Source organism: Paraburkholderia sp. Ac-20340 (genome assembly GCF_017104965.1).
Lineage (GTDB): Bacteria > Pseudomonadota > Gammaproteobacteria > Burkholderiales > Burkholderiaceae > Paraburkholderia.
The window spans coordinates 1-56,863 of sequence record NZ_JAAGPR010000015.1 but is presented as its reverse complement, the minus strand read 5'-3'; the positions used below and the strand labels follow the sequence as shown (position 1 = coordinate 56,863).

52 protein-coding genes, 4 tRNA genes and 1 pseudogene (1 of these 57 cut by a window edge) are annotated in these 56,863 nt (G+C 63.8%); 42 read left to right on the top strand and 15 right to left on the bottom strand.

The genetic code is table 11. The annotated features are described in order from the left end of the window. The 19 genes from G3N59_RS19145 to nagZ all read left to right on the top strand — a co-directional run. A protein-coding gene (locus G3N59_RS19145) for a beta-ketoacyl-ACP synthase III (RefSeq protein WP_205984198.1) crosses the window boundary here: on the top strand, positions 1–791 show its 3' portion. Its footprint begins 199 nt before the window's first position; the window shows 791 of its 990 coding nt (coding positions 200–990); its start codon lies beyond the left edge, outside the window; its stop codon occupies positions 789–791. Positions 792–925: 134 nt separating this feature from the next. Continuing rightward, entirely contained in the window at positions 926–1,864 is a 939-nt protein-coding gene (gene fabD / locus G3N59_RS19140) for an ACP S-malonyltransferase (protein WP_205984197.1), read from the top strand. Positions 1,865–1,883: 19 nt separating this feature from the next. Beyond that, the gene (gene fabG / locus G3N59_RS19135) at positions 1,884–2,633 is read left to right on the top strand and encodes a 3-oxoacyl-ACP reductase FabG (protein WP_205984196.1); all 750 of its coding nucleotides are present in this window, start codon (positions 1,884–1,886) and stop codon (positions 2,631–2,633) included. Positions 2,634–2,802: 169 nt separating this feature from the next. Next, positions 2,803–3,042, top strand: a complete 240-nt coding sequence (acpP, locus tag G3N59_RS19130) for an acyl carrier protein (RefSeq protein WP_014897657.1) — start codon at positions 2,803–2,805, stop codon at positions 3,040–3,042. 192 nt (positions 3,043–3,234) lie between these two features. Further along, the gene (gene fabF, locus G3N59_RS19125; protein WP_205984195.1) at positions 3,235–4,476 is read left to right on the top strand and encodes a beta-ketoacyl-ACP synthase II; all 1,242 of its coding nucleotides are present in this window, start codon (positions 3,235–3,237) and stop codon (positions 4,474–4,476) included. Positions 4,477–4,610: 134 nt separating this feature from the next. Continuing rightward, positions 4,611–5,009: a protein YgfX gene (locus tag G3N59_RS19120; protein ID WP_346777903.1), complete on the top strand. Its 399-nt coding sequence runs from the start codon at positions 4,611–4,613 to the stop codon at positions 5,007–5,009. A gap of 191 nt (positions 5,010–5,200) precedes the next feature. Further along, entirely contained in the window at positions 5,201–5,800 is a 600-nt protein-coding gene (gene rpoE, locus G3N59_RS19115; protein ID WP_205984193.1) for an RNA polymerase sigma factor RpoE, read from the top strand. A gap of 84 nt (positions 5,801–5,884) precedes the next feature. After that, positions 5,885–6,547, top strand: coding sequence for a sigma-E factor negative regulatory protein (locus G3N59_RS19110; RefSeq protein WP_205984192.1), 663 nt, complete (start codon positions 5,885–5,887; stop codon positions 6,545–6,547). A gap of 5 nt (positions 6,548–6,552) precedes the next feature. Continuing rightward, a complete protein-coding gene (locus G3N59_RS19105; RefSeq protein ID WP_205984191.1) occupies positions 6,553–7,632 on the top strand; it encodes a MucB/RseB C-terminal domain-containing protein in 1,080 nt (359 codons plus the stop codon). 20 nt (positions 7,633–7,652) lie between these two features. Then, positions 7,653–9,188: a DegQ family serine endoprotease gene (locus G3N59_RS19100; protein WP_205984190.1), complete on the top strand. Its 1,536-nt coding sequence runs from the start codon at positions 7,653–7,655 to the stop codon at positions 9,186–9,188. A gap of 61 nt (positions 9,189–9,249) precedes the next feature. Beyond that, positions 9,250–9,576 carry a glutaredoxin family protein gene (locus G3N59_RS19095; RefSeq protein ID WP_205984307.1) on the top strand — a complete coding sequence of 109 codons (327 nt, stop codon included), beginning with the start codon at positions 9,250–9,252 and terminating at the stop codon, positions 9,574–9,576. A gap of 175 nt (positions 9,577–9,751) precedes the next feature. Continuing rightward, complete coding sequence (gene lepA, locus G3N59_RS19090) at positions 9,752–11,545, top strand: translation elongation factor 4 (RefSeq protein WP_205984189.1); 1,794 nt, start codon at positions 9,752–9,754, stop codon at positions 11,543–11,545. 21 nt (positions 11,546–11,566) lie between these two features. Beyond that, a complete protein-coding gene (lepB, locus tag G3N59_RS19085) occupies positions 11,567–12,463 on the top strand; it encodes a signal peptidase I (protein ID WP_205984188.1) in 897 nt (298 codons plus the stop codon). Between the two features lie 153 nt (positions 12,464–12,616). Continuing rightward, positions 12,617–13,783, top strand: a complete 1,167-nt coding sequence (gene rnc / locus G3N59_RS37070) for a ribonuclease III (RefSeq protein WP_241023594.1) — start codon at positions 12,617–12,619, stop codon at positions 13,781–13,783. A 54-nt stretch (positions 13,784–13,837) separates the two neighbouring features. After that, positions 13,838–14,743: a GTPase Era gene (gene era / locus G3N59_RS37065; RefSeq protein WP_241023592.1), complete on the top strand. Its 906-nt coding sequence runs from the start codon at positions 13,838–13,840 to the stop codon at positions 14,741–14,743. Positions 14,744–14,808: 65 nt separating this feature from the next. Beyond that, positions 14,809–15,837: a DNA repair protein RecO gene (gene recO, locus G3N59_RS19075; protein WP_241023590.1), complete on the top strand. Its 1,029-nt coding sequence runs from the start codon at positions 14,809–14,811 to the stop codon at positions 15,835–15,837. Beyond that, entirely contained in the window at positions 15,834–16,601 is a 768-nt protein-coding gene (gene pdxJ / locus G3N59_RS19070) for a pyridoxine 5'-phosphate synthase (protein ID WP_205984187.1), read from the top strand. Before recO ends, pdxJ begins: the two co-directional genes overlap by 4 nt. Before the next feature lie 68 nt (positions 16,602–16,669). Further along, on the top strand, positions 16,670–17,077 hold the full coding sequence (gene acpS / locus G3N59_RS19065) for a holo-ACP synthase (protein ID WP_205984186.1): 408 nt from the start codon (positions 16,670–16,672) through the stop codon (positions 17,075–17,077). Between the two features lie 97 nt (positions 17,078–17,174). Further along, positions 17,175–18,215 carry a beta-N-acetylhexosaminidase gene (gene nagZ, locus G3N59_RS19060; RefSeq protein ID WP_205984185.1) on the top strand — a complete coding sequence of 347 codons (1,041 nt, stop codon included), beginning with the start codon at positions 17,175–17,177 and terminating at the stop codon, positions 18,213–18,215. 89 nt (positions 18,216–18,304) lie between these two features. On the opposite strand, the gene G3N59_RS19055 is transcribed toward nagZ, so the two are convergent. From G3N59_RS19055 to earP, 4 genes are all read right to left on the bottom strand, one after another. Beyond that, positions 18,305–19,690 (bottom strand): sigma-54 dependent transcriptional regulator, encoded by a 1,386-nt coding sequence (locus G3N59_RS19055; RefSeq protein WP_205984184.1) that lies wholly within the window; start codon positions 19,688–19,690, stop codon positions 18,305–18,307. A gap of 445 nt (positions 19,691–20,135) precedes the next feature. After that, positions 20,136–20,348: a CsbD family protein gene (locus tag G3N59_RS19050; protein WP_205984183.1), complete on the bottom strand. Its 213-nt coding sequence runs from the start codon at positions 20,346–20,348 to the stop codon at positions 20,136–20,138. Between the two features lie 283 nt (positions 20,349–20,631). Next, on the bottom strand, positions 20,632–21,189 hold the full coding sequence (gene efp / locus G3N59_RS19045; RefSeq protein WP_205984182.1) for an elongation factor P: 558 nt from the start codon (positions 21,187–21,189) through the stop codon (positions 20,632–20,634). A 184-nt stretch (positions 21,190–21,373) separates the two neighbouring features. After that, complete coding sequence (gene earP / locus G3N59_RS19040) at positions 21,374–22,627, bottom strand: elongation factor P maturation arginine rhamnosyltransferase EarP (RefSeq protein WP_205984181.1); 1,254 nt, start codon at positions 22,625–22,627, stop codon at positions 21,374–21,376. Between the two features lie 290 nt (positions 22,628–22,917). Between earP and uvrC the strand changes: the two genes are divergently transcribed. The 5 genes from uvrC to G3N59_RS19015 all read left to right on the top strand — a co-directional run bounded on the left by uvrC (position 22,918) and on the right by G3N59_RS19015 (position 26,528). After that, complete coding sequence (uvrC, locus tag G3N59_RS19035; protein ID WP_205984180.1) at positions 22,918–25,173, top strand: excinuclease ABC subunit UvrC; 2,256 nt, start codon at positions 22,918–22,920, stop codon at positions 25,171–25,173. Between the two features lie 136 nt (positions 25,174–25,309). Next, positions 25,310–25,900: a CDP-diacylglycerol--glycerol-3-phosphate 3-phosphatidyltransferase gene (pgsA, locus tag G3N59_RS19030; RefSeq protein ID WP_205984179.1), complete on the top strand. Its 591-nt coding sequence runs from the start codon at positions 25,310–25,312 to the stop codon at positions 25,898–25,900. 258 nt (positions 25,901–26,158) lie between these two features. Then, positions 26,159–26,234 (top strand) — tRNA-Gly (locus G3N59_RS19025). A gap of 70 nt (positions 26,235–26,304) precedes the next feature. Then, a tRNA-Gly gene (locus tag G3N59_RS19020) sits at positions 26,305–26,380 on the top strand. Between the two features lie 74 nt (positions 26,381–26,454). Then, a tRNA-Cys gene (locus G3N59_RS19015) sits at positions 26,455–26,528 on the top strand. 105 nt (positions 26,529–26,633) lie between these two features. On the opposite strand, the gene G3N59_RS19010 is transcribed toward G3N59_RS19015, so the two are convergent. Together G3N59_RS19010 and G3N59_RS19005 are read right to left on the bottom strand one after the other, a co-directional pair. Beyond that, a complete protein-coding gene (locus tag G3N59_RS19010) occupies positions 26,634–26,978 on the bottom strand; it encodes a type II toxin-antitoxin system PemK/MazF family toxin (protein WP_205984178.1) in 345 nt (114 codons plus the stop codon). Between the two features lie 8 nt (positions 26,979–26,986). Continuing rightward, positions 26,987–27,340: an AbrB/MazE/SpoVT family DNA-binding domain-containing protein gene (locus tag G3N59_RS19005; RefSeq protein WP_241023588.1), complete on the bottom strand. Its 354-nt coding sequence runs from the start codon at positions 27,338–27,340 to the stop codon at positions 26,987–26,989. Between the two features lie 177 nt (positions 27,341–27,517). Here G3N59_RS19005 and G3N59_RS19000 point away from each other — a divergent pair, with 177 nt between their 5' ends. Further along, the gene (locus G3N59_RS19000; protein WP_205984177.1) at positions 27,518–27,790 is read left to right on the top strand and encodes a DUF2164 domain-containing protein; all 273 of its coding nucleotides are present in this window, start codon (positions 27,518–27,520) and stop codon (positions 27,788–27,790) included. Positions 27,791–27,868: 78 nt separating this feature from the next. Then, the gene (locus G3N59_RS18995; protein ID WP_205984176.1) at positions 27,869–28,381 is read left to right on the top strand and encodes a GNAT family N-acetyltransferase; all 513 of its coding nucleotides are present in this window, start codon (positions 27,869–27,871) and stop codon (positions 28,379–28,381) included. Position 28,382: 1 nt separating this feature from the next. On the opposite strand, the gene G3N59_RS18990 is transcribed toward G3N59_RS18995, so the two are convergent. The 3 genes from G3N59_RS18990 to G3N59_RS18980 form a co-directional block, all read right to left on the bottom strand. Next, entirely contained in the window at positions 28,383–29,291 is a 909-nt protein-coding gene (locus G3N59_RS18990; protein WP_241023587.1) for a cytochrome c oxidase assembly protein, read from the bottom strand. A gap of 69 nt (positions 29,292–29,360) precedes the next feature. Then, positions 29,361–29,822, bottom strand: coding sequence for a copper chaperone PCu(A)C (locus G3N59_RS18985; RefSeq protein WP_205984175.1), 462 nt, complete (start codon positions 29,820–29,822; stop codon positions 29,361–29,363). Between the two features lie 60 nt (positions 29,823–29,882). Continuing rightward, the gene (locus G3N59_RS18980; RefSeq protein ID WP_205984304.1) at positions 29,883–30,434 is read right to left on the bottom strand and encodes an SCO family protein; all 552 of its coding nucleotides are present in this window, start codon (positions 30,432–30,434) and stop codon (positions 29,883–29,885) included. 499 nt (positions 30,435–30,933) lie between these two features. On the opposite strand from G3N59_RS18980, the gene otsB reads away from it, so the two are divergent. Further along, a complete protein-coding gene (otsB, locus tag G3N59_RS18975; protein WP_205984174.1) occupies positions 30,934–31,680 on the top strand; it encodes a trehalose-phosphatase in 747 nt (248 codons plus the stop codon). 118 nt (positions 31,681–31,798) lie between these two features. Then, complete coding sequence (gene otsA, locus G3N59_RS18970; protein ID WP_205984173.1) at positions 31,799–33,187, top strand: alpha,alpha-trehalose-phosphate synthase (UDP-forming); 1,389 nt, start codon at positions 31,799–31,801, stop codon at positions 33,185–33,187. 87 nt (positions 33,188–33,274) lie between these two features. Here otsA and G3N59_RS18965 read toward each other — a convergent pair whose 3' ends face one another. Continuing rightward, positions 33,275–35,110: an ABC transporter ATP-binding protein gene (locus tag G3N59_RS18965; RefSeq protein WP_205984172.1), complete on the bottom strand. Its 1,836-nt coding sequence runs from the start codon at positions 35,108–35,110 to the stop codon at positions 33,275–33,277. A gap of 726 nt (positions 35,111–35,836) precedes the next feature. On the opposite strand from G3N59_RS18965, the gene G3N59_RS18960 reads away from it, so the two are divergent. From G3N59_RS18960 to G3N59_RS18950, 3 genes are all read left to right on the top strand, one after another. Further along, complete coding sequence (locus G3N59_RS18960; protein ID WP_205984171.1) at positions 35,837–36,901, top strand: glycosyltransferase family 4 protein; 1,065 nt, start codon at positions 35,837–35,839, stop codon at positions 36,899–36,901. A gap of 236 nt (positions 36,902–37,137) precedes the next feature. Then, positions 37,138–38,070: a hypothetical protein gene (locus tag G3N59_RS18955; protein ID WP_205984170.1), complete on the top strand. Its 933-nt coding sequence runs from the start codon at positions 37,138–37,140 to the stop codon at positions 38,068–38,070. A 126-nt stretch (positions 38,071–38,196) separates the two neighbouring features. Beyond that, positions 38,197–38,661, top strand: a complete 465-nt coding sequence (locus G3N59_RS18950; RefSeq protein ID WP_205984169.1) for a DUF2214 family protein — start codon at positions 38,197–38,199, stop codon at positions 38,659–38,661. Positions 38,662–38,761: 100 nt separating this feature from the next. Here G3N59_RS18950 and G3N59_RS18945 read toward each other — a convergent pair. The 4 genes from G3N59_RS18945 to G3N59_RS18930 all read right to left on the bottom strand — a co-directional run bounded on the left by G3N59_RS18945 (position 38,762) and on the right by G3N59_RS18930 (position 40,967). Next, positions 38,762–38,836 (bottom strand) — tRNA-Val (locus G3N59_RS18945). 49 nt (positions 38,837–38,885) lie between these two features. Then, on the bottom strand, positions 38,886–39,632 hold the full coding sequence (dnaQ, locus tag G3N59_RS18940; protein ID WP_205984168.1) for a DNA polymerase III subunit epsilon: 747 nt from the start codon (positions 39,630–39,632) through the stop codon (positions 38,886–38,888). 61 nt (positions 39,633–39,693) lie between these two features. Continuing rightward, positions 39,694–40,143: a ribonuclease HI gene (gene rnhA / locus G3N59_RS18935; RefSeq protein ID WP_205984167.1), complete on the bottom strand. Its 450-nt coding sequence runs from the start codon at positions 40,141–40,143 to the stop codon at positions 39,694–39,696. Further along, complete coding sequence (locus G3N59_RS18930; protein ID WP_205984166.1) at positions 40,140–40,967, bottom strand: class I SAM-dependent methyltransferase; 828 nt, start codon at positions 40,965–40,967, stop codon at positions 40,140–40,142. Before G3N59_RS18930 ends, rnhA begins: the two co-directional genes overlap by 4 nt. 14 nt (positions 40,968–40,981) lie before the next feature. Between G3N59_RS18930 and gloB the strand changes: the two genes are divergently transcribed. From gloB to G3N59_RS18900, 6 genes are all read left to right on the top strand, one after another. Next, positions 40,982–41,845: a hydroxyacylglutathione hydrolase gene (gene gloB, locus G3N59_RS18925; protein WP_205984165.1), complete on the top strand. Its 864-nt coding sequence runs from the start codon at positions 40,982–40,984 to the stop codon at positions 41,843–41,845. Between the two features lie 153 nt (positions 41,846–41,998). Then, complete coding sequence (locus G3N59_RS18920) at positions 41,999–43,654, top strand: transglycosylase SLT domain-containing protein (protein WP_205984164.1); 1,656 nt, start codon at positions 41,999–42,001, stop codon at positions 43,652–43,654. Between the two features lie 681 nt (positions 43,655–44,335). Further along, entirely contained in the window at positions 44,336–45,475 is a 1,140-nt protein-coding gene (gene carA / locus G3N59_RS18915; protein ID WP_205984163.1) for a glutamine-hydrolyzing carbamoyl-phosphate synthase small subunit, read from the top strand. A gap of 140 nt (positions 45,476–45,615) precedes the next feature. Beyond that, the gene (gene carB, locus G3N59_RS18910) at positions 45,616–48,870 is read left to right on the top strand and encodes a carbamoyl-phosphate synthase large subunit (protein ID WP_205984162.1); all 3,255 of its coding nucleotides are present in this window, start codon (positions 45,616–45,618) and stop codon (positions 48,868–48,870) included. Between the two features lie 208 nt (positions 48,871–49,078). After that, on the top strand, positions 49,079–49,555 hold the full coding sequence (gene greA / locus G3N59_RS18905; RefSeq protein WP_205984161.1) for a transcription elongation factor GreA: 477 nt from the start codon (positions 49,079–49,081) through the stop codon (positions 49,553–49,555). 79 nt (positions 49,556–49,634) lie between these two features. Further along, on the top strand, positions 49,635–50,096 hold the full coding sequence (locus tag G3N59_RS18900; RefSeq protein ID WP_205984303.1) for a DUF4149 domain-containing protein: 462 nt from the start codon (positions 49,635–49,637) through the stop codon (positions 50,094–50,096). Between the two features lie 100 nt (positions 50,097–50,196). Here the strand turns inward: G3N59_RS18900 and yhbY are convergent, their stop codons facing one another. After that, entirely contained in the window at positions 50,197–50,736 is a 540-nt protein-coding gene (yhbY, locus tag G3N59_RS18895) for a ribosome assembly RNA-binding protein YhbY (protein ID WP_205984160.1), read from the bottom strand. 261 nt (positions 50,737–50,997) lie between these two features. Between yhbY and G3N59_RS18890 the strand changes: the two genes are divergently transcribed. The 5 genes and pseudogenes from G3N59_RS18890 to G3N59_RS18870 all read left to right on the top strand — a co-directional run. Next, positions 50,998–51,660, top strand: a complete 663-nt coding sequence (locus tag G3N59_RS18890; protein WP_205984159.1) for an RlmE family RNA methyltransferase — start codon at positions 50,998–51,000, stop codon at positions 51,658–51,660. Positions 51,661–51,879: 219 nt separating this feature from the next. Continuing rightward, the gene (gene ftsH / locus G3N59_RS18885; RefSeq protein WP_205984158.1) at positions 51,880–53,772 is read left to right on the top strand and encodes an ATP-dependent zinc metalloprotease FtsH; all 1,893 of its coding nucleotides are present in this window, start codon (positions 51,880–51,882) and stop codon (positions 53,770–53,772) included. A gap of 216 nt (positions 53,773–53,988) precedes the next feature. Next, entirely contained in the window at positions 53,989–54,804 is an 816-nt protein-coding gene (folP, locus tag G3N59_RS18880; RefSeq protein WP_205984302.1) for a dihydropteroate synthase, read from the top strand. Between the two features lie 91 nt (positions 54,805–54,895). Continuing rightward, positions 54,896–56,248, top strand: a complete 1,353-nt coding sequence (gene glmM / locus G3N59_RS18875; RefSeq protein WP_205984157.1) for a phosphoglucosamine mutase — start codon at positions 54,896–54,898, stop codon at positions 56,246–56,248. Positions 56,249–56,664: 416 nt separating this feature from the next. Then, a pseudogene (locus G3N59_RS18870) lies at positions 56,665–56,863 on the top strand (substrate-binding domain-containing protein); the annotation flags it as partial.

Here is a 56,863-nt window from a genome sequence, read left to right as displayed (position 1 = left end):
CCGCTTCGCAGCGCGCGATTGCCGCCGCCGACGTCGATCCGCAGTCCATCGACCTGATCATCGTCGCCACCTCGACGCCCGATTTCGTGTTTCCGAGCACGGCCTGCCTGCTGCAGAACAAGCTCGGTATCCGCAATCACGGTGCGGCGTTCGACGTGCAGGCCGTGTGCTCGGGCTTCGCGTACGCCGTTTCGGTGGCCGACAGCCTGATCCGCAGCGGTCAGCACAAGACGGCGCTGGTGGTGGGCGCGGAAACCTTCTCGCGTATTCTCGATTTCAACGACCGCACGACCTGCGTGCTGTTCGGCGACGGCGCCGGCGCGATCGTGATGCAGGCTTCGGAAGAACCGGGCGTGCTCGCGAGCGCCCTGCACGCTGACGGCAGCTACGCGCACATCCTGTGCACGCCGGGCAACGTCAACGGCGGCGTGATCGCGGGCAACGCGTTCCTGCACATGGACGGCCAGGCAGTGTTCAAGCTGGCGGTGAATGTGCTGGAGAAGGTCGCGATCGAGGCGCTGGAAAAGGCGCAACTCACGGCCGACCAGATCGACTGGCTGATTCCGCACCAGGCCAACATCCGCATCATGCAGGGCACGTGCCGCAAGCTCGGCCTGCCGGCAGAGCGCATGGTGGTCACGGTGGGCGAACACGGCAACACCTCGGCGGCGTCGATTCCGCTCGCCTTCGACGTTGCAGTGCGCGACGGCCGCATCAAGCGCGGCCAGAACGTGCTGATCGAAGGCGTGGGCGGCGGCTTCACCTGGGGCGCTTCCGTCATTCGCTACTGATTTCCGAGCGGGCTTTCGCGCTCCCGCCTCGCTGGCCGCCAGCACTCGCGTCCGAAAGACACGCGAGGTGCGCGGTCCGCGGCGGTTCACCCGAGCGCATCGCCCATCCGTTTTGACCGAATTTTGGGGAAGTCATGAAATTCGCATTCGTTTTTCCGGGCCAGGGCTCGCAGGCCGTCGGCATGCTCGACGCCTTTGCCGATAACGCCATCGTGCGCGAGACGGTTCAGGAAGCGTCCGACGCACTGGGCCAGGATCTCGGCAAGCTGATCGCCGCAGGCCCGGCAGAAGAGCTCAACCTCACCACCAACACGCAGCCGGTCATGCTCACCGCCGCCTACGCCGTTTATCGCGCGTGGCAGCAGGCAGGTGGCCCGGCGCCCGCAATCGTCGCAGGCCACAGCCTCGGCGAATACACGGCGCTGGTCGCGGCCGGCGTGCTGGCGTTCCGCGACGCTGTGCCGCTCGTGCGTTTCCGCGCCCAGGCGATGCAGAATGCGGTGCCGGTCGGCGAAGGCGGCATGGCCGCCGTGCTCGGTCTCGACGACGACACCGTGCGCGCGGTCTGCGCGGAAGCGGCCGCAGCAAGCGGCGGCGTGGTCGAAGCCGTCAACTTCAACGCGCCGGCGCAAGTCGTGATCGCGGGCCACAAGGCTGCGGTCGAAAAGGCCTGCGAAGTCGCCAAGGCGAAGGGCGCCAAGCGCGCGCTGCCGCTGCCGGTGTCGGCGCCGTTCCACTCGTCGCTGCTCAAGCCCGCTTCGGACCAGCTGCGCGAATACCTCGCAGGCGTCACGCTGAACGCACCGGTGATCCCGGTTGTCAACAACGTCGACGTGGCCTTCGAAACCGATCCCGCGAAGATCCGCGACGCCCTGGTGCGTCAGGCCGCCGGTGCGGTGCGCTGGGTCGAGTGCGTGAAGGCGATCGCCGCTCAAGGCGCGACGCACGTGGTCGAATGCGGTCCGGGCAAGGTGCTCGCGGGCCTCACGAAGCGTATCGACGGCGAGCTGGTCGGCGCCTCGGTGTTCGATCCGAAGTCGCTCGAAGAAGCGCTCGCGCTTCTGAACGCATAACTCGCAACGGATTCAAAAGATGGAAAAGACTCTCGATAATCAAGCCGCGATCGTCACCGGCGCCTCGCGCGGCATCGGCCGTGCGATCGCGCTGGAACTGGCGCGCCAGGGCGCGACGGTGATCGGCACGGCAACGAGCGAAAGCGGCGCGCAAGCCATCACGGCAGCGTTCGAAGCGGCAGGCGTGAAGGGCCGCGGCGCGGTCCTCGACGTCAACGACGCGGCTGCGGCAGAAGCGCTCATCGACGCAACGGTCAAGGAATTCGGCGCATTGGCGATCCTCGTCAACAATGCGGGCATCACGCAGGACAACCTGGCGATGCGCATGAAAGACGACGAGTGGGACGCGGTGATCGACACCAACCTGAAGTCGGTGTTCCGCCTCTCGCGCGCCGTGCTGCGCCCCATGATGAAGGCCAAGGCTGGCCGCATCATCAATATCACGTCGGTGGTCGGCTCGTCGGGCAACCCGGGTCAGGCCAATTACGCGGCGGCCAAGGCCGGCGTCGCGGGCATGACGCGCGCGCTCGCACGCGAAATCGGCAGCCGCGGCATCACGGTGAACTGCGTGGCGCCGGGCTTTATCGATACCGACATGACCAAGGATCTGCCGGCCGAGCAACAGGCTGCGCTCAAGCAGCAGATTCCGCTGGGACGCCTTGGCAGCCCGGAAGACATCGCTCATGCGGTGGCTTTCCTGGCTTCGCCGCAGGCGGGCTATATCACGGGCACGACGATGCACGTGAACGGCGGCATGTATATGTCTTAACCGGATTCAGGTACTATCCGCGCCTTGAAGTGTCTGGCGAAATGATTCGTTAGGCGCAGGCGCGGACAGCCGTTCCGGAACCGCGGGCGCACTGCTTTTCTGCCAGGTCAAACCTGATAAAATGCGCGCACTCGCATTCATGAGCTAACTTTTTTCCCTTGGAGGGGTAATGGACAACATCGAACAGCGCGTCAAGAAGATCGTCGCCGAACAACTGGGCGTCGCCGAAGCTGAAATCAAGACCGAAGCTTCGTTCGTGAACGATCTGGGCGCAGACTCGCTCGACACCGTCGAACTGGTGATGGCCCTCGAAGACGAATTCGGCATGGAAATCCCGGACGAGGAAGCCGAGAAGATCACGACGGTTCAGCAAGCGATCGACTACGCTCGCGCGAACGTCAAGGCCTAAGGCTACTTCCTTCCCGGGCCGCCAGCGCCGCGTGCGTGCGGTTGGCCCGCGAGGACGCTCGCCCGTGAAACCGCGTAAGCCTGCCGCACTCGTTGCGGGGCATCTGCCGGTCAACTAGCCACAGGGCTCACAGGAGCATTTCCTGCGGCCTCTGTGGCTTTTGTTTTTGTCATCTATGGAAAAGGGGTTACCGTGAGCCGCCGTCGAGTTGTTGTTACAGGCCTGGGGCTGATTTCGCCTGTTGGCAATAATGTTGCCGACGGCTGGGCCAATCTGGTCGCTGGCAAGTCGGGTATCGCCAACATCACCAAGTTCGATGCGACGAACTTCTCGACCCGCTTTGCCGGGGAAGTGAAGGGCTTCAACGTCGAAGACTACATGCCGGCCAAAGAAGCGCGCCATATGGATACGTTTATCCATTTCGGCATCGCTGCGGGCATGCAGGCGCTCAAGGACAGTGGCCTCGAAGTCACCGAAGCCAACGCGGAGCGCATCGGCGTGAACGTGGGCTCGGGTATCGGCGGTCTGCCGATGATCGAAGTCACGCAAACCGAATTGCTCAACCGCGGCCCGCGCCGCATTTCGCCGTTCTTCGTGCCGGCTTCGATCATCAACATGATCTCCGGCCATCTGTCGATCAAATTCGGCCTCAAGGGCCCGAACCTGTCGATGGTGACGGCGTGCACGACCGGTCTGCACTGCATCGGCGAAGCGTCGCGTCTGATCGAATACGGCGACTGCGATGTGATGATCGCGGGTGGCGCGGAATCGACCGTGTCGCCGCTCGGTATCGGCGGTTTCGCTGCGGCGCGTGCGCTTTCGCAGCGCAACGACGATCCGGCAACGGCCAGCCGTCCGTGGGACAAGGACCGTGACGGTTTCGTGCTCGGCGAAGGCGCTGGCGTGATGGTGCTCGAAGAGTACGAACACGCGAAGGCGCGCGGCGCGAAGATCTACGCGGAAATCGGCGGCTACGGCATGAGCGGTGATGCTTATCACATGACTGCTCCGCTGGAAGACGGCGACGGCGCACGCCGCTGCATGCTGGCGGCGATGAAGAACGCCGGCGTGAACGCCAACGAAGTGAACTGGCTGAGCGCCCACGGCACCTCGACGCCGCTCGGCGACCTGGCGGAAACCACCGCAATCAAGCGCGCTTTCGGCGACCACGCGAAGGACATCGTCGTGAACTCGACGAAGTCGATGACGGGTCACTTGCTGGGCGGCGCGGGCGGTCTGGAATCGGTGTTCACGGTGCTTGCCGTGCACAACCAGATCTCGCCGCCGACGATCAACATCTTCAACCAGGACCCGGCTTGCGACCTGGACTACTGCGCGAACACCGCGCGGGACATGAAGATCGACGTCGCGCTGAAGAACTCGTTCGGCTTCGGTGGCACGAACGGCACGCTGGTGTTCAAGCGTCACGCTTAAGACGCTAGCGAGTTGATGTGATCGCCTCGAGCGACACCGCGGCCGCTCCGGCCCAGTTATCTGGGTCGGGCGGCCGCGTTTCTATTTCTGGTTCCGATTCTGCTGATCGGCGCGGGCCTGCGCTGCGTATCGCCATGCGTCCGTCGTGGACGCTTCAGGCTGTGCTGCTTGTGGGTGTTTTAGTCGCTGCGCTGGCGTTGTATTCGACGCTGGCGCCGTGGCTGGGCGCCTGGCGGGCGTTGCCGCCTGCGCTCGCGCTGGCGGCCACCGGTGGACTGGCGTTTGCCGCGTGGCGCCGCGCACAACCGGCTTTCATCGAAATCGGGACCGATCGCTTTGCGGCGTTTTCGCATTCGCAGGCCTGTCTTCTGGAAGGCCGCCTGCTGGGCGCCGCGCAGTGGGGCGGGGCCATGCTCTCGCTGAGCGTGGCAGCCGGCGCGCGCCGCCGCAGTGTTCTGATTGCTGCCGATTCGCTCGACGCGGAATCTTTCCGCGTGCTCGCCGTGGCCGCCCGCAGCGCGTCAGGGCGCTGATTTTCTCCGCTTTTTCCGTTCATCTGCCGCTGCGCTCTTGCGCTTCGTCACGGCGTCCCCAATTAGTCCGGTTCCACCTCCAGCGGTCTGCTGTAAAGACTGTAACCGCTGTAACGCGCGTAACGTGGGGCCGTGGCGGTGACGCTACAATGAGGCCCCGCGTCCACTTCATGAGCTAACGGACTTTTCAGGTGAGCGAAAAAGAAATTGACCAGGTGCTGGTCGAGCGCGTGCAAAAAGGTGACAAGGCCGCGTTCGAACTGCTGGTCTCCAAGTACCACCGCAAGATCATCCGCCTGATCTCGCGCCTCGTGCGGGACCCCGCGGAGGTCGAGGACGTGGCGCAGGACGCCTTTATCAAGGCGTACCGGGCGCTGCCGCAATTCCGTGGCGAGTCCGCTTTCTATACCTGGCTTTACCGGATCGCTGTCAATACGGCGAAGAACTACCTTGCAACCCAGGGCAGACGCGCTCCTACTTCGACCGAAGCAGATGCAGAAGAAGCGGAAACTTTCTCGGACGCCGATCAACTAAGGGATATCAACACGCCCGAGTCGATGTTGATGAGCAAGCAGATCGCCCAGACGGTCAATGCTGCAATGGCGGTTTTACCGGAAGAGCTGCGTACCGCCATTACTCTTCGGGAAATTGAAGGTTTGAGCTACGAGGAAATTGCCGACATGATGGGCTGCCCGATCGGCACCGTCAGATCGAGAATTTTCCGCGCTCGCGAAGCCATTGCGGCAAAATTGCGTCCGCTGCTGGACACACCGGAAGGCAAGCGCTGGTAAAAAGCCACGCTCGCGCCGGGTACGGACGCAAGTCACTAAAGTGAGTGTGTCACTACGGGGCTCTGTAAGGATATGGGGAGCATCATGGGGTCGGTTTCGATGCAATCGGTGTCAAGCTCGCATGGCGAGCGTCTGTCCGCGTTTGTCGACGGCGAATTCGCCGCTGAAGTGGACACGCAGGCGCATCTGAATGCCATTTTTTCTGGATTCGTCGAAGAGGACCGCAAGGCCTGGTCGGCGTATCACCTGATCGGCGACGCGCTGCGCTCGGACGACCTGGCGATGAGCCCGGCCGCGAGCCAGTCGTTCATGGCGAATTTCGCCGCGCGCTTCGAGGCGGAGCCGCACGTGCTGGCGCCTGCCGCCGTCGCGGCGGACGCTCCGGCGGCCACGCATAACGGCCGCGTCGCGCGTATTCTGTCGCTGCGCCGCCGTGTGGTGCCGTCGCTGGCTGTCGCGGCTGCGGCTGCCACGCTCACCTGGGTGGTCGTGCCGCAGATGCGTGGCGTCGGCATGGCCGGCGGCTCGCAGATCGCTGCGATGCAACCGGCGGGCGACAACGTCCAGCGCGTGGCGATGAATGCCGTGCCCGTGCAGACGGCGGCGGTTCAGGATGGCGGCAACATCATCCGCGACGCGCGTCTGGACGCTTATCTCGAAGCACATCAGCAGTTCGCGCAGCAGCCGGTCATGTCGGATTCGATGCCGCTGATCCGTTCTGCTGCTCTTACCACGCAAGGCCAGTGAGTCTGATGCAGACATTGCGGTTGAATAAAAACACTTTCTGGGGGCGGTTGCCGGCAATCCTGTGCTGTGCAGCCGTAATGTTCACCGCTCTGTCTGCCTCTACGCGTGCACACGCGCAAGGCGCGTCGGCTGGATCGGCCACCCGTGCTGCGGACCCGGCCACGCGCCAGAGCGCTGCGCAGTGGCTCGACCGCATCCAGCAGGCCGCCCAGCAGCAGAATTACACCGGCACTTTCGTCTACCAGCGCGGCAACTTCGTGCAGTCGACGCGCATCACGCATTACGCGACGAAGAGCGAAGGCGAGTTCGAGCAGCTCGAAAGCCTCGACGGCAAGCCGCGCAAGATGTTGCGCCATAACGACGACCTCTACACGTTCGTGCCGGAGCGCAAGCTCTGCGTCGTCGAAAAACGCCAGAACAAGGACGCCTTCCCGGCGCTGCTCGCCACGAGCGGCGATCAGGTGCTGTCCGTCTACGACCCGAAGATGCTCGGCTCCGACCGCGTGGCGGGCGTCGACAGTCAGGTCATCGAACTCGATCCCAAGGACGCTTACCGTTTCGCCTACAAGCTGTGGGCGGACGCAAAGACGGGCCTGTTGCTGCGTTCGCAGACGCTCGATCCGTCGAACGGCCAGGTGCTGCAGCAACTGTCGTTTACGCAGGTGAGCATCGGCGTGCCGGTCGACAAGGCGCCGATCGTGGCCGGCATGCGCAACACGGCGGGCTGGACGGTGGTACGTCCGCCGCTGCAAAGCGTCGATATGGAAGCGCAGGGCTGGACTTTCGCCCAGACCGTGCCGGGTTTTGCGAAGATTCGCGAGTTGCGCCGCCCGATGGCCGCGCGTGATGCGAGCGAGCCGCCCATTCCGGTTGACCAGGCGGTGTTCTCGGATGGCCTTTCGGCAGTGTCCGTGTTCGTCGAACCGGTCGAGCATAACAGCCGCAAGGAAGGCGCGGGAAGTAATGGCGCAACCCACGTGCTGGTCAAGCGCAACGGGGATTACTGGATCACGCTGCTCGGCGAAGTGCCCCAGGCCACGTTGCAGCAATTCGCGTCTGCCATAGAATACAAGGCTCCCAAGTAACTCCTACGGCCGATTACGATATGACGATCCTCCCGCTGCGCAAATTCTTCGCGGCCGCGGTGGTGGCGGTGTGCCTGCCGTTCGCCCCGCACGTGGCAACGGCGGCGCCCGCCGCCAATCTGCCTGACTTCACCGATCTCGTGGACAAGGTGGGGCCCTCGGTGGTCAACATCCGCACCACGACACGCGTGACGCTCTCGCAGGGCGGGAATCTGCCGCCGGGCATGGATAACGGCGACATGTCGGAATTTTTCCGCCGCTTCTTCGGCATTCCCTTGCCGCAAGGTCCGCAGGGCGGGCAAGGCCAGTCGCCGCGCGGCGGCCAGGGCGGCGGGCAGGGCGGTCAAGGCAGCCAGGGCGGCCAGGACTCCGGCCCGGACAGCGGTAGCGACAGCGAACAGAACAGCGGCGTCGGCTCCGGCTTCATCATGACGAGCGACGGCTACGTGATGACCAACGCTCACGTAGTGGACGATGCGGACAGCATCTACGTCACGCTCACCGACAAGCGCGAATTCAAGGCCAAACTCATCGGCGTGGACGACCGCACCGATGTGGCCGTGGTCAAGATCCAGGCGAACAATCTGCCGGCGGTGAACGTTGGCGATTCGAACAAGGTGCGCGTGGGCGAGTGGGTCGTGGCGATCGGTTCGCCGTTCGGCCTCGAAAACACCGTGACGGCGGGCATCGTCAGCGCCAAGGGGCGCGATACCGGCGACTATCTGCCGTTCATCCAGACCGACGTGGCGGTGAACCCCGGCAATTCGGGCGGTCCGCTCATCAATATGCAGGGCGAGGTGATCGGCATCAACTCGCAGATCTATAGCCGCACCGGCGGCTTCATGGGCATTTCGTTCGCGATTCCGATCGACGAGGCGATGCGCGTGGCGGATCAGCTCAAGACGTCCGGCAAGGTCACGCGCGGCCGCATCGCCGTGGCGATCGGCGAGGTGACGAAGGATGTCGCCGATTCGCTCGGTCTGCCGAAGGCGCAGGGCGCGCTGGTGTCGAGCGTCGAGCCGGGCGGACCGGCCGACAAGGCGGGCATCCAGCCGGGCGACATCATCCAGAAGTTCAATGGTCAGACCGTGGACGCCGCAACCGATCTGCCGCGCATGGTCGGCGACACCAAGCCGGGCAGCAAGGCGACGGTGACGATCTGGCGCAAGGGCCAGACCCGCGACCTGCCGATCTCGATCGCCGAAATGCAGACCGACAAGGGCGGCAAGCCCGACGCGAAGAAAGCGCCGGCGCCGAAGCCGCGTGCGGCGAACGCGCTGGGTCTGTCGGTGACCGACATTCCCGCCGATCAACTGGCCCAGCTCAAGATCAAGGGCGGCGTGGTGGTCGATGCGGTGGACGGTCCCGCGGCGCGCGCCGGTCTGCAAAAGGGCGACATCATCCTGCGCGTAGGCGACACCGATATCGCCAACGCGAAGCAGTTCCAGGACGTCAGTTCGCATCTGGATACGCAGAAGATGGTCGCGATCCTCGTGCGACGTGGCGACAACACGCAGTTCGTGCCGCTTCGCCCGCGCGCGCCGGCGCAGAAGTAAACCGCGGCGTTAAACGGCTGCAAGCAGAAATAAGCGAGACAACATCATGCCCACCACACCGATGCGCACTTCGACCGCTACCCAGCCGCGCGCGGTCTCGCGCGCCAGCGCGCATCTGGTGCTGTACGGCCGGGCATGGTGTCATCTCTGCGAAGAAATGCGAGAGGCGCTCGAACCGCTGGCGGTAGCGGCGGGTGCGCGTCTCGATGTCATCGATGTCGATTCCGACCCCGAACTCGTCGCGCGGTATGACGAACTCGTGCCGGTGCTGGTCTGCGACGGCATCGAACTGTGCCGCTACCGGCTCGACGAGGCGCGCGTGCGCGCCACGCTGGGCCTGAGCGCCGACACCCCCTACGTACCGAAGAAGCCGCCGAGCGGAACCTGACAGCACGCTGTCGATCCCGCCACGAAAGTCGTCATATCGGACATGCGCTGCAAGACTTCACAGCGCGGTTCGCCCTTGACACCCCTTTTCGGCTAAAATAGTTCGGTTTTTCATCTGTTTACGAGGCGTGCCCAGCTATCGTTGGGGCGCGCCTTTTTCGCTTGATCGGTACTGAATGGATCATATTCGTAACTTCTCGATCATTGCGCACATCGACCATGGCAAGTCGACGCTCGCCGATCGCATCATCCAGCTGTGTGGCGGCTTGTCCGACCGCGAAATGGAAGCGCAGGTGCTCGACTCGATGGATCTCGAGCGCGAGCGCGGCATCACGATCAAGGCGCAGACCGCGGCCCTCACGTACAAGGCACGTGACGGCAAGGTCTACAACCTGAACCTGATCGACACGCCGGGCCACGTCGACTTCTCCTACGAAGTCAGCCGCTCGCTGTCGGCGTGCGAAGGCGCGCTGCTCGTCGTCGATGCCAGCCAGGGCGTGGAAGCGCAGACCGTGGCGAACTGCTACACGGCGATCGAACTCGGCGTGGAAGTCGTGCCGGTGCTCAACAAGATCGACCTGCCCGCCGCCAATCCCGAAAACGCCATCGAGGAAATCGAGGACGTGATCGGCATCGACGCGACCGACGCCACGCGCTGTAGCGCGAAGACCGGCCTCGGCGTGGAGGACGTGCTCGAATCGATCATCGCCAATGTGCCGCCGCCCAAGGGCGACCCGGAAGCGCCGCTGCAGGCGCTGATCATCGACTCGTGGTTCGACAACTACGTCGGCGTGGTCATGCTCGTGCGTATCGTCAACGGCACGCTGCGTCCGAAGGACAAGATCAAGCTGATGGCCACCGGCGCGCAGTATCCGGTCGAGCACGTCGGCGTGTTCGCGCCGAAGTCGCGCAACCTGGAATCGCTGTCGGCGGGGCAGGTGGGCTTCATCATCGCGGGCATCAAGGAACTCGCCGCCACCAAGGTGGGCGACACCGTCACGCTCGTGAACCGTCCCGCGCCGGAACCGCTGCCGGGCTTCAAGGAAGTGAAGCCGCAGGTGTTCGCGGGTCTCTATCCGGTCGAAGCCAACCAGTACGACGCGCTGCGCGAATCGCTCGAAAAGCTCAAGCTGAACGACGCTTCGCTGCAATACGAGCCGGAAGTGTCGCAGGCGCTGGGCTTCGGCTTCCGCTGCGGCTTCCTGGGTCTTCTGCACATGGAAATCGTGCAGGAGCGTCTCGAGCGCGAGTTCGACATGGACCTCATCACGACGGCGCCGACCGTGGTGTACGAAGTCGTCCAGGCCGACGGCACGCTGATCAAGGTCGAGAATCCGGCGAAGATGCCGGAGCCTTCGCGCATCGCTGAAATCCGCGAGCCGATCGTGACCGTGAACCTGTACATGCCGCAGGACTATGTGGGTTCGGTGATCACGCTCTGTACGCAGAAGCGCGGCAGCCAGATCAACATGCAGTACCACGGCCGTCAGGTGCAGCTCACGTACGAAATCCCCATGGCGGAAATCGTGCTCGACTTCTTCGATCGTCTGAAGTCGGTGTCGCGCGGCTATGCGTCGATGGACTACGAGTTCAAGGAATACCGCAACGCGGACGTCGTGAAGGTCGACATGCTGATCAACAGCGAGAAGGTCGATGCGCTGTCCATCATCGTGCACCGTTCGCAGTCGCAATACCGCGGCCGCGAAGTGGCGGCGAAGATGCGCGAAATCATTCCGCGCCAGATGTACGACGTGGCGATCCAGGCCGCGATCGGCGCGCACATCATCGCGCGTGAAAACATCAAGGCATTGCGCAAGAACGTGCTGGCCAAGTGTTATGGCGGCGACATCTCGCGTAAGAAGAAGCTCCTCGAAAAGCAGAAAGAAGGCAAGAAGCGGATGAAGCAGGTGGGTACTGTGGAAATTCCGCAGGAAGCGTTCCTTGCGATTCTGCGCGTCGAAGACAAATAAGCCCGAACAACGGACCACTACATGAATTTTGCGCTGATCCTTTTTGTGCTCGTCATCTTGACGGGCATCGCGTGGGTTGCAGACAAGCTGGTTTTCATGCCGCGCCGGCGCCTCGCCGCCGATGCGGCGGTCGCCGAATTCGACCGGCAGCAGGAACGCGTAGGCGAGCGTTTCGCCGACGAAAACGCACCGGTTACGCGCCAGAACCTGCGTAACGAAAAGCTGCGTCAGCCGTGGTGGCTCGAATACACGGCGAGCTTCTTCCCGGTCATCCTGGTCGTGTTCCTCGTGCGTTCGTTTGTCGTCGAGCCGTTCAAGATTCCCTCGGGTTCGATGGTGCCGACGCTGCTGGTGGGCGACTTCATCCTCGTGAACAAGTTCGAATACGGCATTCGCCTGCCGATCACCAACACGAAGATCACGCATGGCCGTGCGCTCGAGCGCGGCGACGTGGTGGTGTTCCGCTATCCGAAGGACGAGTCGGTCGATTACATCAAGCGTGTGATCGGTCTGCCGGGCGATGTGGTTGCGTATCAGGACAAGCAGCTCACGATCAACGGCCAGCCGGTGCCTGAAACGCCGCAAGCCGACTTCTTCGACGAAGAGCGCATCGGTTACGCGAAGCAGTTCACGGAAGATCTCGGCAACGGCCGCAAGAACAACATCCTGAACAACCCGGCGGTGCCGCCGTTCGTCGTCGGCGCGGATGATTATCCGTATCGCGACAACTGCCAGTACAACGCACGCGGTGTGATCTGCAAGGTGCCCGCAGGCCACTACTTCATGATGGGCGACAATCGCGACAACAGCGCGGACAGCCGCTACTGGGGCTTCGTGCCCGACGCGAACGTTGTCGGTCGCGCGTTCTTCATCTGGATGAACTTCAGCAGCCTGAAGCGCATCGGTTCGTTCGAGTAACGCAGGATGCGATCTGCGCGTGCAGCGTGACTGCTACGCGCAACGCATCTTCGCGCGCTACTTGAAGAACCCGCGGCAACGCCGCTTCATCACGGTTTTTCGCCCGCCGCCCCGCGTTTTCGCCGGGGGCGGCGGGCGCGTTATACTCTCCCCATGCCCCAATCTCCGTTGGAAAGCCGGCTGCGCTATGAATTTCGCAATGCGGAATTGTTGCGCCAGGCTCTCACCCACCGCAGTCATAGTGCCACGCATAACGAACGCCTCGAATTCCTCGGTGATTCGGTTCTGAATTGCGCGGTGGCTGCCCTATTGTTCCAACGTTTTGGCAAGCTGGACGAAGGCGATCTTTCGCGCGTTCGCGCAAATCTGGTCAAACAGCAGTCGCTGTACGAGATTGCTCAGGCCCTGAATATTGCCGATGGCCTGCGTCTGGGCGAGGGCGAATTGCGCAGCGGCGGTTTCCGCCGTCCGTCGATTCTCGCGGATGCGCTCGAAGCAATCTTCGGCGCGATCTTCCTCGATGGCGGCTTCGACGCCGCGCAGACGGTCATCAAGCGCCTGTACGTGCCGATCCTCGATCACATCGACCCGCGCACGCTCGGCAAGGACGCCAAGACGCTGCTGCAGGAATATCTGCAAGGTCACAAGATTGCGCTGCCCACCTACACGGTGGTCGCTACGCATGGTGCGGCGCACAATCAGCAGTTTGAAGTCGAATGCACGGTGCCCAAGCTCGACGTGAAGGTTGCGGGCTCGGGTGCGAGCCGTCGCGCGGCTGAGCAGGCCGCCGCGAAGAAGGCGCTCGACGAGGTGATGGCTGCCGCGCCCGCGCTGGTTGCCAAGCCGCGCCGCTCGAAAGGCGCGCGCGCACCGAAAGCCGAAATCGACGTCGTGCCGGGCGTAACGGGCGTGCAAGGCGCGCTCGATCTGCGCGCGCCGGAACGCCGTGGGCGCGGCGAGCGTCCGACCACGGTTGCAGGCGCCGCTGCGGCGGCCGCTGCGGGCGCCAATCCTGCCGAAACGGCGCCGCTCGCGGTGATCCGCGCCGCGCACGTGCAGGAGAAGGCAGCAGAGCGGGGCGCTGAAAAGCCAGAACGCGCTATTCTTGAAAAGCCCGCTGCCGACAAATTCGACGCTGTGCCGTCCGCCGCTTCGATCGCGCCGCGCACCTCGCGCAACCGCGATAGCCAGCACGGGCAACACGGCAGTCACGATTCACAAGACGACAAGGCGTCGTCCAACGCATCCTCCGGCTCCGCCGAGGCCAGCGCCGAAATCGGCGCGGCCGTTCCCGTGCGCGCCGCCGACGCCGGCCACTGATTCCACCCGGGCGCGCGAACCACGCGCGCCCCGCTTTATTTCTCCGGTCCGATCATGAACGCACCTATTTCCACTCCTGCCGGTTTCCGCTGCGGCATGGTCGCGATCGTCGGCCGTCCGAACGTCGGCAAATCCACGCTGATGAACGCACTCGTCGGCCAGAAGATCAGCATCACCTCGCGCAAGGCGCAGACCACGCGCCACCGCATCACCGGCATCAATACGACCGAAGACGCGCAGTACATTTTCGTCGATACGCCGGGCTTCCAGACGCGCCACAGCACGGCGCTCAATCGTTCGCTGAACCGCGCCGTGACCTCGACGCTGAGTTCCGTCGATGCCGTGCTGTTCGTGATCGAAGCAGGCAAGTTCGGTCCCGACGATCAAAAGGTGCTCGACCTGATTCCGCCGGGCGCGCCCACGATCCTGATCGCCAACAAGATCGATTGCGTGAAGGACAAGGCCACGCTTTATCCGTTTATCGAGGAAGTGCAGAAGCAGCGCGAATTCCGCGAGATCGTGCCGCTGTCGGCGAAGAACAACGACGACATCAAGCGTCTGCTGGCGGTGCTCAAGCCGTATCTGCCCGAAGGCGAGCCAATCTACGGCGAAGACGATCTGACCGACCGCAGCGAGCGTTTCCTCGCCGCTGAAATCCTGCGCGAAAAGGTGTTCCGCTGGACCGGCGACGAACTGCCGTACACGAGCACCGTGGTCATCGAAAAATTCGAGCAGGAAGGGCGTCTGCGCCGTATCTTCGCGACGATCCTGGTCGAGCGCGATACCCAGAAGGCCATGGTGATCGGCCAGAAGGGCAGCAAGCTCAAGCAGATCAGCACCGAAGCGCGCCTCGACATGGAAAAGCTCTTCGACGGTCCGGTGTATCTCGAAACCTTCGTGAAGGTGAAGAGCGGCTGGGCCGATAACGAAGCCGGCTTGCGCGCGTACGGCTACGAGTAACGCGTAGTCCGTTCATCCCAGAACGCAATCCAGCGACAGCAATCTCAAGGTGCGAGTGAGCGGGCATGAGTGACGGCGAAGCCGGAACCCTGAACGACGGCTGGTCCGCGCCCGACGCGAGCGCCGACGACGCCGATTTCGAATCGCCCGGCGCCGGCGCGGCACGCGCACGGCGCTCGGGGAGTTCAAACAGCGCGGGTGCCAATAGCAGCATCGGCAACAGCAGCACCAGCGGCACGCGCAGCCGCCGCACGCGCTCGCCTGCATCGAGCGAGCGCGACATGAGCGAAGGCGCCGACGCCACGCTCGAACGCCGCGCCACGCCGCGCAAAACCACCGCTCGCTCGCAATTGCCGCGCGCCTCGCGCAGCACGGCATCCGACTATCGCGTGAGCGAGCAGCCGGCCTTCGTGCTGCACAGCTATCCGTATCGCGAAACCAGTCTCATCATCGATGTGCTGTCGCGCGATCATGGCCGCGTCGCGCTGGTCGCGAAGGGCGCGAAGCGTCCGCACTCGGCGCTGCGCGGCGTGCTGCAGACCTTCCAGCCGCTCACGCTGAACTGGACCGGCAAAGGCGAAGTGCGCACGCTCACCGGCGCCGAATGGGTCGGCGGCATGTTGCCGCTCGTGGGCGACGCGCTGCTCTGCGGGTTTTACGTCAACGAATTGCTCGTGAAGTTTCTCGCTCGCGAAGACCCGCATCCCGCGCTTTTCAATCACTACGTCGTCACGCTGACGCGCCTCGCGCACGATCTGCCGCCCGTCCAGGTGCTGCGTTCGTTCGAGCGCGTGCTGCTGCGCGACACCGGCTACGCGCTGGCGCTCAACCGCACCGTCAATCGCAGGACCGTGGTGGCCGAAGGCCGCTACGTGTTCGATCCCGAGCGTGGCGTGCGCGAGGCCTCGGACGAATGGCCCGCGCAATGGCCCGTGTTGTCGGGCCAGACGTTGCTCGACATGGAAGAGGACGATTACCATCGTCCCCAGACCGTCGCGCAGAGCAAGGCGCTGATGCGTTTCCTGCTGAACACTTACCTTGGCGGCACGCCGCTCGCGACGCGCCAGATCCTGATCGACCTGCAGAACCTATGAGCTTCTTCCTGACTTCGCCCAACGTGATCGACCTCGGCATCAACATCGACCACGTCGCCACGCTGCGTAACGCGCGCGGCACGACTTATCCCGATCCGATCCGCGCGGCGCTGCTCGCCGAAGAAGCGGGCGCCGATGCGATCACGCTGCATCTGCGCGAGGATCGCCGCCATATCGTCGATGCCGATGTGCGCAAGCTGCGCCCGCTGCTCAAGACGCGCATGAATCTCGAATGCGCGGTGACCGCCGAAATGCTCGACATCGCCTGCGAGATCAAGCCGCACGACGTCTGTCTCGTGCCCGAAAAGCGCGCCGAGCTGACGACCGAAGGCGGTCTGGACGTGGCCGGGCAATTCGAGGCCGTGTCGGCGGCTTGCCGTCAACTGGCCGATGCGGGCATTCGCGTGTCGCTCTTCATCGATGCGGACGAAACGCAGATCCGCGCCGCGCAGGCCGCCGGCGCTCCGGTGATCGAACTGCACACGGGCCGTTACGCCGAAGCGCACGAAGCCGCCGAACAGCAGCGCGAATACGAGCGTGTGGTGGCGGGCGTGAACTGTGGCGTCGCGCTGGGCATCAAGGTCAACGCGGGTCACGGCCTGCACTACACCAACGTGCAGCAGATCGCCGCGATCGAAGGCATCCACGAACTCAATATCGGTCACGCCGTGGTCGCGCATGCGATCTTCGCGGGCTGGGAGAACGCGGTGCGCGAGATGAAGGCGATCATGGTTGCAGCGCGCGTAGCGGCTGCGCGCGCTTAAGTGAGTCGATAAGTGCGTCAATAAGCGCGCACGCTGCTTCAAACACCGCAACAAAGGACGAGGAGCGCATGGCGATATACGGCATCGGCACCGACATCATCCAGATCAGCCGCGTCGCGGCGACGATGGAGCGCACCGGCGGACGCTTCGCCGAGCGCATCCTCGGCCCCGACGAACTCAAGGTCTACCAGGCGCGCAAGGCCCGTTCGGAAGTGCGCGGTCTCGCGTATCTGTGCACGCGCTTTTCCGCCAAGGAAGCGTTTTCGAAGGCGATCGGTCTGGGCATCCATATGCCGATGACCTGGCGCGCCGTGCAGACGCTCAACGCGCCCGGCGGCAAGCCGTACATGGTCGCCTCGGGCGAGCTCGCGCTCTGGCTGGAGGAGCGCGGCATCACCACGCAGGTGACGATCACCGACGAGCGCGACTATGCCGTCTCGTTCGTGATCGCCGAAACGGACCAGCCGCGCGCCTGAGCTTCACGCCGGTTTCCCTCCCGCCGCGCGCATGGCGTGCGGCTCCAATGTGGCCTCGAAGTGTGGCCATGAAGTGCTCTTAATGCCCGAACAATCGATGAAACGAATTCCCGGTCCGGTCATGCTCGACGTGGTCGGCACGACGCTCAACGATGACGACGTGCGTCGTCTCGCGCATCCTTCCACCGGCGGCGTGATCCTGTTCGCGCGCCACTACGAAAACCGCGCCCAGCTGGTCGCGCTTACCGATGCGATCCGCGCCGTGCGCGACGATCTGCTGATCGCCGTCGATCACGAAGGCGGTCGCGTGCAGCGTTTTCGCACCGACGGCTTCACCGTCCTGCCCGCGATGGGGCGCCTTGGCGCGCTGTGGGACAAGGACGTGCTGCTCGCGACCAAGGTGGCGACCGCGGTGGGTTATATCCTCGCCGCCGAGTTGCGCGCCTGCGGCATCGACCTGTCGTTTACGCCGGTGCTCGATCTGGGCTACGGGCAATCGAAGGTGGTGGGCGACCGCGCGTTCCATCGCGATCCGCGCGTCGTCACGATGCTCGCCAAGAGCCTGAATCACGGCCTTGCGCTCGCCGGCATGGCGAACTGCGGCAAGCACTTTCCCGGTCACGGTTTCGCGACGGCCGACTCGCACGTCGCGGTGCCGGTGGACGAGCGTCCGCTCGAATCGATCCTCGGCGAAGATGCGCAGCCGTATGACTGGCTCGGCCTGTCGCTGGCGGCGGCGATGCCGGGGCACGTGATCTATCCGAAGGTCGATAGCAAGCCGGCCGGTTTCTCGCGCATCTGGGTGCAGGAAATCCTGCGCGGGCGCCTGCGCTTCCCGGGCGCGATTTTCAGCGACGATCTGTCGATGGAAGCCGCGCGCCAGGGCGGCACGCTGACCGAAGGCGCGCGCGCCGCGCTGGAAGCGGGCTGCGACATGGTGCTGATCTGCAACCAGCCGCACGAGGCCGAGAAGGTGCTCGACGCGCTGCGCAGCGAAGAGCCGTCGCGCGAGCGCAAGGCATCGGCCCGACGCATCGCCAGGATGCGCGGGCGCGGCAAGGCGATGCGCTGGGACAAGATGGTCGCCGATCCGGCGTATCTGTCGGCGCAGGCCTTGCTGCGCAGCGTGTTGCCTTAAGCGGATCCGGCAGTTAGCTGAAAGCAGAACGGCGGCCCCTTCGGTATCGAAGGGGCCGCCGTTTTTTTACGTCCCGGACGCGCTGAAGATTAATTCAGCCGCATGCGCTGGAGCTTGTTGTAGAGCGTCTTCGGACTGATGCCGAGCAGCGACGCCGCACGATGGCGCGTGCCGCCCACCGCATCGAGCGTGGCGCGGATCAGCATTTCCTCGACATCGGCGAGCGGCGTGCCCACCGTCACCTGCACGCGGCCGCCGTTCATGTCGCGCGTGGAGGCGCCGCTGCTTTCCTCGGCCTGCAGCGTTTCGAGGATGTCGCCCGAAGCGTGCCACGCGCGCTTCACACGCTCCTGCAATTCGCGCACGTTGCCCGGCCAGTCGTAAGCCAGACATTCGCGCACGAAGGAGGGCGCCACCAGACGCGTCGTGCCGGTGAGGCCGCGCGTATGCGCATCCAGATTCAGTTCGTCGACGCAGGCGGCGGCCAGCAGCGCCGCGTCTTCCTCGCGCTCGCGCAGCGGCGGCAGTTGCAGCGCCGCGGCGTCGAGACGCAGCCACAGGTCTTCGTGCAGCATGCCTTGCTGGACCGCGTCGCGCGGCACCGCGCGCGTGGCCGCGATCAGGCGGAAATCGGTGCCCACTTCGCTGCTGCCGCCCACGCGCATGAAGGTCTGCGAGTCGAGCGCGCGCAACAGCGCTTCCTGCTGCATGCGCGGCAGGTCGGTGAGTTCGTCGATAAAGAGCGTGCCGCCGCTGGCGTGATCGACCAGACCCGGCTCGCGCTGCTCGGCGCCGCTGAACGCGCCGCGCTCGTGGCCGAACAGGATGCTGGCGAGCGGCCGGCCGCTGGCGGCCTCGGCCGCGAGTGCACGCGCGTCGCACAGCACGAACGGTCCCTTGCGGCGGCGGCTCAGCTGATGCAGCGTGCGGGCCGCGACTTCCTTGCCGGTGCCGGGCTCGCCGTGCACGAGGATCGCCGATTCGGTGGGCGCGAGTTGTTCGATGGCGTCGTAGACGTGCTGGATCGCGCCGCTGCGCCCGAGCATCGGTCCGAAGCGGCCGAGCAGGCGCAGGCTTTCGCGCAGCGTGCGGACTTCCTCGGTCAGTTCGTAGGGGCGCGGAATGCGCGCGAGCAGGCTGCGCAGGCGCGGAATGTTGACCGGCTTGAGCAGATAGTCCCAGATGCCGTGGCGCAGACCTTCGATCGCGCTTTCGACCGTTGCGTTGCCGGTCATCACGATCACGGGCAGCGCGCCGCCGGGCGGCTGCGCCGGCAGGTGGGGCAGCAATTCGAGGCCACTGCCGTCGGGCAGGTTCAGGTCGACGAGTACGACGTCGGGGATGAAACGCGCGAGGGCGGCGCGCGCATCGGCGAGGGTGGCGGCCGTATCGACGGAAAAACCGTCGGCGGCCAGGATGGCGGAAAGGCCGGACAGGCTATTGGGATCGTCTTCGACAATCAGGGCATGTGGCATGGCGGAAGCGGCTTACCGATGGGCGTGAAGCAGGCGTGAAGCGGGGCGCATGACGGCCGGAGCGGCGCGACGGCGCGCGCAGCCCGGTCGCCAGGCGACAGGCGCAACGTGACGGCGCGCCAGGGCGCGGCACGATACGGAAGTGGTCACCGAGATCACCTGCGTGTCTCGAATCAGATTGTTCAGCTCCGGTCCTCCCCAGATTGTCGCGTGGCAAGCTGCTGCGGCCGCGGCGTTCTTCGCATCGTTTTTCGTTTGAAGCGCCTGCTTACCGCCGCGCCATGCCTGCGCGCAGCCCCGATTTGCCGCGAAGTTCAAGGCTCGCGGCGCTCGGTCTGTCCTACCCCCAATGCTTCTGCAAGTCCGTCGGCGATCGGTTCGAGCTTCGGACTCGTCGCCGCGGACCGCGTTAATTCACGCCCGGATATCGATCGACGCCGATGTTTCAGTCGTCGAACGGCCGGTGCGCGTCAAACCAGCGCTTCACTTCCTGCTCCGCTTCGTCACGCGTCTTGCCGTAACGTTCCTGGATCAGTCCCGCCAGCCGATCCGCGCGTCCTTCGGCCTTGGTGAGTTCGTCGTCTGTCAACTCGCCCCACGCGGCCTTGGCCTTGCCGATCAACTGCTTCCACTTGCCTTCAGCGATGTCATTGTTCATCGAGTCTCTCCTGGTTTCGGTGGAAGGGCGCTTGCGCGCTATCTTAAAACGAAGCCAGCAGGAACCATGCCATGAGCACCTCGCCTTACCGCATCAAGCTGCGGCGATTTTGCGCGTGCGCAAAACCGGTAAGGTTTTCCCATGAAGTCACAAACATACACGCTCGGGAAAAAAAGAAAAAGCGCCCCGAGGGGCGCTTTTACGATTGCATCCGCCACGCATGGAAAATCGCACGGCAGCGGTGCTCGCGCGGCCGCACGGCGCATAAAAGCGCCGTTTGGGCTTAGGCGCGGCTGCGGTACTCGTTGGTACGCGTGTCGATTTCGATCTTGTCGCCGATGTTGCAGAACAGCGGCACTTGCAGTTCGAAGCCGGTTTGCAGCTTGGCGTTCTTCAGAACCTTGCCCGACGACGTGTCGCCCTTGACAGCCGGTTCCGTGTAGATGATTTCGCGCACGAGCACGGTCGGCAGTTCGACCGAGATGGCCTTCTCGTTGTAGAACACGACTTCGCAAGCCATGCCGTCTTCGAGGTAGTTCAGGGCGTCGCCCATCATCTCGCCTTCGACTTCGTACTGGTTGTAGTCGGCGTCCATGAACACGTACATCGGGTCAGCGAAGTACGAGTAGGTCACTTCCTTGCGCTCGAGCACCACGACTTCGAACTTGTCGTCGGCCTTGTACACGGTTTCCATGCCTGCGCCGCTCAGCAGGTTCTTGAACTTCATCTTCACGACGGCGGAGTTACGGCCCGACTTGTTGTACTCGGCCTTCTGCACGACCATGGCGTCGCTGCCGATCATGACGACGTTGCCGACGCGGAGTTCCTGTGCGGTCTTCATAAAAAACTGTCCTGTCCAGATTTAAATAGCTTCGAGTGTGCGCAACGGCAAACGTCGCAAGCGATTCGAGGTGTCCGCGCCGGCCGTTCTCGTACTGCTGCCCGCGTATTGGGGTGAGAACGACGGATTGCGAGCGCGGTTAGAAACATCGAAGCGCTTGAGACGGCTGCCGTCGGGTAACCGCTTATTTTAACTGAGTTTTTGCGAATCCGGCTAGATTTCCAGCGAGATCGCCGGCCTGCGCGAGTTCGCGTGCCCACGCCTGTGCACGGGCCTTGAAGGCCGGCAAGTGCTCGGCAAATTCGCTCCAGTTCGCCATCGCTTCGGGCGCTTTGCCGCCGCCTGGCTGCGCTTCGGTTGCGCCGTTGCCGTTCCACGCGTGCCAGAAGCGTTCGAGCGCGCGGCGCGGCGCATCGTCGAGCGTGCTGGCGTAGTGGGCGAGGGCGGCGTCGAGTTTGGGCAGATGGGCGTCGTCGGATTGCGGGTAGATGTGCCAGACGAACGGGCGCGCCGCCCATTGCGCGCGCACGAAGGAATCCTCGCCGCGCACGAAGTTCAGATCGCTGGCCCACAGCAGGGCGTCGTAGCCGCGTTGCTCCGTGAATGCGAGACCGTGCGCGGTGAGCGAACCGCGCTCGGCGCGCGCGCCGGCAGCGAAGGCATCGACGCCGAAAAAGCGCGCCAGTGCGCCCGAGATGCGGCCTTGCGGCACCAGCAGGACGATCGGCGTGGGGCTGTCGCGCCATTGTTCGAGCAGCGCGTCCACGGCCGGGTTTTCGTAGGCGAAGAGCGAGATCACCGTGGCGTCGGCGGCGGGCGGCGGACCGCCGGTCGTGCTTTGCCACCACGCGGCGCGCGCTTGCGGCGAGGCTTCGAACGCCGTGCGCGCCGCATCCAGATCGCGTTCCTTCAAGACGCCGCCCGTGCCCTTGCCGAGTCCCGGAAAGAAGAAGTGCTTGAGCAGCGGATAACGCGGGTGCGGCGACGGACGCAGATGAAAATCCGCGACCCAGTCTTCGGCGCTCAGATAGTCGAGGTTGAACCAGACCGGCTTGCGCTCGCGCTGCGCCATCGCCGCGATATAGACGGGCGGCAGTTCGCAGGCGAATGCTTCGATCACCACATCGGCGATGCTCAGCGTTTCGCCAGCATGCGTGGGCTCGTGCCAGTGCTCGACCACGACGCCTTCGACAAGCTGCGTCAGGCGCTGCGGATCGAGCGCGGGGCAAAGGCGCTGGAAAGACTGCAGATCGTCGACGAACAGGCGCACTTCCCAGTCGTGCTCGTGCGCAAGCTGACGCGCGAGACGCCAGCACACGCCGATGTCGCCGAAATTATCGATCACGGCGCAAAAGAGGTCGCAGGCGATGCGCGGCGTCGAGCCGGTTGGCGCGTGGTCGTGGCCGGCTGCGGCAGGCGGGCGTGAATCGTGGGGCATGGTGGCGGGATAGCGCGCGATGGAGAGTGGGGGCGCGGTCGCAGTACACGGCGCGACCACGGTGTCCGGGAGCGTTCGAATAGCAGCGCGGCCTTGCAGCGACAGACGGGCAGGCCGGGCGGCGGGTTCGGGGCCACGCGGAATGATCTAAACTTGCGATTCTAAGACACCGGCATGACGGCGTCGCGAAGGCGGCAAAGGGTGCCATCGACGCGCCCCCGCCTGCTACTGGCCTGTTATCGGCCTGATACCGGCCTGCCACCGGCCCGACACCGAACGCCCCGCACTGGATGACCGCTTCCACCGAACCCGCCGTTTTCGACCCGAAAGAGGTCCTCGCGCAGCTCCCGCACCTGCCGGGCGTCTATCGCTATTACGACGCGCAGAACGCGGTGCTCTATGTGGGCAAGGCGCGCGACCTGAAAAAGCGTGTCTCGAGCTACTTCAACAAGACGCAGCTTTCGCCGCGCATCGCCATGATGGTCACGCGCATCGCGCGTATCGAAACCACGGTGACGCGCTCCGAAGCCGAAGCGCTGCTGCTCGAAAACAACCTGATCAAGGCGCTCGCGCCGCGTTACAACATCCTGTTTCGCGACGACAAGTCCTATCCGTTCCTCAAGCTCACCGGCCACAAGTTTCCGCGCATGGCGTACTACCGTGGCGCGGTCGATCGCAACAATCAGTATTTCGGCCCGTTCCCGAGCGCTTACGCGGTGCGCGAGAGCATCCAGATCCTGCAGCGCGTGTTCCAGTTGCGCACCTGCGAGGATTCGGTGTTCAACAACCGCACGCGGCCTTGTCTGCTGCATCAGATCGCGCGTTGCACGGCGCCGTGCGTGGGCGCGATCAGCGCGGAGGATTACGCGCGCGATGTGAGCAATGCGTCGCGTTTTCTGCTGGGCCGCCAGGGCGAAGTGATGAAAGAGCTGGAGACCAAGATGCACGCGTTCGCCAGCGAGCTGAAGTTCGAGCAGGCCGCGGCGGTGCGCAACCAGATGAGTTCGCTGTCGACCGTGCTGCATCAGCAGGCGATCGAGACCGGCAGCGATAGCGACGTCGATATTCTCGCGGTCGTGGCGCTGGGCGGGCGCGTCTGCGTGAATCTGGCGATGGTGCGCGGCGGCCGGCATCTGGGCGACAAGGCGTATTTCCCGGCGCACGTCGAGCGCGCGCTCACCGACGACGAAGGCGGCGTGGCCGAAGAGATCGGCGCTGACACGGTGGTGGCGGCCGCGGCGCTGAAGTCCTTGCCGTCGCTGGCGCGCAAGGCGCTGGTGGAAGGCGCGGCAGCGCGGGCCGAAGCCGAAGAAGCGGCTGAAGAAGCGGCTGCCGAAGACGCTGAGTTGCCCGATCCGCTCGCCATCGCTGCCGATCTCGACGATGAAGTCGCGCAGGGCGGTGAAGTTTCGGACGCATCGGACGCCCAGGGCGAAGAAGAAATGGAAGCCGCCGCCGCGTCGAAGTCGTCCGCGCGCAAATCGCGCGCTGGCGGCATCGAATCCGAAGTGCTCGACGCGTTCATCGCGCAGCATTACTTCGGCAATCGCGTGCCGCCGGTGCTGGTGGTGAGCCATCCGCCCGCGAACCGCGAACTCGTCGATGTGCTGTCCGGACAGGCCGGCCACAAGGTCGTGCTGCTGCGCCAGCCGCAAGGACAGAAGCGCGCGTGGCTCGCGATGGCCGAACAGAACGCGCGCCTGGCGCTCGCCCGTCTGCTTTCCGAACAAGGCTCGCAGCAGGCGCGCACACGCACGCTTGCACAGTTGCTTGGGCTCGAACTCGACGATCTCGCGCATCTGCGCATCGAGTGTTTCGACATCAGCCACACGATGGGCGAGGCGACCCAGGCGTCGTGCGTGGTCTATCACCACCACAAGATGCAGTCGAGCGAGTACCGGCGCTACAACATCACCGGCATCACCGGCGGCGACGATTACGCGGCCATGCGCCAGGTGCTCACGCGCCGCTACGAGAAAATGGTCGCGCAGGCCGCGCGCAACGAAACCGACGAAGCGCAGACGCTGCAGGCCGAAGGCGCCGATCCGTCCGATTCCTCGGTGAGCGGCGATGGCGCGGAACCGGTCGCCGCGGGCGGCACGCTGCCGCATATCGTGCTGATCGACGGCGGCAAGGGGCAGGTCGAAATCGCGCGTCAGGTCTTCGACGAACTCGGACTCGACCCTGCCATGCTCGTGGGCGTGGCCAAGGGCGAAGGGCGCAAGGTCGGCCTCGAAACGCTGGTGTTCGCCGATGGCCGCACGCCGCTCGAACTCGGCAAGGAAAGCGCGGCGCTGATGCTGGTCGCGCAGATCCGCGACGAGGCGCACCGTTTCGCGATCACCGGCATGCGCGCCAAGCGCGGCAAGACGCGGCAGACCTCGCGACTCGAAGAACTCGAAGGCGTGGGCGCGAAACGCCGTCAACGTCTGCTGGCGCGCTTTGGCGGACTGCGCGGCGTGATGGCGGCGAGCGTCGAGGATCTGGCGAGCGTCGAAGGCATTTCACATTCGCTCGCCGAGCAGATCTACCAGCAACTCCATTGATGTCCGCGCGCCGCGTCGGCCTGCTTTGTGCCTGCTACCCGCTTGCTTCCTTACGTTTGCTTGTGGCAGGTGCAGCGACGCGGCACAATTGCATCTCCCATAATTGCAATCTCCCCCTGACAGACTGCGCCACACGATGCCGTTCAATATCCCGATTCTCCTGACGTGGCTGCGGATCGTGCTGATTCCGCTCGTGGTTGGCGTGTTCTATCTGCCGCAGACAATGCTGAGCCCGATGCAGGCGAACATGTCGGCCATGCTGATTTTCGTGCTGGCCGCACTGACCGACTGGTTCGACGGCTTTCTCGCGCGCAAATGGAATCAGACCTCGTCGTTCGGCGCCTTCCTCGATCCGGTCGCCGACAAACTCATGGTGACCGCCGCGTTGCTCGTGCTCGTGCACCTGCAACGACTCGACGCGGTGATCGCGCTGGTGATCGTCGGCCGCGAGATCGCAATCTCCGCGCTGCGCGAATGGATGGCGCAGATCGGCGCATCGCGTAGCGTTGCCGTGAACCAGCTCGGCAAGTTCAAGACCGCCTGCCAGATGGTGGCGATTCCCATGCTGCTGTATTACGCGCCGCTCACGATCGGCGGCACGACGTTGTTCGACGCCCGCGTGTGGGGCACCTGGCTGATCTATGTCGCCGCCGTGCTGACGATCTGGTCGATGCTTTACTACATGAAGCTGGCGTGGCCGCAGATCCGCGAGCGGGGCAGTCTGTAAGCGCAGATTCATCTGCAAATATTTTCGGCCGGTATTTTCGCGCTGTAACGCACGTCTGGCGGGGCTTTCAGGTACGTTGATTCACCTCCCCGCCAATCTTTTTTCAAAAAGTTCGTGCGAAGGTGTTGACAGGATGAAGCGGGTTCTACATAATCTCACTTCTCCGCTGCACGACAAGCAGCAAACGAAGCAGATGCGGTGGAGATGGCCGAAGATAAGTGGCAAATCAACGGTGAAGCAGTAAAAGCAGTAACCCATGCGGGAGTAGCTCAGTTGGTAGAGCGCAACCTTGCCAAGGTTGAGGTCGCGAGTTCGAGCCTCGTCTCCCGCTCCATATTAAGGTGCAGCGTTTTGCAGAAATGTGAAACGAGGTGCCAGGCAGGAAAAGCAGTACGGTAGGTTATGCGGGAGTAGCTCAGTTGGTAGAGCGCAACCTTGCCAAGGTTGAGGTCGCGAGTTCGAGCCTCGTCTCCCGCTCCATTTAGAAAGGGGAAGCAGCGCTTCCCCTTTTGTTTGGCGAGCCAAAAGGCATTCGCATCAAACAGCCCGCTTCTGGCGCGATAGCAAAGCGGTTATGCAGCGGCCTGCAAAGCCGTTTAGGCCGGTTCGACTCCGGCTCGCGCCTCCAGGTAGAAAAAGAAAAGCCACCTTCGGGTGGCTTTTCTTTTTTCTGCGGTGGTTTTTGTGCGCTTCATGCGGGCAGGGCCAGCCGCCTCGGCTGTTCACCTCATCCCTACAGATTCAGGAAAACCTTCAGGCTGCGCCTGACGGCATCCAGCTCGGCTTCGCTGATTCGTTCGCCTCTCAAAGAGGCTTTGCGTTCGACCCAATCGAGCGTCGTCATTTGATCGATCAAGGCGACGCACGGTTTAGCGAGCGACTCGATCGGAATCTCCGTTGCAAACCCCCGGTTTTTGGTCGTACACGGCACGCCGACGATGCGATGCGATGGGCCATTGTGCGCGGCAGGCGTCATCACAATCACGGGACGCGGATATTTGCCGCCCTGTTCATGGCCAACGACCGGTTCGAGGTTGATCCACACCACGTCGCCGATATCGGGAATGTCTCGATTCATTGCTTTCCTTACCAGTCGTCCTGGTTTTCGGGATCGTGAAGCTCGGTGCCTGTAGATGCGCCGCGATCGAGTGTCGGGTGCAGGTCGTCCGGCATGCTGGCAAGTTGTTCGCGATAGACATCCCAATTGAACGTCTTGATAGCGGGCTTGACCTCCAGCACACCGTTGACGACTTCCACTGCGACCTCCTGATCTTCGCGCAGGTGCAGCTCCTCCGCTACGCTCGACGGAATACGGATGGCGAGGCTGTTGCCCCACCGCTTGATCAATTGCAGCGCCATGTTTCGCTCCTCATCGACTGGATCTGTTTCGGCAGGCGATGTATCGACGTTGTTGATACAGGTCATGCTATCGGTGCCCATGGCTCAAGTCAACAATCGGGAAGGGTGGCATATCCGCTGCAGCGCTCTTGCGCATCGGGATTGGTCAGCGTCGGCGCTGGTTGGTTTCGTGGTTTATCGCCAAGGCGTGAGTTGGGTTTGTGCCGTATCAAATCCATCGCGCACAATACCCGGACCATCTCCCACCCGGACTCCACCATGCCCATCGAGCTTCCTGAAGACGCACGCGCGGCCGCGATCGCGTCGATCCAGCGTTACTTCGACACCAACATGGAAGAGCCGATCGGCAATATCGCGGCGGGCGCGCTGCTGGGATTTTTTCTCGAAGAGATCGCACCAGCTGTCTACAACCGTGCGATTGCCGATGCGCAGGAGCGCATGCAGGCCCGCATCGTCGAACTCGATATCGATCTGCACGAGGAGCCTTTCGAGTACTGGCGCAAGTTCGAAACTCCGCGCCGGCGCAAGTGAATCCGCAAAGTCCGCGTTTGTGGGCCGCTCGTGCCACAAGGCATAATCGACCTTTCAGCCAGCTTTGACGGAAATCCCATGACTGCGCAGTCTCCCGCCGTGTCCTCTGCCATCTCGCCCGCATTGCCGGCGGCGCAACTCGAGTGGCAGTGGCGTCACTTCGATGCCATCAGCGCGCGCGATGTCTACGCGATGCTGGCGCTGCGCTCGGCGGTGTTCGTGGTGGAGCAGAACTGCGTCTATGGCGATATCGACGGTCTCGACGCCGATGCCTGGCACCTGTTCGCCTGGGGCGAGCGCAACGGCGCGCGTGAACTCGCGGGCTATCTGCGCGTGCTGCTGCCCGATGCAAACGACGCGGACGTGCGCATCGGCCGCGTGGTGACATCGCAGAATTTTCGCGGCATCAAGCTGGGCAACGGCCTGCTCGAGCGCGCGATCGGCCATATCGCGCAGCAATGGCCGGGCGTGCCGATGCGTCTGCACGCGCAGGCGCATCTACAGAAGTTTTACGGCGCGTTCGGTTTCAAGCCAGTTTCGGAGATCCACGACGAAGACGGCATCCCGCACGTCTGGATGCGCTCCGAATAAGCTAGCTGCGTTGTTCTGCCTGCGTGGCCGGTGAGGCGTCCCGGCGCGGGTCGTTGGCGGGTTGGACGTGTTGAGCGCGTTGCGCGTGTTGAACGCGCTTGAGGCGTCCGCGCGCGGAAAGCCGCATCCAGTGGCGCAGCGCGAGCAGCGCGCCGATCACGCTCATCATCGAGCCAGGAATCCACAGCAGCAGTCCGCCGATCTGTTGATCGCGCATAGGCGAAAGCCAGGTGAAGGCGCGTCCGCAGATCGAGTAGATCGGATACAGCTCGTGCGAAGTGAAAAAGATAAACGCGCCGAGCACGATCTGCGGCGGAATCGCCGCGATCACCACCAGCACGCGCTTGCCAGGCGCCAGCCGCGCGGGCGGCGCGGGCCGCGGGTCGAGCACGAGCCACCAGAACAGCAGCCCGTCGATCACCATGCTCCAGTTCATGACGCGATACAGACGCCAGTCGAGCATCGCGATGAAGTGGATCGGCGAGAGCAGCCAGAAATAAATCAGCCCGACAAAGAGCGTCACGGCCACGACCGGATGCATGACGATGTCGAGCGCCATGCGCACTGGCCGCGCCGCGAGAGCGGGGCGCACGAAGCGCTGCCGCCATCGGAACGGAATGCCCGCGCGTAGCGCCGCGCCCGGATAGGACAGCGCTATAAAGAACGGCCCGAGGTGATGCAGCACGAGATGCTGCGCGCGGTGCATGAAGAACTCATGCTCGAAAAAATAATCGAGCCGCGTGTGCAGCGCGATATACAGCGCGCTCAGGCCGAACCAGAACGCAATGCGCCGCGCGAGCGTAACGCGCGCGTGACGCTGGCCGCGCACGAAGAGGATCGCCGCCACGGCGATGGCGATCACGACCGTGGGCGACGGCTCCCAGGGATCGAGCCAGTAGAGCAGGTTCATCGCGTTTTCATGCGTGCGGGTTCATCGCGGGCTCAAGCGTGCAGGTTCATCGCGCGTGCGCCGATTCGCTTACTGCTGCGACGGCGGCTTCACTGCGAACGGCGTGTCGAGCGTCGCGCCATCGGAGAATTGCAGCTTCAGATGCACCGTATCGCCCGGCGCAACCTTGTGCTTCGCGTGCTCCAGCATCAGGTGATAGCCGCCCGGTGCGATCGCGAGCGTGCCGTGCGCGGGCACCGTCGCCTTGTGCACCATCACCATCTTCTGCGTCGAGCCGTTCGACACGGTCTGATGCAGCATCACCATGCCGTAGTCGTCGCTCGACACATCGACGAGATCGACCGGCTGATCGCCGTCGTTCTTCAGCGTCACGTAGCCCGCGGCCGGCAGATCGTTCGGCAGCCAGCGGACCCACGCGTTCTGCGCGCTGAGCGCCGCGCCAGCCGCCTGGGCCGAAGGCGCGAAAGCGGCGAACGTGCAGGCGAGGGCGCAGCCGAGCGAGGCAGTGAGGGATTTCAGTTTCATCGTCATGGCAGTTCCTGTTGCGGGTGGTGCGGGAAATCGTTTCGGTTAAAGCGTGCTGTGAAGCGCTCAGCTCGCGGCGTCGATCACGCGGCGCACATCATGCGCGATGGCGTCCGGCGTGTCCTTGTCGGTGGCCAGCAGGCGTGCGCGGCCTTGCGCGTCGAACACATAGACGGCCGAGCTGTGCGTGACTTCATAACTGCCGTCGGGATCGCGCTTCTCCATCTGATAGGCCACGCGGTAGCGCTTCGCGAGCGATTCGACCTGCGCGTCGCTGCCGGTCAGACCCAGCGCGTGCTGCGCATCGAACGCGCCCACATAGGCGTGCAGCGCCTGCGGCGTGTCGCGCACCGGATCGACGCTGATAAAGAGAATGCGCACGTGCTGCGCGTCGGGGCCGAGTTTTGCTAGTACCTGCATCAGCCGCGCCATGGTTTCCGGGCAGACATCGGGACAATGCGTGTAGCCGAAATAGACGAGCGTGGTGTTGCCGTGCAGATCGGCGGCGCGCATCGGCTGGCCGTTGTTGGCGGTGAGCGTGAACTCGAGGTCGGGCAGATGGCCGCTGACATTGGTGAGCTGCCAGGGTGCGGCGGGCTGCGAGCAGGCGCCCAGCATCAGCGTCGTGCCGGCGATCACCGCGAGCCAGGCGCCGATGCCAGCCCCGACCCGCTGGCGGAGAAGGCGCAGGCAGCGGATGAAGCGCTGGAATGGCAACACGGCAACGGTGGCAAGCAAGGGCTGTCTCGGCGGCTCGAATGGGCTCGAATTCTTGGCCAGGCAGCGCGGCTGGCTGCGGCATGTCGGTGGACTGTAGCAAAATTGGGCACAGGCAGTCGCAGACAGGCTGTTATGACCAGGTTTAGGGGCAATTTGTCGCATCAATGGGCGCGCGGTGTATCGGCGTCAAAATCGACAGAAGCGGTGGCCAGAAGCCGGATGCCGAAACCGGCTCAAATGGGCGTGGTTAGCCCCGGTTAGGCCCCAAAAACGGCCCTATAGGCTTACTTTCTCGAAAATTGAAGTGAGGCGCGGTAAGATGCGCACACTCTGCCCGGCGGGCGCCAGTGCGCCTCACGCTTACCCGGCCGACGTGCCGAGGGACGAAACGAACGTAATGCAAGAACCTGCGCAAGAACTTCCGGTTGAATTGCCGTTCGACAAGACGGCATTTTTCTTCGACTTCGACGGCACGCTCGTCGATCTCGCGCCCACGCCCGACGGCGTGCTCGTGCGCCCCGACATGCTCGCGCTGCTGGGCGATCTGCGGCGCGCGACGCACGGCGCGGTGGCGATCGTGTCCGGTCGCGGCATCGACAGCATCGACGATTTTCTACGCATGCCGGATCTGCCGATCGCCGGTCTGCATGGCGCCGAGCGTCGCGACGCCAATGGCGACACCCAGCGCGTCGGCTTCAACGACGAGCGTCTGCTGCACATGGAGCAGGTGCTGGCGGAAGTCGTGCGCACGCATCCGGGCATGCTGCTGGAGATCAAGGGCGCGGCGCTCGCGCTGCACTATCGCAACGCGCCCGAGCACGAAGCCACGGCGCGCGAGGCCACCGAAAGGCTCGCGGCCGAATTTGCCGCGGCCTACGTGCTGCAGCCCGGCAAGATGGTCTACGAGATCAAGCCCAAGGACGTCGATAAAGGCCGCGCGCTGCGCGCCTTCTTGAACGAGCCGCCGTTCGCGGGCCGCACGCCGGTGTTCGCCGGCGACGATCTCACCGACGAAAAAGGCTTCGCCGTGGTCAACGAAGTGGGCGGGCTGTCGATCAAGGTCGGCGGCGGCGAAACCATCGCGCGCACGCGTGTCGAATCGGTCGAAGCGCTGCTGGCGTGGCTCGCGGCGCTTGGCGCCTGATGCCCATACCCCAGCCAGTATTTTTCGCGACCCTGACGACGTTCAAGGTCCTCGCGCCCGTGCCAGCATCGCCCGCACGGGCACGTCCTGTCTCAATCCAGCACGGAATCTGTAATTCATGAGCCGACTCATCATCGTGTCGAACCGGGTCGCGCCGATCTCCGAAGGCGGCCCGGCCGCCGGCGGTCTCGCGGTCGGCGTGTACGACGCGCTCAAGGAAACCGGCGGCATGTGGTTCGGCTGGAGCGGCGAAGTGCTCTCCTCGGGCCAGCCGCAGATCCAGCTCGAAGAGCGCGGTCCGGTCACCTTCGCGACCATCGGCCTGCTGCGCCGCGACTACGACCAGTACTACCGCGGCTTCTCGAATGCCACGCTCTGGCCGGCGTTCCACTATCGCGCCGATCTGCTCCAGTACGACCGCCACGAATACGAAGGCTATTGCCGCGTCAACGCGTGGCTCGCGCAGCAGCTCGTGCCGCTGCTGCAGGACGACGACGTCATCTGGGTCCACGACTATCACCTGATTCCGTTTGCCAAGGCGCTGCGCGCGGCGGGCGTGAAGAACCGCATCGGCTTCTTCCTGCACATTCCGTTTCCGGCTTCGCAGGTGCTGCTGGCGGTGCCGCCGCATCGCGAACTGGTGGACGCGCTGTGCTCGTTCGATCTGCTCGGCTTCCAGACCCGGCCCGACGTGCGCGCGTTTTGCGACTACATCGTCAACGAGGCGGGCGGCACGGTCGAAAAGGGCGAGGACGGCCGCACGCGCATCGATGCCTTCGGCAAGACGCTCTACGCGAACGACTATCCGATCGGCGTCTATCCGGACGAAGTCGCCGAACTCGCCAAGGCGGGCGAGCGCGGCAAGCCGGTGCGCACGCTCAAGTCCACGCTGCATGGCCGCAAGGTGATCATGAGCGTGGACCGGCTCGATTACTCGAAGGGGCTGGTCGAGCGTTTTCGCGCGTTCGAGCGTCTGCTCGAACATTCGACGGCGCAGCGCAACAAGGTCTCGTTCGTGCAGATCGCGCCGCCCACGCGCGCCGATCTGCATGCGTATCAGGACATCCGTCTGCGCCTGGAGGCGGAGTCGGGCCGCATCAACGGCCGTTTCGCCGAACTCGACTGGACGCCGATCTGGTACATCCATCGACAGTACGAGCGCGCGGTGCTGGCGGCGCTGTTCCGCGCGTCGCACGTGGGCTACGTCACGCCATTGCGTGACGGCATGAATCTCGTGGCGAAGGAATATGTCTCCGCGCAGGACCCGGAAAATCCTGGCGTGCTGGTGCTGTCGCGCTTTGCGGGCGCGGCGCAGGAGTTGTCGGGTGCGCTGATCGTCAATCCGCTCGATATCGACGGAATGGCCGATGCGCTCGCCACCGCTCTGGCGATGCCGCTGGCCGAACGCCTCGCGCGCTACAACGACATGATGGTGCAACTGCGCGAGAACAATGTCTCGGTCTGGCGCGACCGCTTCATGCGCGATCTGACAGGACGCACGGCATAGGCTTGCACATCGGCCGACGCTGGAAATAAAAAAGCCGCTTCATGACGAAGCGGCTTTTTCTTTTGCGGAGCGGGAAGGGCGTCGCGCTCAGGCGACGTGTTTCTCGTCGCTCTTCTTGCTGCCCAGATGCAGCGTCGAGTGCTTGCCGTACTGCTTGGCGAGCAGGTCGCGATACAGGCCCGGACGATTGCGCAACTCTTCCGGACTGCCGTCGTCGATCACCTTGCCCGTGCTCATCACGATGATGCGGTCGAAGTTGTTCAGCGTAGACAGCCGGTGCGCGATGGCGATCACGGTGCGGCCCACCATCAGGCGGTCGAGCGCCTGCTGGATCGCTTCTTCGGACGCGCTGTCGAGCGCCGAGGTGGCTTCGTCGAGCAGCAGGATCGGCGAATTCTTGAGAATCGCGCGGGCGATGGCAATGCGCTGACGCTGGCCGCCCGAGAGCTTCACGCCCCGGTCGCCGACGATCGTGTCGTAGCCTTCGGGCATCGCCTCGATGAAGTCGGCGCAGCGTGCCTCGCGGGCGGCCGCCATGACTTCTTCGCGGCTCGCCTCGGGACGGCCGTAGGCGATGTTCTCGTAGATCGAGCGGTGCAGCAGCGAAATGTCCTGCGGCACCAGCGCGATGGCGTGGCGCAGGCTGTCCTGCGTGACGTGGGCGATGTCCTGCCCGTCGATCTTGATCGCGCCGCCCTGGGTCTCGTAGAAGCGCTGCAGCAGCGCGAGCACGGTGGTCTTGCCCGCGCCCGACTTGCCGATCAGGCCCACGCGCTGGCCAGCCTGAATGTTCAGATCGAAGTGATCGAGAATCGGCTTGCGGTGCGGATAGGCGAAGGTCACGCCTTCGAAGTCCACGCGGCCGCCTTGCGCGATCAGTTCGGTCGCATCGTTGCGGTCGGGCATGCCGTGCGGTTCGAGCAGCGTCTGCACGGCTTCGGCCAGACGCGCCACGTGCTGCGTCACGTCCACCAGCGCCACCGCGAGGTCGCGCGTGCCGTGCAGAATCGTGAAGCCGAGCGAGCTCACCAGCACGATGTCGCCGGACGTGGCCTTGCCCTGATTCCAGAGCCACAGCGCCCAGCCGAGCAGGCCGGCCGACAGCATCGCCGTGATGACGGCGTGCAGCAGGCGCAGCTTTTCCAGATAGAGCAGGCTGGCGCGGCGCGTGTCGAGTTCGGCCTTGACGGTCGTGCCGAAGCGTTTTTGCTCGCGCAGCGTCATGCCGAAGGCGCGCACGAGCGCCATATTGCCGATCACATCGACGAGTTCGCCGTCCACGGCGGCCGCCTTGGAGGCGAACGCGTGATGGCGTGCCGAACCGCGGCCGGCCAGCTTGAACAGGATCACCGAAAGGATCGCCGAGCACAGCAGCAGGCCCGCCGCCATCATCGGATTGACGGCGATGATCATGACGATCGCGCCGGCTACCGCGATACACGGCGGCAAGACGTTCCAGGCGGTGGTGTTTTCGGCGGTATAGACGGCGTTCGAGGTGGCCGTGATCCGGCTGGCGAGCGTGCCGGGCTGTTTCTCCGCGTAATAGGTGGGTGAATGGCCGCTCAGATACTGGAACAGGTCGCGCCTCAAGTCGCCGGTGACGGCGACGAAAGTGTGCGCGGCGAACCAGCCGCCAACCCGCCAGAGCAGGTTATCGGCGGCAATCAGGCCGACGAGGATGGCGAAGGCGGTCCACAGCGGCCCCGGATGGTGCCGTCCCGCGCCGAGCACGTCGATCAGATGCTTGATCGCGTACTGCGAGGCGAGCGCGCAGCCAACGGCCGCAAAGACACTGGCCAGTACGACGGCGTGAGCGAAGGGATGGCGCTTGATATAGCGAAACAGGAACGCAAGAGGCCGCCGCGCATAGCTCGCGAGCTTTGCGTTGTGGGCGTTACGCTGGGCGATGGTCAGATGTTCCAATTGATCGGTGGTCGGTCTGACGGAGCTTCGTCCGTGCAAGGTAGTAAAAGAGGAAGGAAGGTGCCAGCGGCAAAACCTTGAAGGCATTCCCGCATTGTAAACACGCGTGGCGCATGACGCATCGCCTGTGCCCGACGGGAGGCGAATCTTATCGCGAGCGGGCGGCGCAGCGTGTTCCTTCCCGACAGGGTGTCGCGCCGGAGGTTCAACAGGTTTTCAGGGCGCTTTTAGAGATACAATTACGGATTGCATTCAGGATGGCCGTGTGCTTAAGCATCTGACACTTTGATGTCGGCGCCATCCGCGAAATGTGCAGACCGTGACGACGGCCTGCTGCCCGGAAACGAACCCCCAATTTAGAACTGTCTTTGAAAACAGTGGGTTGCGGAGTGTTTCTGGTTTGTAACAACGTAAAGACTTTGAAATGTTCTAGCCGGTAGCGGGCGCAAGCCCGGATAATGCCGTCTCGAATAGCGTAGGGAATTTGACAGCTTTCTTGTCAACGACCGCGAACCCTGCGCGTTTACCGCCTGAGCCGCCGCGTGTGTCAATAACACACTGTACAACTGCGTGTACAACTGCGTCGGTCTGTGTGCCGGGCTATCCGGCGCGGTTAGCGGTAAGAACGCCTGGTGAGGCGCGCGGCAAGCCTGCCGCAGCACGCAAGGTCGATTGTCAAATTTGTAGTACTTAGCCCGATTTATTACGAGGAAGGAGTTCACCACTATGCGAATCGCTCAAATCGCTCCGTTGCACGAGGCGGTTCCTCCCAAGCTGTACGGCGGCACGGAACGGGTGGTCTCCTACCTGACCGAAGCGCTGGTCGAACAGGGTCATGACGTTACGCTGTTCGCAAGCGGCGATTCGATCACCTCGGCGAAGCTCGAAGCGTTCTGGCCGCAGGCTCTGCGCCTCGACCCCACGATTCGCGACGTGATGGCTCCGCACATGCTGCTGCTCGAAGAAGTGCGCCGCCGCGCGGACGAATTCGACGTGCTGCATTTCCACATCGATTACTACCCGTTCTCGCTGTTCCAGCGTCAGGAAGTGCCGTTCGTCACGACGATGCACGGCCGTCTCGACCTGCCGGAACTGCAGCCGATCTTCAACGCATTCAGCGATGTGCCGGTTGTGTCGATTTCGGACAACCAGCGCCTGCCGCTGCAGCAAGCCAACTGGCAGCAGACCGTCTATCACGGCCTGCCGGAAGACGTGCTGCGTCCGATCGACAACGTCGAGCCGGGCTACCTCGCTTTCCTCGGCCGTGTGTCGCCGGAGAAGGGTCTGGACAAGGCGATCCGCATCGCCGGTCAGGCAGGCATGAAGCTCAAGGTTGCCGCGAAGATCGACAAGGCCGACCGCGCTTACTACGAAGAAGTCATCAAGCCGCTGATGGCGCAGTCGCACGTCGAGTACATCGGCGAAATCGGCGAGCACGAAAAGCGTGAATTCCTCGGCAACGCGCACGCGCTGGTGTTCCCGATCGACTGGCCGGAGCCCTTCGGTCTCGTCATGATCGAAGCCATGGCCTGCGGTACGCCGGTGATCGCGTTCAAGCGCGGTTCGGTGCCGGAAGTCATCGAAAACGGCGTGTCGGGTTTTGTCGTCGAAGACGAAATCAGCGCAGTCGCAGCGGTCAAGCGTCTGTCGTCGCTGTCGCGCGCCGGCGTGCGCAAGGCGTTCGAAGATCGCTTCTCGTCGAAGGTGATGGCGCGCAACTACGTCGCCGTGTACGAAGAAATGCTGCGCCAGAAGCGCCGCACCGTGCTGCGCGAAGTCAACGCAAGCTAAGCCGTAAGCTGTTCTGGACGCGCGCTGCGCGTCCAGCGTCGCATCAACGCCCCTGTGCCCGTGCACGGGGGCGTTGTCGTATCTGCGCTACCTCAAGACACGACTGCAGGCGGTCCACCGTATGCGGCGGCGAGCGTGAGGCGGCGAGGCAATGTCCCTATAATGGCCGTTCCGCGCAAAACCGCGGCTAGTTCATGAAAACAGCGCAAGACCTCAGCGACATCAGGAGAAGTACCTTGGCGAGACCCCGTCCGACGCGCGCGGCTACCGTTCCCGGTGCCGGCACGCTCTTCGCGCTGCGCGCGATCGGCCTCGTCATTCTCGCGCGCTGGCTGCATTCGATGGGCGAGATGGAGCATTTCCTCACCTCGCTCGAAGCCATGGCGTCGTCACCGGCGGCGTGTCTGAATCTCGTCTTTCTGTTTCTGCTGATCGTGCTGCCGGGCGCGAAGGCGCGCGTCGAGCGGCCGTTCCATCCGCTGCCGCAGTGGCTGCGCCAGGCGCTGCGCTGCTTCGGTCTGCTCGGCTGCCTGTTCGCGCTCTGGTCGATCGGCGCGTTCACGTGGTTCGCCGGCTGGCGGCGCGCCGTGCATGCGGTGGCGGAAACCAATGGCTGGCTGGTGGTGGCGCCCGCGCTCTATGCGGCGGTCGTGTGGATCTGCCGGCCGCGCGCGCTCTGGCGCACCAACATCGCGGCACGCCGCTTCGCGATCGGCCGCTATGCGGTGTCGATCGATGCGGCAACGCGCACCACGGTCGTCTGGCTCGAAAGCCGCAAGCTCGGGCAATACGATGCGCGCGAGTTGTCGGTGCGCTGGCCGTCGGGCGAGCAGGGCGCGGCGGCGGTGAGCCAGCCGGTTGCGCCGATCATGCCCGTCGCGCCGCTCGCCGATGCTGCCGATGTCGTGGTCGATGCGCACGCAACCGATTCGCCTGCGCTGCCAGCGTCAACCGGCACGAGTCTCGTGCCCGTCGTTGCGGCGCGTGCGGCAACGCACACGCAGATTCGCGAACGTCGGCCGAAAATCGAATTGCTGTGGGATTCGCCCGCAGCGGCGGGGCATAACCGTCAGCTCGTTTTCCGCGTGCGTCTTGCCAGCGTGAGCGACCGCGAGGCGGCACGCGCGCTCGACACCGCCTTGCAACAGGCGGCGTTCACTGCCGGCTAGTCAGCCTGGCCGCACTGCATCACGAGCTGTTCTGCGCGAGGTCCGCATCTGATTCGTATCTGAAGTTCGGATCGATCGCACTTCGCGCATGCTTGCCGATCCCGTCGTGATCTCGAAGGAGTCGCCATGCTGATCCGCTGGTTGCTTGCCGCCATTCACCTGCTTGCCTTCGGCTTCGCGCTCGCCTCGATTCTGCGGCGCACGCGCGGGCTGCGTCGCTGCACCTCAACCGAAGATCTGCCGATGATTTTCAGCGCCGATAACGGCTGGGGCGCTTCGGCCGTCGTGCTGATCCTCACCGGCGCGGCGCGCGCATTCGGCGGCTTCGAGAAGGGCGCCGAATACTATCTGCACGAACCGCTGTTCCATTTGAAGATGGGCGCGCTCGTGTTGATCCTGCTGCTGGAAATCATGCCGATGCGGGCGCTGGTGCGCTGGCGTACGGCGGTGAGTCGCGGCGATGTGCCCGATCTGACCGCCGCGCCGAAGTACGCGCGCATCGGCCGCTGGCAGACGTTGCTGCTGGTGGCGATGGTGTTCGCAGCGACCGGAATGGCGCGCGGCATCGGCGTGGAGACGGTGGGCGAGTAGCGTGTGCCGACAACGTTTTGCGCGCCAATGAAAAAAGCCCCGTTGCTTGCGCAACGGGGCTTTTTATCTTCGGTGCTTGTCTTTACCAACACCAGAATCCTGGTGGGTAGTACTGGGATCGAACCAGTGACCCCTGCCGTGTGAAGGCAGTGCTCTACCGCTGAGCTAACCACCCGAAGAGATTGAAATTATGCCGGGCATTTTCAATCTTGTAAAGCCCTTTTTTAAGTATTTTGCGTAGTCGCTGAAATTTCTTCTGCGGGCGCCGGTTCGGTACGCCAGACCGACGTGCCCTTGACCGCTTTGTCGAGACCATCGAGCAGCGCATTGTGTGCGTCCAGCTCGTCGGCGCTCGCCGCAATCACGGGGAGCGCGAGTGTATCGAACTTCACGCGCGTTGTCGCGACTTCGCCTGCGGTTTCCGCTGCGCTCGACATATCGATCACGAGGCTTTCCTGGCCGCGCGTCATCGCGAGATAGACTTCGGCGAGCAGTTCCGAGTCGAGCAGTGCGCCGTGCAGCGTACGGTGCGCGTTGCTGATGCCGAAGCGGTCGCACAGCGCGTCGAGCGAATTGCGCTTGCCCGGGAACATCTGCTTGGCCTGCACCAGCGTGTCGATCACGTTGCCGCAATGCTCCTTGAGCGGCGGCTTGCCGACGAGCGCGAGCTCCGCATCCAGAAAGCCGATGTCGAACGGCGCGTTGTGAATGATGAGTTCCGCGTCGCGAATGAAGTCGAGAATCTCGTTGGCGACTTCGGCGAACTTGGGTTTGTCGGCGAGAAACTCGGTCGTCAGGCCGTGCACCGCCAGTGCGCCAGGATCGCTGTCGCGTTCCGGGTTCACGTAGAAGTGCAGGTTGTTGCCGGTGAGCCGGCGGTTCAGCAGTTCGACGCAGCCGATTTCAATGAGGCGGTCGCCCGTGCGAGGGTTCAGGCCGGTGGTTTCGGTGTCGAGAATGATCTGGCGCATGGCGTATCGGGCGTAATGCTATGAAGCGTGATTCTTGATCGAGCGCGGGCTGCGGCCCGACTCAATGTTCGTTGAGCGTGGCGACGCCGCGGTTGGCGAGCGCGTCGGCGCGTTCGTTTTCAGGATGCCCGGCGTGGCCTTTGACCCAGCGCCATTCGACCTGATGCTGCGCGACGAGCGCGTCGAGCCGCTTCCACAGATCGTCGTTCTTGACCGGCGTTTTCGCCGCCGTCATCCAGTTCTTCTTCTTCCAGCCGTGAATCCACTCGCTGATGCCTTTCTGCACATATTGCGAGTCGGTGTGCACGATCACCTTGCACGGACGCTTGAGCGCTTCGAGCGCGGCGATCACGCCCATCAGTTCCATGCGGTTGTTGGTCGTGCCGTGCTCACCGCCGAACAGTTCCTTTTCCTGCGTGCCGAAGCGCAGCAGCGCGCCCCAGCCGCCGGGGCCGGGATTGCCCTTGCAGGCGCCGTCGGAGAAGATTTCGACGAAATCGGGTGTGCTCATGAGTCCTTGTTGCGTGTAGGGGAGGGCGTGGTGGCGGCGGCCTTCAGGCTCGGCGCCAGCACGGGTTTCTTGACCTTCAGCGGGCCGACGAGCCGCATGCCGCGCACGCGCTTGATCGCCGTAACCATATAGACCGCGCCGAAGATCGCCCACCAGCGGTCGCCGGCGGCCTCCATGAATTCATAACGGCCGAGCCACTTGTCCGTGGAAAGCGGCGGCCGGTAGCAGCCAAAACGGCCGCGTTCGAGCTCGAAACCGAGCAGTTTGATCCAGTCCTTCAGGCGCGTGAACGCGATCAGGTCCTGTTGCGTGGGCAAAAACGGATGCCCCGTGAGCTTGCCCGCCGACTGCCGTGCGCCCCACAGCGACAGCGAATTGAAGCCGACGATCACCAGTTGACCTTCGGGCATCAGCACGCGTTCCGCTTCGCGCAGCAGGCGGTGCGGGTCGCTCGTGAATTCGAGCGTGTGCGGCATGACGATCAGATCGACGCTCTGCGCTTCGAACGGCAGATCGAGATGATCGCACCAGACCGTGCTGCGGCCGTCCGGCGTATGCAGTTCGGGCGCGCGCGACGGCTGGGCGCCGGGCAGGGTGTAGGGCGCGCTGGCCGCGCTGGCGGCGTCGAGCACGAGGCCGCGATACGTCATGCGGTTTTCGCGCAGCGCGTCGAGTTGCGGCAGGCCAAGCTGGAGCGCATGGTAGCCGAACACGTTCGACACCATCCGGTCGAGCTGTTCCTGCTCCCACTCCAGCACGTACCTGCCGGCCGGCGAAGCGGTCCAGGCGGGCCAGTCTATAATCGTTCGGTCAGACTTGTCCAAGAATACGTCGCCCCATGAAGAGTCCGCTTGAGCACGCGCCGGCGCACCACGGCCCGGCCGCCCGTCCCGCCGCAGCACTCGAATACGTACCGGTTCCGGCTTTTGAAGATAACTACATCTGGGTCGTGTCGGACGGCCGCAATGCCGTTGCCGTCGATCCGGGCGACGCCGCGCCGGTTCGTGCATATCTCGCTAAACGCGGCTGGCGGCTCGCCGCTATTTTACTCACCCATCATCACAACGACCATGTCGGCGGGGTAGCGGATCTCCTTTCGGATGAGCGCGTCCCCGTGTACGGCCCGGCCGGCGAGGCGCTCGGCCCGCTCGACGCGGTCGTCACGCGCGTGAAGGGCGGCGACGCCGTGCATCTGGATGCCCCTGCGCTCGATTTCAAGGTCATGGACGTGCCCGGCCACACGCGCGGCCATATCGCTTATTTTCAGGACGCGGATACGATCGGTACCCAGGGCGTGCCGCATCTATTCTGCGGCGACACGCTGTTCGCCTGCGGCTGCGGCCGCTTGTTCGAAGGCACGCCCGCGCAGATGCTGGCGTCGCTCGACTCGTTCGCGGCGCTGCCGGGCGCGACCCAGGTACACTGCGCGCACGAATACACGCTGTCGAATATCCGTTTCGCGCTGGCCTGCGATCCCGATAACGCCGCGCTGCAAACCTGGAGCCGCGAAGCAGCCGCCCTGCGCGAGCGCGGCTTGCCGACCTTGCCGACCACGATCGCGCACGAGCGTGCTGTGAACCCATTTTTGCGCGCCGATGAACCGGCCGTGCAGGCAACGCTCGCCGAAGCGCTGCACGAAACGGTGCCCGACCGGCTCGCCGCATTCACGCTGATGCGCGAGTGGAAGAACAGGTTCCGCTAACCCGCCAGAGCAAGTGGGTATGCTCAACCCAAACGTATGGAACGTGATCCAAGCCGCGGATTTGCATGGTTTTTTTCCAATTAATCCGATTGACGGAAACGTGTGCGTTCCGTACTATCGGCTGCAAATTCCAGCCATTGCAAGTTGACGTTCATGCGATTTATCCTAAGCGCGCTGCTGGTCCTGATGCTCGCCGCCTGTGCGAGCGGGGGACCCAACGCGGATTCAGCCAGTTCACTTTCTCCCGCCGATCCCCAGGCACGCGCCGACGCCATCCGCAAGACTTCCGCCGCGAAAGAAACGATTAACGTCGATAAAGGCTCGGTCGACCAGCTCACGAGCCCCGATGCCGACCTTTGGGGTCGCATCCGTCGCGGCTTCCAGATGCCCGACCTGCAAAGCGACCTCGTCGACATGAATGCGCAGTGGTATGCGCAGCGTCCGGACTACGTCGCGCGCATGACCGAGCGCTCGCAGAAATATCTGTACCACATCGTCGAAGAACTCGAAGCGCGCCATATGCCGACCGAGCTGGCGCTGCTGCCGTTCATCGAATCGGCCTATAACCCGCAGGCGCTGTCGGTTGCGAAGGCCGCGGGCATGTGGCAGTTCGTGCCGGGCACGGGCAAGACCTACAACCTCAAGCAAAACATGTGGCAGGACGAGCGCCGCGACGTGCTGGCCTCGACCAGCGCCGCGCTCGACTACCTCTCGCGCCTGCACGACATGTTCGGCGACTGGTATCTGGCGCTGGCCGCCTACAACTGGGGCGAAGGCAATGTTCAGCGAGCGATCGCGCGCAACCAGGCCGCCGGTCTGCCGACCGACTACCAGAGCCTGCGCATGCCGAACGAGACGCGTAACTACGTGCCCAAGCTGCAGGCGGTCAAGAATATCGTGATGAACCCGCAGCAATACGGCCTCACGCTGCCGAGCATCCCGAATCACCCGTACTTCGTCACCGTCACCACCTCGCACGATATCGACGTGGACGTCGCCGCCAAACTGGCGAACATGACGCCGGACGAATTCCGCACGCTCAATCCGTCGTTCAAGAAGCCCGTCATTCTGGGCGCGACCGATCCGCAGATCCTGCTGCCGTTCGATAACGCCAGCGCGTTCGAGCGCAACCTGAAGTCGTATTCGGGCCAGCTTTCTTCGTGGACCGTCTACACCACCGACTCGCGCGCCACGCCGGCGGCCATCGCGCAGAAGATCGGCGTGGACGCGGACACGCTCATGTCGGTCAACAAGATTCCGGCGGGCATGCGCCTGAAGCCGGGCTCGACGCTCGTGGTGCCGCGCACCGACGACGCCGACGACGAAGACATCAGCGCCGATGTGGCCGAAAGCGCCGTGCTCGCCATGGAGCCGGACGTGCCCGACACGCGCAAGATGCTGATTCGCGTGCGTCGCAAGCAGTCGATGGAAACGGTCGCGAGCCGTTATGGCGTCTCGGTTGGCCAGCTCAAGGCGTGGAACAAGACGCGCCGCGACGCGGTGGCGCCGGGCCAGGTGCTCGTGCTGCACGTGCCGGTGGGCAAGTCGATGCCGAGCGAGCCGGGGCCGGAACGCCTCGCCACCAACGTCTCGGGCGGGGGTGTGGAGCGGATTGGTACGCGCGTTGCGGAGTCGGGCTCGAAGTCGCGCTATGATAAGAAACACGGTCGCGCGCACACGGAAGTCGTCAAGGTTTCCGAACCGGTCAAGGCAAAGTCTTCCGGCGCAGCGCCCAGCAAGGCGTCGAAGGGTGCGGCGAGCCGCCCGAAGGCCGAAACCCACACGCAGAAACACAAGTCGTCCAAATAGCGGCTGGCTGAGGGTGCTCAGCCATGCGTTGCGGGGGCAACGCATGGTGGTTTCGCTCCGATCACTTTAAAGCTCTTCTCGCGCCGTCACCCGGCTGGGTGGCGGCGTTTTCATTGTTGCCGCCGATTGGTGGTGCCGGCGGCAGGGCGCAACTGGTCGTCCACAACAGGCCATCCTCGGCCGACCCCAAATTGCCACGCTGGCGCCCACGTGAAGGGCGTCTATAGTGAAGAGCGGTGCAAGACGAGATACCGGATCTTCGCGAAACGCCGACGGCGCTGTCGGACGCGATACGAAATTGTCGGCAGATTTGGCACCGCGTTTCACACAACCGTCATCTCGAAATTTGGAGAAATAGGTGTTTTCACGCTATAATTCGAAGGTTTGAGCTTATCAACCCGCACCCTAGCGCCTACCTCCCCCCATCCGTTCATCCGCCGCCCGCGCTTTCCCCATCGAAGGCTGGCTGCCGCCCGATCAAGCGTCACAAACGCTCCATTCTGGCAGGCGCCCGACGCAGTTCACTGCGAGCCCCACGACACGGAATAGCCGCGTAAGGTGCGAGCCGCGCGCGCATCCCATCTAACGATGTCGATGCCGACGCCGCAGCCGCACCCAGGTCGCAAGATCGCAACGTCGGACAACAGGTCGGCACAAGGGTGCTCCCCCAAGGAGTCTCCCGTGTTGCCGTCATTCTCTCCCGCTCTGCTCGCGCTCGCCGACGGCACGGTCTTTCGTGGTTACTCGATCGGCGCGCCGGGCCATACGATCGGTGAAGTCGTGTTCAACACGGCCATCACTGGTTATCAGGAAATCCTGACCGACCCGAGCTACGCTCGCCAGATCGTCACCCTCACGTATCCGCATATCGGCAACGTCGGCGTCAACGCCGAAGACGTCGAAGCCACGAAAGTCCATGCCGCCGGCCTGATCATCCGTGATCTGCCTGTCCTCGCCTCGAACTTCCGCATGGACCGCACGCTCGGTCAGTACCTGAAGGACGAAGGCGTGGTTGCCATCGCCGGTATCGACACGCGCAAGCTCACGCGTATCCTGCGCGACAAGGGCGCGCAAAGCGGCGCGATCCTCGCAGGTTCGGACGACGAAGCCAAAGCCATCGAACTCGCACGCTCGTTCCCGGGCCTCGCGGGCATGGACCTCGCGAAGGTCGTCTCGACGGACAAGTCGTACCCGTGGAACACCACGGAATGGCGTCTGGGCGAAGGCTACCGCACGCAATCGGCGCCGAAGTACAAGGTCGTCGCATTCGACTTCGGCGTGAAGCAGAACATCCTGCGCATGCTGGCCGAGCGCGGCTGCGACGTTACCGTCCTGCCGGCGCAATCGACCGCTGAAGACGCGCTCGCGCTGAACCCGGACGGCGTGTTCCTCTCGAACGGCCCCGGCGACCCGGAACCGTGCGACTACGCCATCAAGGCGGCGCAGGCATTCATCGAGCGCGGCATCCCCACGTTCGGCATCTGCCTGGGTCACCAGATCATGGGCCTCGCCGTCGGCGCGAAGACGCTCAAGATGAAGACGGGTCACCATGGCGCGAACCATCCGGTCAAGGATCTGACCGATGGCCGCGTGGTCATCACGTCGCAGAACCACGGCTTCGCGGTGGACGCCGCCACGCTGCCCGCGAACGCACGCGTCACGCACGTGTCGCTGTTCGACGGCACGCTGCAAGGTTTCGAGCTGACCGACAAGCCGGCATTCTGCTTCCAGGGTCACCCGGAAGCGTCGCCGGGCCCGCAGGACATCGGCTATCTGTTCGATCGCTTCACGGCGTTGATGGACAAGTCGAAGGCCGCGTAAGCCGCGCCTGACAGGAAAGAGCAGAGCAGGGTGCGCAGCGAGCTGTTTAAAACACGGCCCACGCGCGCACCCGGGCGGCAAGCAAGGCAGGCAGCGAGCCGTCAGACGTAAAAGACACAGGAATATTTAGCGAGAGCGTTATGCCCAAGCGGACAGACATCAAGAGCATTCTCATCATCGGCGCGGGTCCGATCATCATCGGCCAGGCGTGCGAGTTCGATTATTCGGGCGCGCAGGCATGCAAGGCGCTGCGTGAAGAAGGCTACAAGGTCATCCTCGTCAACAGCAATCCGGCGACGATCATGACCGACCCGAACACGGCCGACGTCACCTACATCGAGCCGATCACCTGGGAAGTGGTGGAGCGCATCATCGAGAAGGAGCGCCCGGACGCGATCCTGCCGACGATGGGCGGCCAGACCGCGCTGAACTGCGCGCTCGACCTGCACCACCACGGCGTGCTGGCGAAGTACAACGTCGAGCTGATCGGCGCGTCGCCGGAAGCCATCGACAAGGCCGAAGACCGCCAGAAGTTCAAGGACGCGATGACCAAGATCGGTCTCGGTTCGGCGAAGTCGGGTGTTGCACACTCGATGGAAGAAGCGCTCAAGGTGCAAGGCGAAATCGCCGAGCAAACCGGCACGGGCGGCTATCCGGTCGTGATCCGTCCGTCGTTCACGCTCGGCGGTTCGGGCGGCGGTATCGCGTACAACCGCGAAGAATTCGAAGAGATCTGCAAGCGCGGTCTCGATCTGTCGCCTACGCGCGAACTGCTGATCGAAGAATCGCTGCTCGGCTGGAAGGAATACGAGATGGAAGTGGTCCGCGACAAGGCGGATAACTGCATCATCGTTTGCTCGATCGAAAACCTGGACCCGATGGGCATCCACACCGGCGACTCGATCACCGTCGCGCCGGCGCAGACGCTCACGGACAAGGAATACCAGATCCTGCGCGACGCTTCGCTGGCTGTGCTGCGCGAAATCGGCGTGGACACGGGCGGTTCGAACGTCCAGTTCTCGATCGACCCGCGCACGGGCCGCATGATCGTGATCGAAATGAACCCGCGTGTGTCGCGCTCATCCGCTTTGGCTTCGAAGGCGACGGGCTTCCCGATCGCCAAGGTCGCGGCGAAGCTGGCCGTCGGCTACACGCTGGACGAGCTGAAGAACGAAATCACCGGCGGCGCGACCCCGGCTTCGTTCGAGCCGACCATCGACTACGTCGTCACCAAGATTCCGCGTTTCGCGTTCGAGAAGTTCCGCGAAGCCGACCCGCGCCTCACCACGCAGATGAAGTCGGTCGGCGAAGTGATGGCGATCGGCCGCACCTTCCAGGAATCGTTCCAGAAGGCGCTGCGCGGTCTGGAAGTGGGCGTCGACGGTCTGGACGAAAAGACCACCAGCCGCGACGAGATCATCCGCGAGATCGGCGAAGCCGGTCCGGACCGTATCTGGTACGTGGGCGACGCATTCCGCGTGGGCATGACGCGCGAAGAGATCTTCGAAGAAACCGCGATCGACCCGTGGTTCCTCGCGCAGATCGAACAGATCATCCTGAAGGAAAAGGCGCTCGCCGGCCGCACGCTGGCAAGCCTCTCGAAGGAAGAGCTGAAGTACCTCAAGCAGAGTGGTTTCTCGGATCGCCGTCTGGCGAAGCTGCTGGGCAGCACGCAGACGGACGTGCGTAAGCGCCGTATCGAGCTGAACGTGCGCCCGGTCTACAAGCGCGTGGACACCTGCGCGGCCGAGTTCGCCACCAAGACCGCCTACATGTACTCGACCTATGAGGAAGAGTGCGAGGCCAACCCGACGAACAACAAGAAGATCATGGTGCTGGGCGGCGGCCCGAACCGGATCGGCCAGGGTATCGAGTTCGACTACTGCTGCGTTCACGCTGCGCTCGCGATGCGCGAAGACGGCTACGAAACCATCATGGTCAACTGCAACCCGGAAACGGTTTCGACCGACTACGACACGTCCGACCGTCTGTACTTCGAGTCGCTGACGCTCGAAGACGTGCTCGAAATCGTCGATCTGGAAAAGCCGGTTGGCGTGATCGTGCAGTACGGCGGCCAGACGCCGCTGAAGCTTGCGCTCGACCTCGAAGCGAACGGTGTGCCCATCGTCGGCACCTCGCCGGACATGATCGACGCCGCTGAAGACCGCGAGCGTTTCCAGAAGCTGCTGCAGGACCTGAACCTGCGCCAGCCGCCTAACCGCACCGCACGCGCCGAAGACGAAGCGCTCAAGCTGGCCGACGAAATCGGCTACCCGCTCGTCGTGCGCCCGTCGTACGTGCTGGGCGGCCGCGCCATGGAAATCGTCCACGAGCCGCGCGACCTCGAGCGCTACATGCGCGAGGCCGTGAAGGTGTCGAACGATTCGCCGGTGCTGCTCGACCGCTTCCTGAACGACGCGATCGAGTGCGACGTGGACTGCATCTCCGATGGCACGGACGTGTTCATTGGCGGCGTGATGGAACACATCGAACAGGCTGGCGTGCACTCGGGCGACTCGGCCTGCTCGCTGCCGCCGTACTCGCTGTCGCAGGAAACGGTCACGGAACTCAAGCGCCAAACCGGCGCGATGGCCAAGGCACTGAACGTGGTCGGCCTGATGAACGTGCAGTTCGCGATCCAGCAGGTTCCGCAGGATGACGGTTCGAAGAAGGACATCATCTACGTGCTGGAAGTGAACCCGCGCGCTTCGCGTACCGTTCCGTACGTCTCGAAGGCAACCAGCCTGCCGCTCGCGAAGATCGCGGCGCGTGCGATGGTCGGCCAGAAGCTGGCGGATCAGGGCGTGACGAAGGAAGTCGTGCCGCCGTACTTCAGCGTCAAGGAAGCAGTGTTTCCGTTCATCAAGTTCCCGGCTGTCGATCCGGTGCTCGGACCCGAAATGCGTTCGACCGGCGAAGTGATGGGCGTGGGCAAGACCTTCGGCGAAGCGCTGTTCAAGTCGCAGCTCGCCGCCGGTTCGCGTCTGCCGGAATCGGGCACGGTGTTCATCACCGTGATGGATTCGGACAAGCCGAAGGCGGTTGAAGTCGCGCGCATGCTGCACGAACTCGGTTATGCGATCGTCGCCACGCGCGGCACCGCGGCCGCGATCGAAGCGGCCGGCGTGCCGGTCAAGGTCGTCAACAAGGTGAAGGACGGCCGTCCGCACATCGTCGACATGATCAAGAACGGCGAGATTTCGCTGGTCTTCACGACCGTCGACGAAACCCGCGCCGCGATCGCCGATTCGCGCTCGATCCGCATGAGCGCGCAGGCAAACAAGGTCACGTACTACACCACGATGTCCGGCGCGCGCGCCGCCGTCGAGGGTCTGCGCTACCTGAAGAACCTGGAAGTCTATGATTTACAAGGCCTCCACGCTCGCCTAAACTAAGGCTTCGATTGTCTGTCCAATACGAACGAGGCAGGCAAACATAGCTGAATGTGCCGCGGTTAAGCGGCGTCCCAACAGGGTTTTCAGGCTGCGCCAGCATGCGCCGCCGCCCTCGCGGGATGCACTTAACCGCGGTGATTTTTTTTATGGCCGCAATCTGTATTGCATGCGGCATCAATACGGCCCCAAGCGGCCGAACGAGTTGTTTATGAGCACGATTCCCTTGACCAGGCGCGGTGCAGACCAGCTTCGCGGCGAACTGCAACACCTGAAATCCGTCGAGCGTCCGGCGGTCATCAATTCGATCGCCGAAGCGCGCGCGCAGGGCGATCTCTCGGAAAACGCGGAATACGACGCCGCGAAGGAAAAGCAGGGCTTCATCGAGGGCCGTATCGCTGAAATCGAATCGAAGCTGGCGGCCGCGCAGGTCATCGACCCGGCCACGCTCGAAGCGGATGGCCGCATCGTGTTCGGTTCGACCGTCGATCTCGAAGACCTCGAATCGGGCAAGACCGTGACGTACCAGATCGTCGGCGACGACGAAGCCGATCTCGAACACGGCCTGATTTCGGTGAGCTCGCCCATCGCGCGCGCACTGATCGGCAAGTCGGAAGGCGACGTCGCTGCCGTGCAGGCCCCGAGCGGCGTGCGCGAATACGAAGTCATCGAGGTTCGCTACGTCTGACGAGGCGCGATCAATGGGTCACGATGTGAAAAATGACGTGAGCGCCGATATTCGCGCAGCGCAGTCTGGTGGCTCGCTGGTGCCGCATCGCCTGTTCGCGCTGCTCGCCATGCTGTGGGTGGGCAGCCAGCTCACCATCGGTTATGCGGTGGCGCCGGTGCTGTTCACCACGCTCGACCGTATGACGGCGGGCGCGCTGGCGGCGCAGCTCTTTCGCATCGAGGGCATGATCGGGCTGGTCGGCGGCGTGCTGCTGCTCGTGATGGCGAACGTGTTCGTGCGGCGCGGGGACGTGGGGTATCGCCGCCTGCGCTGGCTGCTGGTAGGCATGCTGCTGTGCGTGGTGGTCGGCTATTACGCTTTGCAGCCGTTCATGAACGCCATGCGCATGAATGCGCTGCAGGCTGGCGTGGATATCGCCCATTCGGCCTATGCGAGCCGCTTCGGCATGCTGCACGGCATTTCGAGCGTGTTCTATCTGGTCGAAAGCCTGCTGGGCGCCTGGCTGGTGTGGCTGCTGCCGTCGGCGCGACGCAACTAGGCATTCAGGGCGCCTGGTTCAGTCTTGTGGCTGCATCGGGCGAAAAAAAGCGCGGCTCGAAGGCCGCGCTTTCTTATTCCGCGATGCGTATCGCCAGGGATTATTTCGAACCCTGGTGAATGCGCTTCGAGCTGGTCTGACGCTTCTTGGCGCGCTTGACGTTGCCGCCTTGCGTGACGCGCTCGTTACCCTTGACGGTCACCTTTTGCGCCTTCGGCTTGCGCATCGGGTTGTCGCTGGGCTTGACGACCTTCACGACGCGCGGTGCGCGCTTGCCGGCTTCGCGTGCGCTCGGCACATCGCCCGTGGGGCGCGTAACCGTGCCGCGGGCACCGGCGCGAGCCGTGGTGGTCTTCGGCTTGGCTTCTTCGGGCTTGTAGATCACCAGCAGCTTGCCGATGTGCTGGACCGGCGCGGCGTTCAGGCGATCGCAGATTTCTTCGTAGATCGCGATACGCTCTTCGCGTTCGTCGCCGAAGACGCGGACCTTGATGAGCTGGTGAGCGCCCAGGTGGACCTGGATTTCCTTCAGGACGGCGTCGGTCAATCCCTCGGAGCCGATAAGCACGACCGGTTTGAGGGCGTGAGCCTGGGAACGCAGTTCGGAGCGCTGTTCGGCAGTAAGAGTGAGGGCGGGCATGGGATGTGGCAGACTCGACTAAAATGACGGCGCTCGCCGGGCAGCCTGTCAGACCTCAAGACGAGGGGCAGGCGCACAGGAAGGCGAAAGGCGCGTCGGAAACAACGGAAAACCGTGGAGAACGGCGTGGCGCGGGCTGGTGAAGGCAGGTGTGGCGGTGAAAACACGCTCACATAGCCGCACGGGCCGCGACGGCCGCACGAATTAAACGCGTATTATCCGCTAAAAGCGCGACATCACGCAGCAAGAGTTCAATCTTTAATGGCAAAAAACCGCTTCAATACGTCGTGGCTGCACGACCATATCAACGATCCGTACGTGAAACTGGCGCAACGGGAGGGCTATCGCGCCCGTGCCGCGTACAAGCTCAAGGAAATCGACGAGCAGGACAAGCTGATCCGTCCTGGCATGGTCATCGTCGACCTGGGCGCCGCGCCCGGCAGCTGGAGCCAGTACGCCCGCAACAAGCTGGCGCAGGGCACGAAACGCGACGAACAACGTCAAGGCGGTATCGACGGTACGATCATTGCGCTCGACCTCCTGCCGATGGAGCCAATCTCCGACGTGCAATTCCTGCAAGGCGACTTCCGCGAAGACAGCGTGCTTGAGCAGCTGGAAGAAATCGTGAATGGGCGTCCGGTAGATCTTGTAATTTCGGATATGGCGCCCAATCTGTCGGGAGTCGCGCTGGCGGATGCCGCGCGTATCGAGCATGTCTGCGATCTCGCGCTCGAATTTTCGCAGAATCATCTGAAACCGGATGGTGCCCTTTTAGTAAAATGCTTTCACGGCAGTGGTTACAGCCAGATCGTCGAGAAATTCAAGCATCAGTTCAAGGTCGTGGCCGCGCGCAAGCCGAAAGCTTCGCGCGATAAATCGTCCGAAACGTTTATATTGGGCAAACATCTGAAGCGACCCCGTTAACCTCGGGCATTACGCAAGGATCGGTTCCAGCGCGTCAGGCGCCTTGCAAGGACTGTAAAGTTTCGCCCGAATAAGCTTCGGGACGTTGTCCGACAAGGCGCATCGGCTATTTATGCCTTAGCGAAACGTTATGGCAGGGCCCTGCGTACTGGATTAGAATGCTTTGGTGGTGTCGCAAGGCAAATGTAGGCGCCCGTCTATGAGTGAAGGAGTGGTGCTTTGAACAACAACATGTTTTCGAAAGCAGCAGTGTGGCTGGTGATCGCACTGGTGCTGTTTACGGTGTTCAAGCAGTTCGACAAGCCCCGTGTCCAGGAAGGCGTTTCCTATTCGCAGTTCATGGACGACGCAAAGAATGGCAAGGTCAAGAGCGTCGTAGTGCAGGGGCGGAACCTCACGGTCACTCCGGCCGATGGCCAGAAATACCAGATCGTCTCTCCGGGCGACATCTGGATGGTCGGCGACCTGATGAAGTACAACGTTCAGGTGAGCGGCAAGGCCGATGAAGAGCCGAACGCGCTTGTCTCCGCGCTGTACTACCTCGGACCGACGATCCTCATCATCGTGTTCTGGTTCTACATGATGAGACAGATGCAGGGAGGCGGCAAAGGCGGGGCGTTTTCGTTCGGTAAATCGCGCGCCCGTCTGATCGACGAGAACAACAACGCGGTCAACTTCTCCGACGTCGCAGGCTGCGACGAAGCGAAGGAAGAAGTGTCCGAGCTCGTCGACTTCCTGCGCGATCCGCAAAAATTCCAGAAGCTGGGCGGGCGCATCCCGCGCGGCGTGCTGCTGGTCGGCCCTCCGGGTACCGGTAAGACGCTGCTCGCGCGCGCCATCGCCGGCGAAGCGAAGGTGCCGTTCTTCAGCATTTCGGGTTCGGACTTCGTCGAAATGTTCGTCGGCGTGGGCGCGGCCCGTGTGCGCGACATGTTCGAGCAGGCCAAGAAGCACGCGCCGTGCATCGTCTTCATCGACGAAATCGACGCGGTCGGCCGTCATCGCGGCGCCGGCATGGGCGGCGGTAACGACGAACGCGAGCAGACGCTGAACCAGATGCTGGTGGAGATGGACGGCTTCGAGGCGAACTCGGGCGTCATCGTGATCGCGGCAACCAACCGTTCGGACGTACTGGACAAGGCGCTGCTGCGTCCGGGCCGTTTCGACCGTCAGGTCTACGTCGGTCTGCCGGACATCCGCGGCCGCGAACAGATCATGAAGGTTCACCTGCGCAAGGTGCCGATCGCCAACGACGTGGACGCAGCGGTCATCGCACGCGGCACGCCGGGCTTCTCGGGCGCCGATCTCGCGAACCTCGTGAACGAAGCGGCGCTGTTCGCCGCGCGTCGCGGCAAGCGCATCGTCGAAATGCAGGACTTCGAAGACGCGAAGGACAAGATCTTCATGGGTCCGGAGCGCAAGTCGGCCGTGATCCGCGAAGAAGCCAAGCGTGCTACGGCGTATCACGAGTCGGGTCACGCGGTCATCGCCAAGCTGTTGCCGAAGGCCGATCCGGTGCACAAGGTCACGATCATCCCGCGCGGTCGCGCACTGGGCGTGACGTGGCAGTTGCCGGAGCACGACAACGAGACGTATTCGAAGGACTATCTGCTTGACCGTCTGGCCATCCTGTTCGGCGGCCGCGTGGCAGAAGAGCTGTTCATGAACCTGATCAGCACGGGCGCTTCGGACGACTTCAACAAGGCAACGCAGACGGCCCGCGCGATGGTGACGCGTTTCGGCATGACCGACGCGATGGGACCGATGGTCTACGTCGACGACGAAAACGAAGGCGGCCCGTTCGGCAAGGGCTTCACGCGTGCGATTTCGGAAGCGACGCAGCAGAAGGTCGATGCGGAAATCCGCCGCGTGCTGGACGAGCAGTACAGCCTCGCCAAGCGTCTGCTGGACGAGAACCGCGACAAGGTCGAAGCCATGACCGCCGCGCTGATGGAGTGGGAAACGATCGACGCCGATCAGATCAACGACATCATGGCCGGTCGTCCGCCGCGCTCGCCGAAGAGCTCGCCGTCTGCAGGCGATGCGTCTTCCTCGGGCGGCAGCACGGGCAGCGAAGTGAAGCCGGGCAGCAGCGCAACCCAGCCGGCCTGACCCGCTGCGGTTCGCCAGATCGAGTAGAGTTGCGGGCCGGTGTGATCTTCACACCGGCCCGTTTTGCATTTCTGGCCGCCTCCGCGTCGCAGCGGGTGGCTGCATTTCGTTACACATCTGACGTTTCTTGACGTGTCCAAGCTCACTTCCCACGGTAATCTGCCCGAACCGCTCGTCTGCGGCCGTTTCACGCTGACCTTCGAGCGTCCGCTCGTCATGGGGATTCTCAACGCCACGCCCGATTCGTTTTCGGACGGCGGCCGCTATATCGCCTTCGACGACGCGCAGCGCCGCGCCGAGCAAATGCTGCTCGATGGCGTCGACATCATCGATATCGGTGGCGAGTCCACACGGCCGGGCGCGCCGCCCGTGCCGCTCGACGAAGAACTCGAACGCGTGATTCCGCTGGTCGAAAAGCTCAAAGGCGCGAACGTGCCTTTGTCGGTCGATACCTACAAGCCGGAAGTGATGCGCCATGCGCTCGCGGCGGGCGCGGATCTGATCAACGACATCTGGGGTTTTCGCATGCCGGGCGCGATCGACGCGGTGCGCGACAGCAACTGCGGCCTGTGCGTGATGCACATGCTCGGCGAGCCGCAGACCATGCAGGTAGGCGAGCCCGATTACGTCGATGTCGTGCGCGAGGTGCGCGAGTTTCTGCAAGCGCGTTGCGCCGAACTCGAAGTGGCAGGCGTGGCGAAGGCGCGCATCAGCGTCGATCCGGGTTTTGGTTTCGGCAAGTCGGTGGTCGAGCATAATTACGCTTTGCTCGCGCGTATGCAGGACAGCGCGCCGCAAGTCGGCGCGGGTGTTGCGCCGTATCCGATTCTCGCGGGCATGTCGCGCAAGTCGATGCTCGGCGCGTTGATCAACCGGCCGGCGCCGGAGCGCATCGCGGCCAGCGTGGCGGCGGCGGTGTGTGCGGCGCAGAAGGGCGCGGCGATCATCCGCGTGCACGACGTCGCGCCAACCGTGGATGCCCTGAAGGTCTGGGGCGCCATGCGCGAGGCCGAGCGCGCGACGGGGCAGTAAATAGCAGTAGCAGGGCGTTGAGAGACAGGGCGCGGCCGGGCAGGACAGGCCCACGGGCGCCATACAACAGTATCAATGTGAGGTTTGAGGTATGGGACGTCGTTATTTCGGAACCGATGGGGTTCGCGGCAAGGTCGGCGTGGCGCCGATCACGCCGGATTTCGTGTTGCGTCTCGGCTACGCGGCGGGCAAGGTGCTCGCGGGGGCCGCACCGGCGTCGGGCCCGCGCCCGGCCGTGCTGATCGGCAAGGACACGCGCATTTCGGGCTATATGCTCGAGGCGTCGCTGGAAGCGGGCTTGTCGGCGGCCGGCATCGACGTGATGCTTGCCGGTCCCATGACGACGCCTGGCGTCGCCTATCTCACGCGCGCGCTGCGACTCGCGGCGGGCGTGGTGATCAGCGCCTCGCACAATCCGTACTTCGATAACGGCATCAAGTTTTTCTCGGCCGACGGCAACAAGCTGCCCGACGAAGTGGAAACCCAGATCGAGGCGCAGCTTGAACAGCCGCTCGATTGCGCGCCGTCCGAGCAACTGGGCCGCGCCCGCCGTCTGGACGACGCGCGTGGCCGCTACATCGAATTCTGCAAGAGCACGTTTCCGCAGGCCTTCAGCCTGCGCGGCCTGAAGCTGGTGGTGGACTGCGCGAACGGCGCGGCCTACGACATCGCGCCGCACGTGTTCCACGAACTGGGCGCGGATGTGATTCCGATCGGCGTGTCGCCTAACGGTTTCAACATCAACGACGGCGTGGGCGCCACTGCGCCCGATGCGCTCGTGCGTGCGGTGCGGGCGAACCACGCGGATCTGGGTATCGCGCTCGATGGCGACGCGGACCGCCTGCAGATCGTCGACGCGCAAGGTCGTCTCTATAACGGCGACGAACTGCTCTACGTGCTGGTCAAGGATCGCATTGCGACCGACGGCAAGGTCGAAGGTGCGGTCGGCACGCTGATGACCAACCTCGCGGTCGAGCAGGCGCTCGATCGCCTTGGCGTGCAGTTCGTGCGCGCCAATGTGGGCGATCGTTACGTGCTGGAGCAACTGCGCGAGCACGGCTGGCAGATCGGCGCGGAAGGCTCGGGCCACATTCTCTCGCTCGATCGCCATACGACCGGCGACGGCATCGTTTCGGCGCTGCTGGTGCTCGCGGCGATGAAGCGCAGCGGCCAGACCATTGCGCAATTGCTCGGCGGCGTCACGCTGTTCCCGCAGAAGCTTATCAACGTGCGTATCGCGCAGGGCGCCGACTGGAAGGGCAATGCCGATATCCAGCAATCGATTGCCGCTGCCGAATCCGAACTCAAGGGTCGCGGCCGCGTGCTGATCCGCGCCTCGGGTACGGAGCCGGTCCTGCGCGTGATGGTGGAAGCGCGCGAGGAGCGCGAGACGCTCCATTACGCCGAATCCATCGCCGAAACGGTCAAGCGCGCTATCGCCTGATCGGAGTCTCTGGCTGACGCGATGGCCGATTAAAGCGGCACCTTGTCTGCGACAAGGTGCCGCGCCTCGTTGTGCAGCCTCCCGATTCAGCCCTCAAAAGCCATCTGGCGGAACGATTTTTTTGCAGTTGGAGCAAACGTTCAACTGCTGGTTTCAGACGCCTTTCAAACGGTCGCGCACGTCTCTACGCGTCCGACCCCGCGAGTCCGCCAAACGCCCGCCCCACGGGCCGCCGCGCGCGCCAGCGCTGGCAGGCCGGATGCTATCGCACCTGAAGTAAGCACCTTCTTCATTCTTCCTCCGCCTTTCAGCCGGTAATCGTACTGTCACGACTGCTTCATGAATCGTCACGGTACTGTCACAAAGAGGCCCTATTCTTCGCCCTGTCGTTCATCCGCTCACACACTGGAGGTCTCATGAAATTGATGCAAACCGCGCTCGCTGGCGTTGCTGGCGCCCTCTTCGCGATGGCAGCCCACGCTGCTGACATCACTGGCGCGGGCAGCACCTTTGCAGCACCGATCTACACGAAATGGGCGGATGCCTATCAAAAGTCGGGCGGCGGCAAGGTGAACTACCAAGGCATCGGCTCGTCGGGCGGTATCAAGCAGATCG

Coding starts and splice junctions, on each gene's coding strand:
- fabD (WP_205984197.1), top strand. CDS start 926: ATGAAATTCGCATTCGTTTTTCCGGGCCAGGGCTCGCAGGCCGTCGGC.
- fabG (WP_205984196.1), top strand. CDS start 1,884: ATGGAAAAGACTCTCGATAATCAAGCCGCGATCGTCACCGGCGCCTCG.
- acpP (WP_014897657.1), top strand. CDS start 2,803: ATGGACAACATCGAACAGCGCGTCAAGAAGATCGTCGCCGAACAACTG.
- G3N59_RS19120 (WP_346777903.1), top strand. CDS start 4,611: ATGCGTCCGTCGTGGACGCTTCAGGCTGTGCTGCTTGTGGGTGTTTTA.
- G3N59_RS19110 (WP_205984192.1), top strand. CDS start 5,885: ATGGGGTCGGTTTCGATGCAATCGGTGTCAAGCTCGCATGGCGAGCGT.
- G3N59_RS19105 (WP_205984191.1), top strand. CDS start 6,553: ATGCAGACATTGCGGTTGAATAAAAACACTTTCTGGGGGCGGTTGCCG.
- G3N59_RS19100 (WP_205984190.1), top strand. CDS start 7,653: ATGACGATCCTCCCGCTGCGCAAATTCTTCGCGGCCGCGGTGGTGGCG.
- G3N59_RS19095 (WP_205984307.1), top strand. CDS start 9,250: ATGCGCACTTCGACCGCTACCCAGCCGCGCGCGGTCTCGCGCGCCAGC.
- lepA (WP_205984189.1), top strand. CDS start 9,752: ATGGATCATATTCGTAACTTCTCGATCATTGCGCACATCGACCATGGC.
- lepB (WP_205984188.1), top strand. CDS start 11,567: ATGAATTTTGCGCTGATCCTTTTTGTGCTCGTCATCTTGACGGGCATC.
- rnc (WP_241023594.1), top strand. CDS start 12,617: ATGCCCCAATCTCCGTTGGAAAGCCGGCTGCGCTATGAATTTCGCAAT.
- era (WP_241023592.1), top strand. CDS start 13,838: ATGAACGCACCTATTTCCACTCCTGCCGGTTTCCGCTGCGGCATGGTC.
- recO (WP_241023590.1), top strand. CDS start 14,809: ATGAGTGACGGCGAAGCCGGAACCCTGAACGACGGCTGGTCCGCGCCC.
- pdxJ (WP_205984187.1), top strand. CDS start 15,834: ATGAGCTTCTTCCTGACTTCGCCCAACGTGATCGACCTCGGCATCAAC.
- acpS (WP_205984186.1), top strand. CDS start 16,670: ATGGCGATATACGGCATCGGCACCGACATCATCCAGATCAGCCGCGTC.
- nagZ (WP_205984185.1), top strand. CDS start 17,175: ATGAAACGAATTCCCGGTCCGGTCATGCTCGACGTGGTCGGCACGACG.
- G3N59_RS19055 (WP_205984184.1), bottom strand. CDS start 19,690: ATGCCACATGCCCTGATTGTCGAAGACGATCCCAATAGCCTGTCCGGC.
- G3N59_RS19050 (WP_205984183.1), bottom strand. CDS start 20,348: ATGAACAATGACATCGCTGAAGGCAAGTGGAAGCAGTTGATCGGCAAG.
- efp (WP_205984182.1), bottom strand. CDS start 21,189: ATGAAGACCGCACAGGAACTCCGCGTCGGCAACGTCGTCATGATCGGC.
- earP (WP_205984181.1), bottom strand. CDS start 22,627: ATGCCCCACGATTCACGCCCGCCTGCCGCAGCCGGCCACGACCACGCG.
- uvrC (WP_205984180.1), top strand. CDS start 22,918: ATGACCGCTTCCACCGAACCCGCCGTTTTCGACCCGAAAGAGGTCCTC.
- pgsA (WP_205984179.1), top strand. CDS start 25,310: ATGCCGTTCAATATCCCGATTCTCCTGACGTGGCTGCGGATCGTGCTG.
- G3N59_RS19010 (WP_205984178.1), bottom strand. CDS start 26,978: ATGAATCGAGACATTCCCGATATCGGCGACGTGGTGTGGATCAACCTC.
- G3N59_RS19005 (WP_241023588.1), bottom strand. CDS start 27,340: ATGGGCACCGATAGCATGACCTGTATCAACAACGTCGATACATCGCCT.
- G3N59_RS19000 (WP_205984177.1), top strand. CDS start 27,518: ATGCCCATCGAGCTTCCTGAAGACGCACGCGCGGCCGCGATCGCGTCG.
- G3N59_RS18995 (WP_205984176.1), top strand. CDS start 27,869: ATGACTGCGCAGTCTCCCGCCGTGTCCTCTGCCATCTCGCCCGCATTG.
- G3N59_RS18990 (WP_241023587.1), bottom strand. CDS start 29,291: ATGAACCTGCTCTACTGGCTCGATCCCTGGGAGCCGTCGCCCACGGTC.
- G3N59_RS18985 (WP_205984175.1), bottom strand. CDS start 29,822: ATGACGATGAAACTGAAATCCCTCACTGCCTCGCTCGGCTGCGCCCTC.
- G3N59_RS18980 (WP_205984304.1), bottom strand. CDS start 30,434: ATGCTGGGCGCCTGCTCGCAGCCCGCCGCACCCTGGCAGCTCACCAAT.
- otsB (WP_205984174.1), top strand. CDS start 30,934: ATGCAAGAACCTGCGCAAGAACTTCCGGTTGAATTGCCGTTCGACAAG.
- otsA (WP_205984173.1), top strand. CDS start 31,799: ATGAGCCGACTCATCATCGTGTCGAACCGGGTCGCGCCGATCTCCGAA.
- G3N59_RS18960 (WP_205984171.1), top strand. CDS start 35,837: ATGCGAATCGCTCAAATCGCTCCGTTGCACGAGGCGGTTCCTCCCAAG.
- G3N59_RS18950 (WP_205984169.1), top strand. CDS start 38,197: ATGCTGATCCGCTGGTTGCTTGCCGCCATTCACCTGCTTGCCTTCGGC.
- dnaQ (WP_205984168.1), bottom strand. CDS start 39,632: ATGCGCCAGATCATTCTCGACACCGAAACCACCGGCCTGAACCCTCGC.
- rnhA (WP_205984167.1), bottom strand. CDS start 40,143: ATGAGCACACCCGATTTCGTCGAAATCTTCTCCGACGGCGCCTGCAAG.
- gloB (WP_205984165.1), top strand. CDS start 40,982: ATGAAGAGTCCGCTTGAGCACGCGCCGGCGCACCACGGCCCGGCCGCC.
- G3N59_RS18920 (WP_205984164.1), top strand. CDS start 41,999: ATGCGATTTATCCTAAGCGCGCTGCTGGTCCTGATGCTCGCCGCCTGT.
- carB (WP_205984162.1), top strand. CDS start 45,616: ATGCCCAAGCGGACAGACATCAAGAGCATTCTCATCATCGGCGCGGGT.
- greA (WP_205984161.1), top strand. CDS start 49,079: ATGAGCACGATTCCCTTGACCAGGCGCGGTGCAGACCAGCTTCGCGGC.
- yhbY (WP_205984160.1), bottom strand. CDS start 50,736: ATGCCCGCCCTCACTCTTACTGCCGAACAGCGCTCCGAACTGCGTTCC.
- G3N59_RS18890 (WP_205984159.1), top strand. CDS start 50,998: ATGGCAAAAAACCGCTTCAATACGTCGTGGCTGCACGACCATATCAAC.
- folP (WP_205984302.1), top strand. CDS start 53,989: ATGGGGATTCTCAACGCCACGCCCGATTCGTTTTCGGACGGCGGCCGC.
- glmM (WP_205984157.1), top strand. CDS start 54,896: ATGGGACGTCGTTATTTCGGAACCGATGGGGTTCGCGGCAAGGTCGGC.